This window comes from Methylobacter sp. Wu8, from assembly GCF_036440755.1.
GTDB classification, from domain to species: domain Bacteria; phylum Pseudomonadota; class Gammaproteobacteria; order Methylococcales; family Methylomonadaceae; genus Methylobacter_A; species Methylobacter_A tundripaludum_A.
Genome location: NZ_JAZGVT010000037.1, coordinates 1 through 44801 on the forward strand (window position 1 = coordinate 1; position 44801 = coordinate 44801).

The window sequence follows — 44801 nt, forward strand, 5'->3', positions numbered from 1 at the left end:
TTCACCAGCGTTTGCGCAAGGGTCCTGCTGATGCCCGCAGCTTTGGTGATGGTCACTGTCGCCGTGCCGCCGGTTACGCTGACGTTTACCGTCATGGCGTTGGTCGCCGTGGATGCCACTGTCGCTAAATCAGTCAGTGTTATGTCGCTGCCGTCGATGTTCAGCACGTCGGTGGACGCTACGTTGCTGACCGTCAGCGTCAGCGAGGTGATAGTCTGGCCGTTTTCCACCGTGCCTATCGCCGCCCCGCTGAACAGCGTCACTGCCGCTCCGCCTTCGGTAAAGGTTGGGTTGGAAGCCGTCGCCGTCAGTGTCGGTGTGTCGTTTACCCCCGTGACGTTGATGGTCACCGTGTCGGTATCGGTGGACGAGCCGTCCCCTGCGGCGATCGTCAACGTGGAATAGCCGGAACCGAAAGCGTTGGCGATAGGCGTGTATTGGAGCCCGTCAAGCGCGGTATTGATGTCCGTTATTGTGCCGCTGAAAGTCATCGTTTCGTCGGCGCTACCGTCGCCTGTGGTGAAAGAGAGCCCACCAGTGCCTGCCAATGTCAAACCACCGCTACCGGACGTCACCGACAGGGACGTGCTGTCCTGGTCGCTGACGGTGATGGCGTTGCCGTTGCCGGAGGAAAACGTAAGTGTCGTGTCTTCCAGCATCGTCTGGGCGCCGGGTACGGTGTTGACGGGCGGTACGGTAGTGATGAAATCGTCAAAGGCATCGGTACTCGAATCAAAATTCACTGCGGTGATGACCAGCGTATCGATGATCGTCGGAGAGCCGAACGAAACCGATTGAAACCCCGCCGCCGCGCTTGTCGTATCGGTTCCGGCCGTGGAACCGCTCAATTTGCCGGTAAACGTCCAGGCTGCGGACTGAGACTTCACCTGTATGCTGGTGAAGCTGAACGCGCCGCTCGCATAGGTGATGGTGATGGTTTCTGTCGTATTTGTATTGGTGGAATTGCTAAACGGCGTCACGGCGCCCGTGCCGCCCACGCCTAAGCTGCTGTCCCAAGCAAAACTACCGCCATCGCCGCCGCTGAAAGCATAGGTGAAGCCGTTCAGCGTGAAAGAAGACGGAAACGCGCCTAGACCGGGATCGGTATTGTAATTTTCAGTAAAAAGCAGATAGCCGTAATCCGCAGTTTCTGCGTCCGTCAAGGCGATGGAGGATTCAACAACGCCCGTCTGGGTTTCCAGCCGCCAGTCTCCTCCCAGCGCCGCCGACCCGGTGGGGCCGCTGGAAGCCGCCACATCCGCCCCGGTCGCGGACGCCAATTCGGAAACAAACGCCGCGCCGCTTGCGCCTGCCCCCACATCGCATCCGTACAGCAATATGTCGCCGTTTTGCGTCAGCGCGCCGCCGATGACGGCCAGTTCGCCGGAATATTGCTGGAGATTCTCGGAACTCAGAAACGTGGCGCCGAACAGCACCGCCCCGTCGGAACCGTGGGAGACGATGTGAATGGCGTCGATGCCGCTACGCCCAGCCAGTATTTGCGCCATCTGCGCCAAACCGTCCTGTCCTGCATCCAGTACATACACCTCCGTGCCGGGCTTAACGCCATTCTCCAGTTGCTGGTAATCGGCCACGTTGTTTTCGATAAAGACAATTTCATTGCGTTGCGGTTCGGCTGCGGGGGGTACAACATCAGCCGCGGCTTGAGCAAGCTTGGCGGCATCCTGATCAATGACGGCGGTATCTTGCATCAGGGGATCGGAGTCGGTCACGGCATCTGCGGTTGTCTCCGCCGCCGCACCGTCGAACATGATGCGCGGCTCCAACATCATCATGGTCCGGCAGGGTTTGATTACTGGAGCTGGCAGGCTTGAATTTATCTTGCCTGTTTTCCATTTGAACAGGTTTTTGATAAATTTCATGTCGGCGCTCTCAAAAATAACAGGCTATCGTAGAGAGCTTGAGTATTTTGCGCGTTGTCAGTGTAATTTAAGGCGGCGCAAGGTGATAGTTGTGGGGGCTTGATACGCATAGCAAGACCTTAAAGGGAAGAGATAATCTATTTACCCACCTCTAAAATTTCTTTTACTGACACCGGCAAACGCCTGTATTAAACCAAATTTATACGCCAAGTCATTTGCGTTATTAGAGGGCTTCTTTGCCCTGAAACGTGTTCCTTGTTTCAGAATACTTGTGAACAGTAGAGGACATAAGGCAATAAAACAATTCGTGCAAACACTTACTCTATCGGGAAAGACGACTGTTTTGTAGGACGGAAGCCTCTTTGGAAGAGGGATTCCGCCACATGATGAATGGATAAAAGGCTATAGTTCCCGCGTTGCGCTGAATTTAATGTCCGGCCAGCGCTCTTCGGTCAGTTGCAGGTTGACCCTGCTGTTGGCGACATAAACCAGGTAACCGCCGCCGTCTTCGGCCAGGTTGTCAAAGGCCTTTTTCTTGAACTCTTCCAGCTTGGCCGGTTTGTCGGAACTGACCCAGCGCACGGTTGAGATAGGTACGGCATCGTAAACGCATTCGACGTTGTATTCGCTCTTAAGCCTGAAGGCGGTGACGTCAAACTGCAACACACCGACCGCCCCCAGAACAAGGTCGTTATTCTTTAACGGCCTGAATAACTGGGTCGCGCCCTCTTCGGTCAACTGCACCAGTCCTTTTTGCAGGGCTTTGGCTCTTAACGGGTCTTTTAACACCACCCGGCGGAATAATTCCGGCGCAAAATAAGGAATGCCGCCGTATTTAAGCGTTTCGCCCTGGGTAAAGGTGTCCCCGACCTGAATGGTGCCGTGGTTATGCAGGCCGATGATGTCGCCGGGGTACGCTTCTTCGACGCTTTTACGGCTGTCGGCCTGGAAGGTGATCGCGTTCGCAACCTGGATATTTTTACCGATACGCACATGATGAATCTTCATGCCTTTGTCGAATTTGCCGGAACAGACTCTCAAAAAAGCGATCCGGTCCCGATGCGACGGGTCCATGTTGGCCTGCACTTTAAATACGAAGCCGGTAAAGTTGGGCTCTTCCGGCAACACCTCGCGCTGCTCGGCCTGCCGAGGTCTGGGCGACGGCGCATATTCGGCGAACGCATCCAGCAATTCGATAATCCCGAAGTTGTTGATCGCCGAACCGAAAAAAACCGGCGTCAGCTTGCCGGCCAGATAGTCTTCAAGATCGAATTCATGACTGGCGCCTTTGACCAAATCGATTTCATCCCTGAGTTCCTGGGCCTGGTCGTCCAGCAGCTCGTCCAGCTTCGGGTTATCCAGGCCTTTGATGATTTCGGCCTGGGCAATCTTGCCGCCATGCTGGGCGCTGAACAAGTGAATTTCATCCTTATATAAATGATAAACACCCTTAAAACGCTTGCCCATGCCGATAGGCCAGGTCATCGGCGCGCATTTGATCTTCAGGACATTCTCGACCTCGTCCATCAATTCAATGGGCTCCCGCCCTTCTCTGTCCAGCTTGTTGATGAAGGTCAGAATCGGCGTGGTACGCAGGCGGCACACCTCCATCAGGTTGATGGTTCTTTCTTCAACGCCTTTGGCGACGTCGATCACCATCAGCGCGGAATCGACCGCGGTCAACGTGCGGTAAGTATCCTCGGAGAAGTCTTCATGGCCTGGGGTATCGAGCAGGTTGATAATGCTGTCCTTATGCTCGAACTGCATCACCGAGGTGGTCACCGAAATACCCCGTTCCTTTTCCATTTCCATCCAGTCGGAAGTCGCATGACGTGCGGCTTTACGGCCTTTTACCGAACCTGCGAGCTGGATTGCGCCTCCGAACAGCAACAGTTTTTCGGTTAGTGTGGTTTTACCCGCGTCAGGGTGGGAAATAATTGCGAAGGTTCTACGACGCTTGGTTTCAGAGCTTATTTCAGTAATCGACATGTTTTATGCAAAAATAGGTACGCACGGTACACAACTAAATAGAGTACCCATTGATTTAACGGGGACGAATGGATGATTGAAGGCTTCCCTTACCATTGATGTAAAAAAATCCCGGTGGTGGTCGGCATTACCGGCCTTAAACAGTTAGCCGGACTTTTAAAAAGTCCAGTGCTGCTTCACAACTGCCTGATTTTACCTAATTTAAATAAAATAAGTAAGCCTCCGTCTCTTTGAACAAGGCAAAATGCCCCGTCAGATAGAGCAATACATCCCATCATCCCCGGAAATTAAGCGCATTTGACGATGTAAGACATTCGTCTTTAGGCGCTGAATTACATTTTAGTTTTTCAAGTTCACAAGCGCTCAAACGGCTCTTGTTTTCCCTGTTGCAGTGACAAAAGACAGTTTTAAGATCCTAAATAGCTCAATTGTCTTGCGCATAAAAAGAGTCTATTATCCCTAAAGTTTTGGGACAGGATGTCTTCCAGCCCAATTTTAGTGGCGGGTAGACCGACTTATCCTGATAATTCATCACCGTTTAATCATCAAATGGAGCCAGATATGGACGGCAGCGAAGAAAAGCGACGGGCGAAGCGTTACCTTACTTCTTGCATCGTCGAGCTTGACTCGGGTACGGGCGTAACACGCAATCTGAGCACTACGGGGGTTTACTTTACGACGGATAAGGCTGTTGAGCCGGGCTTGATGCTGCGATGCTTCATTCTAATGCAAAAAGCAGGCGGAAATATAACCCGTCTCCGCTGTGAAGGCAGGGTGGTACGCGCCGCCAAATCGGCGGACGGCTGGGAAGTCGGCCTGCACTTCACAACATTCGATTGGTGATTGCGTGCAATTACTCCGCCAAACAGGCTATCACTAAAATGTTAACGCGAGCATCTCGCAGGCATAAGACTTTTTGCTCGCTGCCGTCCAATTGACGGATATTTAAACGAGGTTTTGTGAAAACACTTTATTACAATCATCCTGATTTTCTTTTTCATGAAACAGGCGCCGGGCATCCTGAATGCGCTGACCGGCTCAGAAGCATAGAAAAAGCATTGGCGGCGCCGGAGTTCTCCAGTTTAATCCGGCAATCTCCGCCGCTCGGTACAAAGCAGCAAATCAGGCTGATTCATCCCCAGTTCCATATTGATGCGATTCATGAGGCTATCCCCGAACAGGGTGAACGCTGCTTGGATCATGACACGGTGCTGTCGCCCGGTTCATGGCAAGCCGCTCTTCGTGCGGTTGGCGCTGTTTGCGATGCCGTTGATAAAGTCCTGACCGGCAAAGCCGACAATGCCTTTTGCGCGGTACGCCCACCGGGTCACCATGCAGAGCCCGCGCTGGCAATGGGATTTTGTCTGTTCAATAATACCGCGATTGCGGCTAATTATGCGCGCCACCACTATCAACTTGAACGCATCGCGATTGTTGACTTTGATGTCCACCACGGCAACGGTACGCAGGCGGCTTTTTGCAATCAGCCCAATGTGCTCTACGCGTCCAGCCATGAGATGCCGCATTACCCCGGCACCGGCCATCCCTCAGAAACCGGCGTCGGCAACATTATCAATGTACCGCTGGCTGCGGGCGACTCGGGCGTTGAGTTCAGGCAAAAATACAGCAGTATTATTTTACCGGCGCTGAGGCGCTTCAAACCTGACTTATTGCTGATTTCAGCCGGCTTTGACGCCCATAAGGATGACCCGTTAGCCTCCATCATGCTGGTTGAAGAGGATTTCAAATGGGTTACTGATGAACTGATGTCCATCGCGGACAGCTGCTGCAAAGGCCGGATTATTTCCGCGTTAGAAGGCGGCTATAATCTCAAGGCATTAGCAGCCAGTGTTGCGGTTCATGTTAAAGCGCTAATGAACGGCTAGCACACTATTACTATGATGAGCCTTGTTAGCCGATTTTTATGATCCCTGATCAGCAAGCCGGATAAACGGCAATCTATTTTTGCGTCGTCAACTCACTTGGACTATAGTTCAAAAATACTTTCAAAATACCCCTGCACCACACATGACTACACAAAACATCATCGACCCGGTTGAAAACCCTACCGCTATGGATAACGGTGTCGGCAATGAATTTTCCTCCGCCATGCAAAAAATCATAGAACAGGTTGAAAAGTTAACCGACATCGGTATTGCGCTTTCCTCCGAAAAAGATACGATGCAGTTACTGGAAAAAATCCTGGTAGGGGCAAAATCCATTACCCATTCGGATGGCGGAACGATATACCGGGTTGACGGCGATACCATTAAAATAGAAATCATCCGTTCCGACAGTCTGGGTATTTGCTTGGGGGGCGAAGGCAATGCGATTAACATTCCCAATATCCCTCTGTACGGAGAAAATGGGGAGCCCAATCTTAAGAACGTCGTTTGTTATTCGTACCACAACAACAAAACCATCAATATCGAAGACGCCTACGACGCGGTAAATTTCGATTTTACCGGCACCAAAGCATTCGACAAGCAAAATAATTACCGTTCCAAATCTTTCCTTTCCATCCCGCTGACGAATCACCAAGGCGAGATCATCGGCATCCTGCAACTGATTAACGCCCTTGATCCTGTAACCAAAGAGATTATCAAGTTCGACTCAGTCTCACAACGCTTTGCCGAAGCATTGGCTTCGCAAGCCGCCACCGTTTTAACCAAGCAGCAGCTCATTACCGAGCTGGAAAACATGTTCGAATCACTGGTCAAATTAATAGCGACGGCCGTTGACGAGAAATCGCCCTACACGGGCGGGCATTGCCGCCGCGTTCCCGAGTTGACTTCAATGCTGACGGAGGCGGCGCATGATACTGACTATGGCTATTTACAGGATTTCAAGCTTAGCGAAGCCGACCGTTACGAACTCACCATCGCGAGTTGGCTGCACGACTGCGGCAAAATCATCACGCCCGAGCATGTCATTGACAAGGCGACAAAGCTGGAAACCATTTTTGACCGTATCCATTTGCTGGAAACGCGTTTTGAAGTGCTAAAACGCGATCAGGAAATTGCCTATCTCAAACAGCAGCTTGCTGATCAGCAGGTCAATAAAGCCCCGTCGCCGGAATTGGAACAAAACTTCCAGGCAGGTATCAGCCAACTAAACGACGATTTGGCGTTTATCCGCCGCTGCAATACCGGCGGAGAAGCGATGTCGGATGGCGACATTGCCCGTCTTCAGTCGTTACAAAAGCTTAGATGGTCGTTGAACAATGCCGATGCGCCGTTATTAAGCGATGAAGAGGTTTACAATTTGAGCATATTCAGAGGCACCTTGACCTCGGAAGAACGACATATCATCAACAATCATATCAACGTCACCATTTCGATGCTGGAAGCCATTAAATTCCCCAAGCATCTGCAAAACGTCGTTGAAATTGCGGGCGGTCATCATGAGCGCATGGACGGCAAAGGCTACCCCAAAGGACTGAACCGGGAAGAAATGTCGATTCAGGCGCGGGCAATGGCCATAGCGGATGTCTTCGAGGCGTTGACGGCAAAAGACCGGCCTTATAAAGCAGGAAAAAAGCTTTCCGAAGCCTTATCCATATTGAAGAAAATGAAAGAAGAGCAGCACATTGATCCCGATCTGTACGATGCCTTTATTGAACAGAAAATCTACAAAAAATATGCGGAAAAATTTCTGGATGACTTCCAAATTGACATCGATTAAATAAACAATCTTGCAAGGTGCGCATCACGCACCCTTTTCCAAATCTTCAAGATCAATAAAGGCCGCAGCGCCCCCGGCTTCTGATGAAATTCACTACTAAATGGCTTAAATCTTACCGCTTTTTGGCATGCACCCTGGTCACGCTGTTATTCATCGCACACACTGCGCATTGGCTGTATATTCCAACCCTGCAACGCATGGAAAACATTTTATATGACTTGCGCTTGCGAACCACCGTTGTCAACACCGTAGACCCCCGCATTGTCATTATCGACATTGACGAGGAAAGCCTCGCCAAAGAGGGACGTTGGCCTTGGCGTAGAGATAAGCTGGCCTATTTGGTCGATATGTTGTTCGATTATTACAACATTAAACTGCTAGGCTTTGACGTGGTTTTTTCCGAGCCGGATACCAGCGGCGGCGTGGAGCTACTGGAAAAACTGGCCTCCGGCCCGCTACAAAAAGATGCCGATTTTCTATTGGCATTGGAAACGGTGCGCCCGCAATTGTCTTACGATGACATGTTTGCCAAAAGCCTTGAAACCCGGCCTGTTGTTCTGGGGTATTTCACCAGTCATATCACCGAAAAGACCCCCGAGATAGGCATACTGCCAAGACCTTTGGCTGCGGCGGACGGATTGCCGTTCAGCTCTTTGCTGTTCAAAGGAAAAAGTTATGCCGCCAATCTGGCAAAACTGCAAACGGCGGCGATGTCCGGCGGTTTTTTTAACAATCCCAATGTTGACGAGGATGGTGTTTACCGAAGACTGCCGCTGCTAATGAATTATAACAACCGGCTGTATGAAGCATTGTCGCTGGCATTGTTCAGAACCTTGCTGGGCATGCCGGAAATTAAATTCGTTACCGGCGAACACTATGGCAAAAATAACTACGATAGCCGTCTGGAAGCCCTGGAGATTGAGAACTTCCACATCCCCGTTGACGAGAGCGGCGCCCTTTTAGTACCTTACCGGGGACGGCAAGGAAGCTTTACTTATATTTCGGCAACCGATGTACTTAATGGTGTAGCCGATGTGGAGAAATTAAAAGACAAAATTGTTATTGTCGGCACCTCGGCGGCGGGTTTACTCGATTTGCGGGTAACGCCGGTACAAAACATCTACGCGGGGGTCGAAGTGCATGCCAACATTCTCAGCGGCTTACTCGACCAAGCCATCAAATCCAGACCCAACTACATCCTTGCGGCTGAATTGGCCGAATTGCTGTTAATCTGCTTGGCCGCAATCTTTGTATTTCCGCGTTTACCCGCGTTGTTATCCGCTGTTGTCTTCGGCATATTGCTTGTCTCTGGAATAGCGTTCAATTTTTACTGTTGGGCAATCTGGAACATCGATACCTTGTTGGCGACCCCCATTACCTTATTGATCGCCCTGTACGGTATCCAGCTGTTTTTCGGTTTTTTCTTCGAAAGCCGTAAGAAAAAACAAATGGGCAATATGTTCGGCCAATATATTCCGCCCGAATTGGTCGAACAAATGAGCCAATCGGATGAAGAGTTTTCTTTGAAAGGCGAAAGCCGGGAAATGACCGTGTTATTTTCCGATGTCCGGGGCTTTACCACCATTTCCGAAGGCATGGAGCCGCAGGAACTATGCGAACTGATCAACGGCATTTTGACCCCGGTAACCAGCGTCATACACGAATCCAAAGGCACTATCGACAAATATATCGGCGACGCGATCATGGCTTTTTGGGGAGCGCCGATGCACAACCCTCAACATGCCGCCTACGCTGTAAAAGCGGGCCTGACAATCTTGCAAACCTTAACTTCAATTCAGCAGGAATTTAAAGCCAAAGGCTGGCCTGAAATTGACATCGGCATAGGCCTTAATACCGGAAAAATGAGCGTCGGCAATATGGGATCGCAATTCCGCATGGCTTACACGGTGATGGGCGATGCGGTCAATTTGGGTTCGCGCCTCGAAGGGCTTACCAAACAGTACGGCGTAAAAATGATTGTCAGCGAAAGCACTCTTCAGGCCGCCCCTGAATTCGTTTACCGGGAACTCGATAAAGTCCGCGTCAAAGGCAAAAACAAACCCATTACTATTTACGAACCCTTGGGGGCAATGGAAGACGTCAGTTCCGAACAGATGCGGATTCTCGACTTATTGAATCAAGGCCTGCATGGCTACCGGCAACAACAATGGGCCAGCGCGCAAATCATTTTCGAGCAATTGGCCAAGCAACACCCAGATGACAGATTATATTCCATTTATCTTAAACGGATAGCCTACTACCTTGAATCGCCGCCCGGAACCGACTGGGATGGTGCGTTTACCCATACCAGCAAATAATTTTGTAAGAATTAACTCACATTTTTTATCACGTTCATGGAAGGAATAGGTATAACTACTTATCTAAATGTTATACTAAACAAACTATTAACGTGGAAGCGGGCCGATGAAAAACAACCGTAAAAAACAGCCGACGGATCAGCAGTCATTGTTTGACGCAAACCTGTCTCTGCGCCGCGCGCTTAAGCTGGCTCTTTTAGCGGCACTCTACCCTGCTTTTTCTTATGCCAATCCTGAGGGGGCGCAAGTCGTCAGCGGACAAGTCAGCATTGACGCCGCTACGCCGGGTGTGACCACGATCACCAACAGCCCGAATGCGATTATCCAATGGCAAAATTTCAACATCGGCCAAAACGAACTCACTCAATTTATTCAACAAAACGGCCAAAGTGCAGTACTCAACCGCATCATCGGCCAGAACCCCAGTGAAATTCTGGGACAATTGACCTCCAACGGTAAAGTCTTCCTAATAAACCCCAACGGCATCGTGTTCGGCGCAGGCGCTGCGATCGATACCCAAGGCCTGATTGCATCCAGCCTCAACCTGAGCGATCAGGACTTTCTTAGCGGCAACTACCATTTTATGGCGGGTTCCGACGCTGGCAAGATAGTCAACGAAGGCATTATCCGGGCCGGAAAGGACGGCAATGTTATCCTTATAGCCCCGCAAATTGAGAACAACGGCATTATCAAGAGCGATGGCGGCTCCATTACCCTGGCAGCCGGACATGAACTGACCATTACCAACCTGGATGACCCTGATATTCGTTTTCAAATCCAGGCGCCCGCCGACAGCGCCGTTAACCTCGGCAAGCTGTTAACCGACGGCGGCGCAATCAACGTGTTTGCAGGCACGATCAAACACAGCGGCGAGATCAATGCCGACAGCGTCGAAGTTGACGCGCAAGGCAATATCCGGCTGGTTGCGGCGCAGGATATAACGTTAGCGGCCGGCAGCAAAATATCGGCTAATAACAGTCAGGGCAATGCAGGAAACATCCATATAGACAGCCAGGACGGCGCCACCCTGGCACAAGGCGTCATAGAAGCCAAGGCCGGCCAAACCGGCGATTCGACTTCGCTTACGACAGGCAAAGGCGGCAACATAGAACTGCTCGGCGAGCGGGTCGGCGTACTCGGCCAAGCGCGTATTGACGCAAGCGGCGAAAACGGCGGCGGACGGGTTTTAATAGGCGGTGATTATCAAGGCAAAAACCCCGCCATACACAATGCCAAAGCGACTTATGCCGGCAAAGATACCGTTATTAAAGCCGACGCCAAAACCAATGGCGATGGCGGCAAAGTCATCGTCTGGGCGGATGATATAACACGGGCCTTCGGTTCGATCAGCGCTCAAGGCGGCATGCAATCCGGCAACGGCGGTTTTATCGAAACATCCGGGCGCCAATACCTCGATGTCGAGGGCGTTCGGATCAACGCTTCGGCTGCGAATGGCCGCTCAGGTTCTTGGCTGCTTGATCCCAATAACATTAGAATTATTCATGCCACCGGCACTTCGTCAGACGTGAACATGAGTGCAGCCAATCCATTTGCTCCGCCCTCGGATTCGATAAACTCTATAATATCCGATTACACAATCAATCGGGCTCTTGGCGGCTATACCAGCGTTTCGCTGACTACATCAAGCGGAAGCTCGGCCGGAAGCGGCGATATTTTCTTTGACGGCTCTTATGGTTCGATCGTAATAAGCAAGAATTCATCCGATACGTTTTCGACCACATTGACTTTTAATGCTTTCAACAACATTAAGTTTCTCTCTTCCGGCAATACAACTTTCGAAACCACTTCAACAACCGGCACAGACGGTCTTACCGTCGTGTTCAATCCCGGCGCCGGCAAGGTCATGGTAGAGAATGGAGCAACCCTGAACCTGAATGGCCAGGGAGCTAATTTGGAAGCTCAATTAAGCGGCGGAAAGACCTGGGAAAACAGCGGAACCATCAATATGCTGGGCAAGTCAGTTATCCGTCCCTATCTGTCCTCGGCATCGACCTTCGAAAACCTTTCCGGAGGCGTGCTGAACATCGGTTCGACCGGGACTTGGTCATTTCTCAGTAATTCGAGTACCCAAGACGGTAATATCAACAATGCCGGTACCGTCAACGTTAATCAGAGCACCTCTTGGGAAGCCAGGTTCTCGCAAGCCGCAGGCGGGATACTCAATCTGCACAACGGCTTATCCATGCAGCATCTTGATGTCGCTGCGGGTACTATCAATATCGACAGCGGCAAAACGCTATGGATACCTGAAACCCACGCAGGCTATTACAAGTTTAACGGCGCATCCATCAATGGACCGGGACGCCTGCAGATTGGCTACGCAGTTTCAAGCTACTCACCGACAGTCACTTTCAATAATGTCAGTACCAGCAGTCTTACTCTATTACGGGAGGAAAAAGGCACATTGGTATTTTCCGGCAGCAATACCTTCGCCAATACTAAGTTTTTCGCGAATGGAACAACCAATACAAACTGGTTCATCATCCCAACGGCAACCTACACCGGCAATACCGAATGGTGGGCCAAGGGGAATATTACGCTGAGCAATAATCTGAGCACTTCCGGTAATATCACATTGGGCGCCGGATGGAACGCCAATATTGCCACTCCGACGACGACATCGTCCGGCATGATCACCAATAACGCCGCCTTAAGCGCCGCCAATGTGACTTTCAAGGCCGGAAAAATGGCTCTGGGCGGCACCATCAATGGCAGCACCGCTGTCAGTTTATTAAGCACTAACGCCATCGATCTTGGCGCTATTACCACCGGCGACGCATTGACTACGCTTGAACTGAGCAGTGCCGAGTTAAACACCATCACCACACCGATCCTGCGCATAGGCGATGCAAACAGCGGCGCCATTACCGTCAAGTCGGCATTGGGAAACACCTTATCAACGGACGCGCTGAAAAATATTTCCAACCGGCTGAACTTGACTTCCGGCGGCGCCATCACCCAGGCTTCCGGTGCAACAATAGCAGCCATCCCCGGACTCAGTTTATCAGGATCTTCAGTCACATTGACCGAAGCCAACCCGGTCGGCGTCATTTCCGGTTCGACTTCAGGCGGTTCTTTTTCATATAAATCGAGTAACCCGATTTCCGTCACCACTGTAGACGGCGTTAGCGGAATCACCACCAACAATGGCGCTGTTTCGCTGACTGCCGCCACAGGCGACGTGTCGATACCCGGACAGATCAATGCAGGCACCGGCAACGTTAATCTGACGGCCACTACCGGTTCGGTCTACGGCTCAGGCACAAGCCCGGATATTATTGCCGGCTCGCTCGATATCAGCGCATTCATCAATATCTACGGCGTAGGCGGGTTGCATACCCAGGTCTCCCAAATCGGCAACCTGAGCGCATCTACCGGTTATATTAATCTTCGGGATTTTGGCACGACAGGAATAAGTCTTGGGCCAATCAGCGCCAGCGGTAACATTGCAATCACCGCATCATCGCCGATCACAGTGTCTGGCGGCAGCGGGATTACTTCATCATCCGGCAATATCAACCTTGCAGCCGGCAGCGCTTCCGTCCTGACCGTTAACGCCCCGCTTACTGTCGGCTCTTCAGGTCAGATTACCCTGACAGGCGGTTCGCTTGCCGGAACTAATAGCGCTGCATATAGCGGATTTTTTACCGGTACTAATACCAGTAGTAACAGTAACAACAGTAACAGTAACAGTAACAGTAACAACAGTAATAACAACAACAGTAATAACAACAACAACAACAACAACAACAACAACAACAGCAACAGCAGCAGCAGCAACAGCAACAGCAACAACAGCAACAACAGCAACAGCAGCAACAGCAGCAACAGCAACAGCAGCAGCAGCAACAGCAGCAGCAGCAGCAACAGTAGTAGTAGTAGTAGTAGTAGTAGTAGCAGCAGTAGCAGTAGCAGTAGCAGTAGCAGCAACGCTGACAAAAACAATACGGACGCTGCTTCGACCCAAACAGATAATGATAACGATGAAGACGATCAGACTAACAATCCTGTCACCCTGGACTCCTTGCCGCAATCGGTGCAAGAAGTCACAACAAACTCCCTGGAACAAATCATATCGGTTGTGGTAGCGCCATCAACTCAATCGGGACAACAGTCAGGCGATCAACCGGGTAACAACCAACAAGGCGGCACTGGCGAATCCTCCGACTCAAGCAAAACAACCACCAATAAGCAGTGCACTAAATGACCGCCCATTTATCCTCTTTCAATAAAACGCCCATACCGGCTCAATCAACTGCAGGAAGCGCTGTAGCGAAACCCGTATGGCGCACCCTTGGTTTCGCCGGGGTTTTTCGGCGAGGCCAAGGACAGTCCTCCCGCGCTGCACTCCTTAATTGGAGTAAACCACGGCAACCGCTGTCTCTGGCGGGTTATGGTTTATGGTTATGCTTATTAATTCTCACCCTACCCGCTTATGCGGAGCCTCAAGTCGTCGGTCACATCAGTTTTGTCAAAGGTAGCAACGCAGCGCAACAACCTGGCGCCGCACCCCGTATCCTCGGTAAAGACACGGAGATTTTTCAGGACGACAACATCCAGACGACCGAGCGCAGTTTTGTGATTGTCGAGTTTATCGACGGAGCCAAAGTTACCGTGCGGCCAAACAGCAACTTCAGTATTGATCATTACGACAGCCAATCGGCCAACAAAGCCGCTCAATTGGTATTGCATCAAGGCGGAGTCAACACCAGCACCGGCGACATAGCCAAAGCTAATCCCGAAAGTTTCCAGATAAAAACCCCGACATCCACCGTTAAACCCACATCCGAAAAAGCTGAATATACGGTAAATATTTGCGACAAAGAGTGCGCGGAAAAAGCGAAGCAAGCAGCCGGGACCCGGACCGAACAAAGCGTAGCCGCTCGTGTAGTCGATATTAAAGGCGAAGTCAGCGCGATAAACCGCGCCGAAAAAGACGCAAAAGAGCGCCCCCTGTCATTAGGCGCCCCCCTGTATAACTCCGATTCCATTCACAGCGAAAAGGACAGTTACGCGCTGTTGGTATTTCCTGATGGAGAAAAAATCACGTTACAGGCCGACAGCGACATGGATATTAAACAATATGACTACAAAGTTAGCGGAAAAAAAGACCGGATTTTATTGCGTTTGACAACCGGCGGATTGCGTGCCTTGACCGGCAGCATCGGCAAGAACGATCATAGCGCCTTTGCGTTGGATACGCCGGTTGCAACAATCGGCATCAGAGGCACAGGTACGGACTCCTATACAGACGGATCATCCCTTAATCATTCCACTTGGCAAGGAACATCGTTTTTGCAGAACGAAGCAGGAGAATTCGATGTGCCGGAAGGAAGCAGCAGCACCACGACCGGTTCGGATCAAATTCCACGGATATATCCCACTCCGCAAAATGCCCCGCAACCGCCCGCACCCAGGCCGGATACCAATAAATCCGACCCCAAAAAAGTATTCGAGTCAAAACCTCCCAGCGAAGGCGATACATCGGTTAAGTCCACTCGGGGAAACACCGCCGTCGAGAATAACAACGGCGGAAAAACCACGGTAAAAGAAGGTGAAACCGGCTCTACAAATCAGGATGGACAAACAACGACATTTCAGTCCGATGAAGCGCCCTCCGGCAATACTTCATCCGGTAATTCGGGAGTATTTGACAACGATCCAGGTAATTCACTCGAAGGTTGTTAATGTAGCAGTGTAAAAGCGCGTTGCATTGATAACCTTCCACGGATAATGCTGAAAATGCTTCGGCACCCCAAAAAATCATGAAAAAACAATACATAACCACACACACTAAAAAACATAAAGAGCGTTAGAGATGAATAAGAAAATTCATTGGTTTACCGCCCGATCCATCGGATCGACTCTAATCGCTGCCGGTTTATACCTGATCCCGCAAGCGTTTTGTCTGGCCGCAGCACCGCAGGAATTCAGATTTAACATTGAGCATTTTTCGGTTGAGGGTTTATCGCCGCTGTCCCAAACGTTTATCGACGACTACTTTAAACCGCTGCAAAACAAGCCCTACACGCTTAAAGAACTTCAAGACGTCAGCAAGGCGCTTGAACAGGTTATCCGCGAACAGGGATACCCGTTTTACCGGGTGGTAGTGCCGCCGCAAACGCTGGCCAGCGGCGATGTCAAACTGCAAGTCATTTCCTTTACCTTGGGCGAAATTGAAGTGACCGGCAATGAATACTTTACCCGCAACAACGTCATTGCCAGTTTACCGGTTCTTAGCAACACCGAATCGCCCAATACCCAGGCCTTATCCGAAGCGCTTAAAGTGGCTAATAAGCATCCGTCGAAACAGGTGCAGGTCATCTTCAAACCCAGCCAAATGCCGGATAAACTGAATGCCAATATTGCAGTCTCGGAACGCCGTCCTTATCAGGCGTCCTTGATAGCCAATAATTACGGCACGCCCAGTTCGGGCGCTTACCGGTTGACTGGCGCATTGCAGTACAGCAACTTGTGGGGCCTGGATCATATCGTCAACGGCAGCTACTCGACTTCTCCCGATCATGCGGATTCCGTAAAGCAATACGGCTTCAGCTACAGCCTGCCGGTCTACCGGCTCAAAGGCTGGTTGAGCGCCTACTATGCCAGTTCATCGGTTAATGTCGGCACCGTGGCGACCGATTTAACGGTGACTGGGGCCGGTGAAATGTACGGCATCCATTATCAGCAGTTTTTACCCAAACTGGGCAAATACGAGCATAGCCTGGATTTGGGCATCGATAACCGCTATTTCATCAACGATGTTCAATTTCAAAGCAGCCAAATCGGCGCCAATGTCCGCAGTGTACCGTTCAGCGTGCTTTATAAAGGCGAATATCCCTGGCAAAACGCTCACACCGGCTATTATGTGCAGTGGGTGGGCAATACCGACTTCGGCGGCCACAATACTGACGTGCATTACCAAGCGTCCCGCCTTAACACCAAGCAAAACTGGGACTTGCTGCGTTACGGCGGCAGTTTTTCGGTCAATGTTGAAAATTGGCTGATACAAACCAGCCTTACCGGCCAGCAAAGCAACAATCCGCTGATCGCCGGGGAACAGCTCGGCATTGGCGGCAGTTTTGATGTCAGAGGCTATGAGCAGCGCGAAACCGGGGCAGACAGCGGTGAAATTGTAAAATTCGAAGTCACTACGCCCGCTTGGCCCGCCCTGAGCCTAGTCGAAGGGCAAAAAACCAATTTATTTGTCTTTTATGACTACGGTCATGGCCGTTTGCAAAGCGCTACACCGGGGCAAGTCAAAGACTGGAACCTGAGCGGCACAGGGATCGGCGCGCGCTTTCAATGGCAGGAGTATTTTCTAGGCAATATTGCCTTTGCCAATGCGCTGGACACTGCCGAAGCGGGGACTACCAAAGCGGGAGACAACCGCATCCATGCCAATATTGTGTTCAAATACTGAAGATTGAGTCATACTCTACGCGGAACTTTATCGCGCTGTTCGACCTTTAGCGCGTTGCACGTAAAAACACTTCCGACAAGTTGACAGACATGCATCAGGCCGCATCCCATATCATTGTCATAGAGCTGGCTCCTCCAGATGAGGCCGTACCGCGTATTAAACTGCTTACCTCCTCCGCTGCCGCATTTTTAGGTTATACCGAGCAAGAACTGATCGGCAGCCCTGTCGACCTGATCTACGCCGCCGAACACGACAAGGTGCTCTGGCGGGCGGCCCTTGCCGATGTAATCGCTGGTAAAGAGCGTGAGCCGGGAGCGGTAAGCTTTGCCTGCGACATACTCACCAAGACCAAGCAAAAAATCCGGGCATCCATATCCCTTAGTCTGTTATCCCCTCGGACAGCCGATAAAACCGGTATTGTTTTGCTGATTCAGGACAAGCCCACCGACTCCGCTGAAGACTTCAGCACTAAATCCGCGCTGGCCGAAAGCGAAGAACGTTTTCGGCAAATGGCCGAAATGACCGGCGAATGGTTATGGGAGCAGGATCCTGACGGCTACTATAGCTACAGCAGCACCGCGGTTACTCAAATACTCGGCTATCGTCAGGAGGAAGTACTCGGCAAACACTATACCGAGTTTTTAGCCCCGCAGGATAAAGTAGACCAACAGCGATATGTGACCAGCCGCCGGCCTTTTTATGCATTATTGTCCCACTACCGGCATAAAGACGGCCGCCAGATACTGACCGAATCGACCGGATTGCCGATTATCGGCAGCGAAGGGAAACTACTTAAATGGCGGGGCGTTGACCGTGACATTACCGCCAGAATGCATTTCCAGGATGCGCTTATCGAAAGCGAAAAACGCATCCGGCTCATTATCGACAGCTCCTTGAGCGCGATCGTGATTATGGATGCTTACGGCATTGTTATCGATTGGAATCGCCCGGCCGAGAAAATATTCGGTTGGTCCAAAGAAGAAGCTATCGGCCAACGCCTTGACCAGTTAATTATCCCCCCCGCACAACGTGATGCGCATCGTCGGGCGTTGGGGCATTTCCTGCGTACCGGTTTTGGCCCATTCATAAACCGGTTAATCGAGCAGACCGCCATTCGCCGCGACGGCACTGAATTTCCGGTTGAACTGAACTTTTCCCCGTTAAAACAGGGCAACACTTATATATTCAGCGGCTTTATCCACGACATAACCGAACGCAAACGCCTGGAGCATCGGTTTCAACAAGCGGTGGAATCGGCGCCCAATGCGATTGTTATGGTCAACAAGACCGGAACGATCGAGATGGTCAATTCGCAAACAGAGACGTCTTTCGGTTATTCACGCACTGAATTAGTGGGGCAACCGGTTGAAATATTAGTGCCGGAGCGCTTTCGCGAAGCTCATACCGGTTTTCGCCAAGCCTACCTCGCCGCCCCGGTATCCCGGCCTATGGGCGTGGGCCAGGAACTCTACGGGCTACGCAAAGACGGCACCGAATTTCCGGTTGAAATAGGCCTCAGCCTGATCGACAGCAAAGAAGAAACATTGGTGCTGAGCACCATCGTAGACATTACCACGCGAAAAGCGACGGAAGCGGCAATCCGCCAAGCGCAAATCAATCTGGCCATTGCCCAAAGCGAAATCAAGATTGCCCAACGCATCCAGGCATCCCTGTCGCCGTCGGCGCCGATCAAATCCAATCATTTTGAAGTCACCGGCTATTGCCTGCCCGCCGACCAAGTCGGCGGCGATTATTTCGATTATTTTTACCGCGATGAAAACCATCTGGACATGATTATTGCCGATGTTTCCGGCCATTCGATCGGTCCCGCGCTGTTTATGGTCGAAACCCGCAGCGCCATTCGAACCCAGGCCGGCGGCCTGGGAACGCCCGCAAAAACCCTAAACGTACTGAACAATTTTCTGTTTGAGGATTTGGACAAGTCCGACTACTTTATCACGCTGTTTTATTTGCAATACGACCTCTCCAACCATCAATTGAGTTTTGCCAATGCGGGCCACCCGCCCCCTTTACTGCTCAGTTCTTTTCAATCCGAATGCAGGCAACTCGATGCCGATGGGTTAATATTGGGCGTATACAAAAATGTGGTCTTTGAAGAAAAAACCACCACGCTGTCTGAAGGCGACTTAATTCTGCTGTATACCGACGGCTTAACCGAAGCGGAAAACGCTGCTGGCGAGTTTTTCGGCCTGAAACGCGTCAACGACATTCTCGTCGAACATGGGCAGGAAACGCCGCAGGCCATCATTGACGCGCTGATGGAACAGCTAAAGCAATTTTGCGGCAGCGAATCCTTTAACGATGATATTACGTTGATGGTTTTTAAGCGGAATTAATGACTGGGCCGCGTTAGTCCAGAAAAGTACAAATGCCGACTCAAAAATAGTCTGAAGCTGCCAGCAACAAAGCGCCCGCGAACACGCCCGCCAGCACATCGTCCAGCATAATGCCCAAACCGCCGTGAACCTTCCGGTCAATCCACTTAATCGGCCACGGTTTGAGTATGTCGAAGAACCTGAACAGAACAAAACCCAGCAGCATCGCTTGCCAACTGAAGGGAACCAGCCACATCGTTATCAGGTAACCGGCAATCTCGTCCCAAACGATGCCGCCAAAATCGTGTTCATCCAATTTTTTTGCGGCAATGTCGCAAATCCATATCCCGACAACCGTCACGATCAGCGTCAACAGACTGTAAACGAACAGATTGGTTTGCGCAAACAGCCAGTAAACCGGAACGGCGGCCAATGTGCCCAAGGTACCCGGCGCTTTTTTTGCCAGACCGGAACCGAAACCGAAGGCCAGAAACAGGATGGGGTCGGACAGTATCTGCTTGGGCGTCAGTTTATTTTTACCCAACTGGGTATTAAGAAAAATGCTCAAAGCCTTTTACCTCTAGTGGTTGGATATTGCCCGATTTGTGCAAGCGCAAACCCGGTTGGGATTCGATAATGCCGATTTTGGCGGCCGCTACGGCCAGCTTATCGGCCTGATCCGGGCTGAGGGTAAAGCACAGCTCGTAATCGTCCCCGGCGGTCAGCGGCATAGCCCAGTCGCCGGTATCGTTGATGTAGGTTTGCACCGCTTTTGACAGCGGCAGCGCGTCCCAATCGATGCACGCGCCTACCTGGCTTTGCTCCAGAATATGGCCCAGATCACCGGCTAAGCCGTCCGATAAATCGATACAGGCATTGGCAACGCCGATTAAGGCCAGCCCCGCTTCAATTTGCGGCTCCGGCCGGTTAAACCGGGTTAAAGCGGCGTCGGAATCGGCACAGCGGTACCCCTGTTTTATTTTCAAGCCTAGCCCTGCATCGCCTAAGAAGCCGGTCATATAAATAAAGTCACCGGGCCGGGCCGCTGAACGCCTCAGCGCCCGGCCTTTCGGAACTAGCCCCATAGCCTGAACGGTCAAAGTCAACGGGCCTGAGGTCGTATCGCCACCGATCAAATCCACCGAATGGCGCTCGGCCAGATTTAAAAAACCTTTGGCAAAAGCCGTCAGCCAGTTTTCATCAACCTTAGGCAGGGTTAATGCCAATGTCACCGAAACAGGCTTTGCGCCCATGCCGGCAAGATCGCTCAAATTCACGGCCAACAGTTTATGCCCCAGCAATTCGGGGTCGGCTCCGGCAAAAAAATGCACATTTTCGACCATCGTATCGGTGGTCACGGCCAGCTCATAGCCGTCTGGAATGGACAACAGCGCGCAATCGTCGCCTATGCCCAACAGCGTTGAGGGATTGGCGATATGTTGCTGGGTGAAAAAACGCCGGATTAGGGAAAACTCGGAAAGGGGCATGAGATTAGGCTAAAGGCTAAAGGCTAAAGGCTAAAGGCTAAAGGCTAAAGGCTAAAGGCTAAAGGCTAAAAGTATAGGCCTTTCCGCCCTCACCTTGCGCCTTTCGCCTTTATTTCCATCGCCCTTTTTTGCTGCGCGACTTTGTCCAGTATGCCGTTGACATACTTATGGCTGCCGTCGGCGCCAAAATATTTGGCCAGATTAATGCCTTCATTCAACACAACCCGGTACGGCATATCCAGTCGATGCAACAACTCGTACACGCCGATTCTTAAAATCGCCCTTTCGACCGGGTCAATTGTATCGACAGGACGGTCTACAAATTCCGACAGCACCTGATCAATAGCTTCCAGATTTTTAGGCACACCGTAAAACAACTCGACAAAATAACTTTTCTGAGCGTCTTTCAATCGCTCTTCTTCCAGGAACTGCCGTTCAATCTCGCTAAGACTCTGACCGGCCATCTGCCATTGATACAATGCCTGTACAGCCGCTTTTCGGGCATTGGTTCGAGCTTGACTCATTAGTTTTCCAGATTATTAAATAAATTGACCATTTCAATGGCCGACATGGCCGCTTCCGCGCCTTTATTACCGGCTTTGGTGCCTGCGCGCTCTATCGCCTGTTCAATGCTGTCGACGGTTAACACGCCAAAACTGACCGGTACGTCATATTGCAGGGAAACTTGGGCCAAGCCCTTAACGCATTCACCGGCGACATATTCGAAATGCGGCGTACCGCCACGGATTACTGCGCCTACGGCGATGATCGCATCGTATTTTTTAGTCGCCGCCACGCGTTGCACCACCATCGGCAATTCAAACGCACCGGGAGCCTTGACTAGATGAATATCCGCTTTGTTGGCGCCGTGGCGCACCAGCGCATCGATCGCACCGGCTTCCAATTGCTCAACGATGAAACTGTTAAAGCGGGAGGCTACGATGCAGAATTTTCCGCCTTGAACGAGCAAATTCCCTTCAAAGGTTTTTAGTGTTGACATGATGTTTCTCTACTGTGTGATTAACTGGTAATGTTATTGGAATCGCGTTGTAACAATTAATTGATTCACCACGAAGGCATGAAGGGCACGAAGAAAAACCAGGGTAAAAACGTCGTGCCCTTCGTGGTATTATTTTTTTAGCCTATAAAGTCAATATCTTCAACCCACATGCTCGGCGACTTCCAAATCAAAGCCTGACAACGCGACATACTTTTTCTGGGTGCCTAAAACTTTCAGTTTGCGCACACCCAGGTCGGCCAGGATTCTCGCGCCCGTGCCGGTGGTGCGCCAATCTTCGGCTCCGGCAGCCTGGACTGGATTAACGATGCCGTTATCTTCCAACTGATAATGATGTATCAGTTCCGCCAGCGACTTGTTATCTTCGCTTTGCCTGATAATCACCAGCACTCCGCGCCCTTCTTCGGCTATTTTCTGCATGGCCTCGCGCAATGAAATACTGCAATCGCTACGTTTGGATGCAAACACGTCATCGAGCAGATTCCGTGCATGAACCCTGACCAACACCGGTTCGTCGCCGTAAACCTGGCCCATGACCAGCGCCAAGTGCAGGTTATTGTCATTCCTGTCCTGATAAGCATAAAGCCTGAAATCGCCGAATTCGGTCGGATAAGCGCATTCGCTGATGCGTTCCAGGGTGTTTTCGTGCTGGATACGGTAATGGATCAAATCGGCGATCGTGCCGATTTTAAGGTCGTGCTGCTTGGCGAACACCTCCAGATCAGGGCGTCTTGCCATCGAACCGTCTTCATTGAGTATCTCAACGATAACCGCGGCCGGTTCGACGCCTGCCAACCTGGCTAAATCGCAGCCCGCTTCGGTATGCCCGGCCCGGTTCAATACGCCGCCGGATTGCGCCATTAACGGAAAGATGTGTCCCGGCTGCACCAGATCGTCGGCCTTGGCGTCCGCCGCGACTGCGCATTGAATGGTGCGCGCCCGGTCGGCGGCTGAAATGCCGGTGGTTACGCCGGTTGCCGCCTCGATAGACACGGTGAAATTGGTGGAATGCGCCGTTTTGTTTTCATTGACCATCAACGGCAAACGCAATTGCTGGCAACGCTCGCCGGTCAAGGTCAAACAAATCAGGCCACGGCCGTAACGCGCCATAAAGTTAACATCTTCAGGGCGCGTGAATGAAGCCGCCATAACCAGATCGCCTTCGTTTTCACGGTCTTCATCATCCATAATGATGACCATTTTGCCTAAGCGTAAATCTTCTATAATTTCTTCGATAGTATTCATTTTACCCTTGGGCTTAGCCTAAAAAACCGCTTTTTTGCAATAATTCTTCCGTGATGCCGCACTGGCTTTTAGCCGCCGCCTCACCCTTGATTAACCGCTCCAGATAACGAGCCAACAAATCCACTTCCAGGTTGACCTTGGTTCCGACCACCGCGTCACCCAACGTCGTCTCCTTGAGCGTATGCGGCACGATGTTAACGCTGAACACGGCGCCGTCGACTTCATTGACAGTCAGGCTGATGCCGTTGATGCAGATAGAGCCTTTTTCGGCAATATATTTGGCCAGGTTGTCGGGCGCTTTGAATTTAAAGCGGAAAGAACGTCCGTCCGCCTGCTTTTCCGTTACCGCGCCGATGCCGTCGACATGGCCGCTGACGATATGCCCGCCCAACCGGGTTGACGGGGTCAAGGCCAGTTCCAGATTAACCGGCGTGCCGACTGCCGCGGCATTCAATGTGGTTCTGGACAGGGTTTCATTGGATACATCGGCGCAAAAATAATCCGAGCCCAGTTCCACTGCGGTCAGACACACGCCGTTGACGGCAATGCTGTCGCCCAGCGCGACATCATGCAGCGGTAATTTTCCGGTCGCTATGGTCAACCTGCAATCGCCGGCTTTCTGCTCGATTGCCGATATTTTGCCCACTGCCAAGATAATGCCTGTAAACATTGACGCCCCTACAATGGTGTATAAGTTAATTTTAAATCCCGACCGATCTGCCTGACATCGCGCAATTTCAACTGCTTTTTGTCGGCCATCTGCTGCAAACCCGGCAGGTTAAACAATCCGCGCCCTTGGTCGCCTAAAATACAGGGGGCCATATAAATGACATATTCATCGACCAAGCCTTCAGCCAGCAACGCGCCGTTAAGCACGAAACCCGCCTCAACAAGCAACTCGTTGATTTGCTGCCGGCCTAAAAAATCCATCACCGCATGTAAATCCAGCCGCCCGTTTTTTCCCGGCAGTCGATAGACTTCAAAACCCGCCTGCTGCAATGTCTGTTGTTTTTGTTGGTCCTCTGCACAGGTCAAAATCAGGCTGCGTCCCGGAAGCTTAACCATCTGCGCGGTAACAGGCATGTTTAGCTCAGTGTCCAAAACGACTCGGATCGGTTGCAAGACGTCTACATCGACACGCGCATTCAACGCCGGATCGTCAGCCAGCACGGTGCCGATGCCGGTCAAGATCGCCGAACTTTCCGCTCTTAGCCGATGCACATCGGCTCTGGCCTCGGCCCCGGTAATCCATTTGCTTTCGCCCGACGCCATCGCGGTGCGTCCATCCAGACTCATTGCCAGCTTGCTGCGCACAAACGGGCGATTTTGGGTCATGCGCTTGATGAAACCGCGATTCAACGCCATCGCGTCTTCCTGCAACACGCCGCAGGATACTTCAATCCCCGCAGCTTTAAGCTTTTCCAGCCCGCTGCCCGATACCTGCGGATTCGGGTCCTGCATGGCCGCAACAACCCGAGCGATTCCGGCTTTTATCAACGCATCGCAACACGGCGGCGTCCTGCCCTGATGGCTGCAAGGTTCCAGCGTCACATAGGCGGTCGCGCCCTTGGCATCCGGCACATTTTTTAACGCTTCGATTTCCGCATGGCCTTGGCCCGCTTTAACATGCCAGCCCGCCCCGATCACCGTATCGTCCCTGACTAAAACACAACCTACGCGGGGATTAGGATCGGTCGTATAGCGGCCTTTTTTCGCCAAGGAAATGGCTTGCGCCATATAGAAAGCATCGTGCGGCGCCGTCATTATTTCTTCTGCAAATGTTCGATCATATCGGTGAATTCACTGACATCCTGAAAACTGCGATAAACCGAGGCAAAGCGCACAAAAGCGACATGATCGAGCAAACTGAGTTCCTTCATGACTTGCTCGCCCAACTCCTGCGCCGGTATTTCCCGCTCACCCTTTGCCATCAAATCCTTTTTTATCCGATTGATCGCGGCTTCGATGTCATCGCTGCCTACCGGCCGCTTTTCCAGCGCCCTGAGCATGCCCGCACGCAGTTTATTTTCCTCGAAAGGTTCGCTTATACCGTTACGCTTAACAATTCGGGGCAATGTTAGCTCGGCCACTTCATGCGTCGTAAAGCGCTCCTTACAGGCGTTACATTCGCGTCGGCGGCGAACCTGATCGCCTTCATGCGCCAATCTGGAATCGAGAACCCGCGTATCTTGCGCCCCACAAAACGGACATCGCATAGTTAAGCCACTGTTTTATATAGATCGATGACCGCCATGAATGGAGGAAATGCCGTCGACTGCAAGAAGCAGCCCAGGAAAATCGGTCGTCAAATTTGAAAACCGCTAATTTTATAACACTCTGCATTTTATCTGTATTTTATTTTCTAAACTATAATGTCCGCTCAACCACACCGCTCAAGGTAAAGCTAAATGAAAGAACAAGAAGGCGTCATCAAATATCAGTTAAATCATACGCAACAACCGATTGATCCTTTATTCCCATTAACCGAAATCAACGCGTGGCGGACTATCGCAGTCCGGCTTGAACTGATTGGACAAGTCCCGGATCGATACGACAACATCGGCTTCGGCAATATCAGCCAAAGAATCGATCCGCACAGCAACCAATTTATCGTCAGCGGAACTCAAACCGGACATATCGAGCAACTCAGCCGGGAACATTATTGTCTTATCGTCAAAGCGGAACCGCACCGGAACCGGATTGAATCCTGCGGCTTATGCAAGCCCTCTTCAGAGTCACTGACCCATGCCAGCGTTTACGCCCAGGACAATGCCATTCAAGCCATCATTCACGCACACAGTCCCGACATCTGGAAACATACCATAGCGCTTGGACTGCCCCACACGACTGCCGACGTTCCCTACGGTACGGTAGAAATGGCGGCGGCTGTTGAACACTTATTCCAATCCGGCAAGCTGTCGCACACTTCAATATTTACCATGCTGGGGCATGAAGACGGCGTTGTCGCTTTCGGCAGAAACATGCAGGAAGCGGCCTGGGAACTGATTAAACACTTATCGCTGGCTATCAGCATTGAACAACAATCGCTTAACCGATAAAATGCAAAGCTTTATCAGCAACTGTTAATGAAATATGCCGGAAATACTGATCTACACCACCAATATTTGCCCTTACTGCATGATGGCTAAACGCCTGCTCGACAAAAAGGGCGCTCACTACACGGAAATTAATGTGGATGCCGAACCCGGTTTAAGAGAAGAAATGATGCTTAAAACCAAGCGCCGGACGGTTCCCCAAATTTATATCGGCGATTACCATGTCGGCGGCTTTGACGAGCTGCATGCGCTGGATCAACAAAAGAAACTGGATGATTTGCTGAAAACGGCATAAATGAGCGGCAACGGTCGGGCATAAACCGCATGCCCGACAGGCTTACAACCCCCTTAAAATATCCTTTTTAATATCCTCAACATTTTCCAATCCTACGGAAATTCTTATCAAACCATCCTTAATACCGGCCGCCGCTCTGACTTCCGGCGCTAATCGGCCATGCGTGGTGGTTGCAGGATGGGTGATCGTGGTTTTAACATCGCCCAGATTTGCGGTAATCGACAGCATTTCAGTCGCATCGATCAGCTTCCAGGCGTGATCCTTACCGCCAGTCAATTCAAAACTGACTACGCCGCCGAAATAACTTTGCTGACGCTTGGCCAATTCGTGCTGGGCATGCGATGCCAAACCGGGATAATGAACCTTGGCGACTCCGGCCTGTTGTTCGAGCCAAAGAGCCAACTCAAAGGCGTTGTCGCAATGCGCTTTCATCCTGACCGCCAACGTTTCCAATCCGGACAAGAACACCCAGGCGTTAAAAGGACTCATCGTCGAACCGCCGGTGCGCAGATAGGGGTAAATATACTTTTCTATAATCTCTTCACTGGCGACAACGGCGCCGCCGACGCAACGCCCTTGCCCGTCTATATATTTGGTTGCCGAATGGACAACAATGTCCGCGCCTAATTCCAGAGGCTTTTGCAACACCGGCGTACAAAAACAATTGTCCACGATCAGCAGGCAGCCGTGTCTGTGGGCTATGTCGGCAAGCACCGAAATATCGGCAATTTCAGTCAACGGATTGGACGGCGTTTCCAAAAACAAGAACCGGGTATTGGGCTTAATCGCCGCCTCCCAGGCCGATGCATCGATCAAATCGACAAAATCGGTCTCAACGCCGAATTTGCCGAAATAATTCTGGAACATCAACACGGTATTGCCGAACACGCCGCGCGAACAAACCACATGATCGCCGGCTTTGAGCAGCCCCATGCCGACCGCCATGATGGCCGCCATACCCGAGGAGAATGCCAGGCAGCGTTCGCCTTTCTCCATTAACGCCAGTCTTTCCTGAAACGCGCTGACCGTCGGGTTGGTAAAACGGGAGTAAATATTGCCCGGCTTCTGGCCGGTAAAGCGCAAAGCGGCCTCTTCGGCGCTCTTAAACACATAACTTGATGTGGCGAAAATCGGGATGCTGTGCTCATCTTCATGAGTACGTTGATGCCCGGCCCTGATCGCCTGGGTTTCCAGAGAGTAGTCGTTCCAGTTAATGTCTTTCATTTGTCTTTAAACGTATTTATTTATTAAAAAGATCAGGCAAAAGGCTAAGGGCGAAAGGCAAAGATCGGCCGGATTGGCCCCTGTTTTTTGCCTTTCGTCCTTAGCCTTTAGTCTTGCTTGCTCCTCAATCGCCGTTTTGCATGCCGATGATGAAATTTTCCGAGTTTTTTTCCGCTTGCGCACTGTCATTGCGCAACGCCTCGGTGCGCTCCAGATACGCGTCGTCAATATCACCGGTGATATATTCCTTACTAAAGCAGGAGGTATCGAAGTGCTTGATGCTCTGATTGCCTTTGCGAACCGCATCGATCAAATCGCCCAACTCCTGATAAATAACCCGGTCTGCGCCTATTGCCTCGCAGACTTCATCTTCTGTACGGTCATGGGCGATCAATTCATGCGCGGCCGGCATATCAATGCCGTACACATTCGGATAACGCACCGGCGGCGCAGCGGAAGCAAAGTATACCTTTTTAGCGCCCGCATCCCTGGCCATCTGGATAATCTGCGCAGACGTAGTGCCTCTGACGATTGAATCATCAACCAGTAATACATTCTTGCCTTCAAACTCCAGGCTGATGGCGTTTAATTTTTGCCTGACCGATTTCTCCCTCATTTTCTGGCCCGGCATGATAAACGTCCGGCCGATATAACGGTTTTTTATGAAGCCCTCACGGTACTTTACGCCCAGCAGGTTTGCCATCTGCAAAGCCGCCGTTCTGCTCGTGTCTGGAATCGGGATAACGACGTCAATATCATGATCCGGCCAGTCTCTTTGCACTTTTTTGGCCAACTTCTCGCCCATACGCAACCGCGCCTTGTAAACCGAAATACGGTCAATGATTGAATCCGGTCTGGCAAAATAGACATACTCGAAAATACAGGGGCAATGATCTATCTTGTCGGCGCACTGCTTGGTGTGCAATACACCTGATTCTTCAATAAATACCGCTTCGCCAGGCTCAAGATCCCTGATCAGATCAAAGCCCAACACGTCCAGCGCAACACTCTCGGAGGCTATCATGAATTCCGAACCCTGCTCGGATTTTCTTTCCCCAAACACGATAGGCCGGATACCGTTAGGATCCCTAAAACCTAAAATCCCGAATCCTGCAATCATAATTACAACAGCATAAGCCCCGCGACAACGGCGATGCACGCCGGAAACCGCCTGGAAAACATCGTCCACGCTTAACTGCAATTTACCCAAACTCTGCAATTCGTGAGCAAACGCATTCAACAAAACTTCAGAGTCCGAATCGGTGTTGATATGTCGTTGATCTTCTACGAACAGCGCTTTTTTCAGCTCTTCGGTATTGGTCAAATTACCGTTATGGGCAAGGGTCAAACCAAAAGGAGAGTTGACATAGAACGGTTGTGCTTCGGCAGAGCTGGTGCAACCGGCCGTTGGATAACGGACATGAGCAATACCCATATTGCCTTTCAATCTCAACATCTGAGCATTGGTAAAAACATCACGGGTCAAGCCGTTTTCCTTGCGCAAATGCAGCCTGCCGGCCTCACAGGTCACAATACCGGCGGCATCCTGACCTCTATGTTGCAACACGGTCAGAGCATCATATAACTCCTGATTAACAGCTTGATGTGAAACTATAGCGGCAATACCACACATTATTTTTTAACCTGCATTGTTTTATAGAAATTAGCGATAACTGATGAATTCCGCCATACCTGACGGAATATGATCTCGCAACCAGACGGCGAGCAACTGAAAAGGCGGAATCAGTTTTGATTCTGTCCACCATGAGTCTTTGGGCAGGGACGTCAGTCCCGCCAGTAAAACAACGATTGTAACGACAATCATGCCGCGAACAACGCCAAAAATCATCCCACCGAAACGATCCATGAAGGTTAATCCGGTGTCTTTAGCCAATACACTCAATAGAAAACCGATTAAACCGCCAAGGCCAAGCGTGATTGCAAATAACGCCAAAAAAGATGCTGTCATCTTGGCAAGCGGGTGATTGATGGTCGAGTCAAGAAAACCGGAAAACTCACGACTAAACCTCAAGCTCACCCAAATGGCCAGTACCCAGAAGACCAATGAAAAAAACTCCCTGATAAATCCGCGCCGCAGCCCCATTACAAGGGAAATAAAAACAAGCCCGATAAGCGTAAAATCTATCCAGATCATGCTTTCATTGCCCGCATCACTCGGATATCAAAATTGCCTTTATGTTTTGCTTATCCAGTCTTAACTTCATTGCCGCGGCCTTTTTCCCGTCAAGCTCAGGACCTACCCGAAGACGATATGCGGTTCCCTTATCTGTTTCAATGGTATCCAGCGAGGCAGGCACGCCTTGTTCACGCAAGCTGTCCCAAAGAGACATTGCATTTTCTTTTTTACTAAAACTGCCGAGCTGAATATACCATCGCACCAATTTTGCATTCGTTTTAGGGGCCGCTTCCGGCTTTTTCGCTTCCGCGACAGCGGCGGCAATGCTCTTTGCATTACTAGGCGTCTTAACGGCCGGTGGTGGCGTGGCTTCAGCCGGAGTTCCGCTGGTTTTGACTGCTGGCGGTGCAATTTCAGGTTTTTTAACCGTTACCGGCTTTACCGGCTCTACGGCTTTTTTAACCTTTGCAGCCGCCTCTTTAACCGCCGTTTCTGCGCGAATATCTCTGACTTGCGCCTTGGGGGCTATGCTGTTGCCTTCTACAGGGCGTAAGCGAGAAGCTGCGGCTTCTGCCGATACCGGAGTCTGTTTTTGACGTTGCTTCGGCAGATTGCCTTCAGGTTCGACGGTTTCTTCCGCATTGGTATAACCTTCGGATTCGGCATATAAAGACTCACCGGAACGCCCCTGCTCCGCTTGACCGGCTTCGGGCTCTTCCGTCACCTCTTCCGCAGCTCCGGTGCTTTCAAGAGTATCGCCCGCAGTTTCGGTGGATAAAGGCTCCGGGTCCGGCAACTTTAAAACCTGATCGGCGCCGGCCGGTAATTTTGCAGCCGTATCGGCGCCTGAACCACCTGAAGCCGGAATACTCAATTCGCTTACTACCTGCCCACTGTTATCGACAGGATCATCGAACAGCATCGGGATAAAAATAGCGCATAAGGCCGTAACAACGACGGCGCCAATCAAACGTTGTTTTAATTCATGATCCATTTCGTCTACTCACTTATTCTCAAATTCAACCAAGCACTCAGATACCAAAAAGAAAGATCCAAAAACCAGTAACAGATCACCTTCATTCGACTGATTTTTTGCGGCCGCAAAGGCTTCAGTGAAATCGGCAAAACCAAAAGAAACTCTGGACACGGAACTTTGCGAAAAAATTTCACGCATAACCGATTCCGTAGCCGCTCTGGGATTCGCCAACGGCGCGAAAAACCAGTCGTAAACCACTGGATTCATAATTTCAAGCACACCGGCGATGTCCTTGTCTTTCATCATAGAAAAAACAGCATGGATGCGTCTGCCGGGAAATACAGCGGTCACATAGTCAGCCAATGTTCTGACTGCCTGGGGATTATGCCCCACATCCAGCAGCACGGGGATTTCGCCGTCAATCAGCTGAAATCGTCCGGCTAAATGGACATTTGCCAGTCCCTGCCTGATTGATGTTTCGGTGACCGGCAAAACCCCGGCCATCTTGGTCAACGCAAAAATAACCGCCGATGCATTACGATATTGATGCTCGCCTTTTAAACCCGGATCGGGTAATTGTAGCATTTGCCGGTCGGCAGAAAACCAATCCCATCCTGTCGTCTGCTTTTTATAAGTAAAATCCTTACCGATACAATACAGCAAGGCATGCTGCTCAATAGCGCTCTGTATCAATGATTCGGGAGGGGAGGGATCGCCTGTGACGGCCGGGGTTTCCGCCCGGAAAATACCTGCCTTTTCCCGGCCTATCGCTTCCCGTGTACCTCCCAGCCACTCAACATGGTCAATACAGATACTGGTCACCAATGCCACGTCGGGGTCGACGATATTGACTGCATCCAGTCGTCCGCCGAGGCCCACTTCCAATAATTGAACATCGACGCCGGCACGGTGGAATATGTCCAACGCAGCCAATGTACCAAATTCGAAATAGCTTAACGAGGTATCGCCCCTTACCGATTCTATTCGGGCAAATGCCTCGCAAATCCGGTCATCCGAAACAGGTTTGCCGCCTATTTTTATTCGTTCATTATATTTCAGAATATGCGGCGATGTGTAAGCGCCTACCCGATAGCCCTGCGCAGTATAAATGGCCTCAAGATAAGCGACAGATGAGCCCTTGCCGTTGGTTCCGGCTACGGTAAGGGTCGGTGGTTTGACATAATCAGGGTTTAGTGCATGAAAAACTTGCGCCGCCCGCTCCAAGCCCAAATCAATTACTAAAGGATGTAAGCTTTCCTGCCATTTCAGCCAACCCTGTAGCGAATCAAAATGTATCATTAACCGATATTTGTCAGTCTTCCTGATCCGGCTGATGGCCGGCATCATCCGCTTCAGCAATGACTTCCAGATCTGTATCCGCAGCGGCGCGTTGGGCAATAGCGTCTCTACCGGCCATCAGTATCGCCAAAATAGCGGCTATTTTGTCGCGCATTTCACGCCTGTCGATAATCATATCGATAGCGCCATGCTCCTGTAAAAACTCGCTGCGCTGGAAGCCTTCCGGCAGTTTTTCACGGACGGTTTGCTCTATGACTCTGGGGCCTGCAAAGCCGATCAAGGCATTGGGTTCGGCAACATTAATGTCGCCCAGCATGGCTAAACTGGCTGAAACGCCGCCCATGGTCGGGTCGGTCATAAACGAAATATACGGCAGTCCCGCCTCGGACAACTTGGTTAACGCCGCGCTGGTTTTCGCCATCTGGAACAATGAAAACAACGACTCCTGCATACGCGCGCCGCCACTGGCCGTAAACACAATAAACGGTACGCCCAATTCCAGGCTTTTGTTGATGCCGCGGACAAATTTTTCACCGACCACCGAACCCATCGACCCGCCCATAAAACCGAAATCGAACGCAGCTGCAACAATATCCCGGCCCTTTAACTGACCTTTCATGACCACCAGCGCATCGTTTTCTTTAGTCTGTTTTTGCGCCTGTGTAACACGGTCTTTATATTTCTTGCTATCTTTGAATCTCAACGGATCGACGGGCTTAACATTTTTTCCGATCTCTTCATGGCCGCCCTCGTCCAAAAACATATTCAATCGCGTTCTGGCCGAAATGCGCATGTGATGCTCGCATTTTGGACAAACACTGAAATTTCTTTCCAGTTCCGTATTGTAAAGAATCGCATTACAGCTAGGGCACTTATTCCACAATCCTTCAGGTACGGCGCCTTTTTTATTCGACCCTTCCGTTCTAATTGTTGAAGGGATTAACTTTTCAAACCAACTCATTCATATGCCCCATTGTGTTGCTGTTGCCTGATGGACTTTCTTGCGTCAACCCATCCTACTTATCTATTCTCTAGTTATCCATTGCCTGGCGCATGGCGACCAATAACTCGACTATTTCGTTTTTAGCACGTTCCGGCTCATCCAGATTGGCTTCAATTTTGCTGATCAGAGCGCTGCCAATGACTACACCGTCACCTAAGCCTGCAACCGTCTTTGCCGTTTGTGCGTCTTTGACGCCAAAACCGATAGCCACAGGCAAGCGGGTATTGGCCCTGATTCGATTGAGCTTGGCTTCGACATCCGCAGTATTCAGATGTCCGGCGCCGGTTACGCCTTTCAGCGAAACATAATAAATATAACCGCTGCCGGCAGTGTCCATTTTCTTAATACGCTCATCACTGCTGTTGGGCGCCAATAGAAAAATCGGATCAATGTCACGCGCTTTCAGCAAGGCAACGCATTCTTCCGCTTCTTCCGGCGGCAAATCGACAGTTAAAACACCATCAATCTCGGCGCGTTGGGCGGCATTGGCAAAATCTTCGTAACCCATAGCTTCGATAGGATTCACGTACCCCATCAGCACCACCGGCGTATGTTGATTGGTTTTCCGAAATTCCGCCGCGATCGCCAATGTGCGCCGTAAGCTCATTTTATGTTCTAAAGCGCGCTCACTGGCCCGTTGAATAACCGGGCCGTCCACCATAGGATCGGAAAACGGCACGCCCAATTCGATAATATCAACGCCGGCTTCGACCATTGCATGCATCATCGGCAAGGTAAAACCGGGTCTCGGATCGCCAGCGGTAATAAACGGGATTAACGCCTTGCGGCCTGTTTTGGATAATGCTTCAAATGTAGCGGCTAATCGGCTCACAGTTCTATCCCCTCGCGTTGCGCCATCGTTTGCATGTCTTTATCGCCGCGACCGGACAGGCAGACAATGATAATGTCGTCTTTGCTCATAGTCGGCGCAAGCTTCATCGTGTAAGCCATCGCATGGCTGGATTCCAACGCTGGAATAATGCCTTCCATCCGGGTCAATGAATGAAAACCTTCCAACGCCTCATTGTCGGTAATATTGACATACTCGGCCCTACCGGTATCTTTCAGCCAGGCGTGTTCAGGGCCTACGCCCGGATAATCGAGACCCGCTGAAATGGAGTGCGTTTCGATGATTTCACCATCGTCATCTTCCATCAGGTAAGTCCGGTTGCCATGCAGCACGCCGGGACGGCCAGCGCATAAAGGCGCGGAATGCCGGCCTGTTTCAATGCCGTCGCCGGCTGCTTCGACACCGATCATTTTTACCGAACGGTCGTCGATAAACGGGTAAAACAAACCGATGGCGTTCGATCCGCCGCCAACGCAGGCAACCAGCGCATCCGGCAAGCGCCCGACTTGGTCCAGGCATTGCTGCCTGGCTTCGCGGCCGATGATGGCCTGAAAATCCCTGACCATTGCTGGATAAGGATGCGGGCCCGCAACCGTACCGATGATATAAAAGGTGTTGTCGACATTGGTCACCCAATCCCTGAGCGCCTCGTTCAACGCATCTTTTAAGGTTTTTGAACCGGATTCAACGGCGACAACTTTCGCACCCAGCAACTTCATCCGGTACACATTTAAAGACTGCCGCGCAACATCGACGGCGCCCATGTAAACCACGCATTCCAGGCCCAGCCTTGCTGCAACCGTCGCCGTCGCCACGCCATGCTGACCGGCTCCGGTTTCGGCAATAATCCGTGTCTTTCCCATGCGTTTGGCCAACAAAGCTTGACCGATCGTATTGTTTATTTTATGTGCGCCGGTATGATTCAAATCTTCGCGCTTTAAATAAATCTGCGCACCGCCAAGCTCCCGGCTCCAGCGTTCGGCATGATATAAAGGCGAAGGCCTGCCCACATAGTATTTTAAATCGGCATCCAGTTCCGCAATAAACTCAGGATCGTTTAAATACTGCTGATAAGCGGCATTCAATTCTTGAATCGGCGGTATCAATGTTTCGCCGACGAACATTCCGCCATAAGGGCCGAAGTGCCCTCTCTCATCGGGCATATTATATTTTTCTGTCATATTATTATTCTGTCACCCTCGTTAACTTCACGTATGAATGCCGCCATTTTTAGCGCATCCTTAACACCTTTTTCCGCTTCCACACCGCTGCTGACATCCAGCGCATAAGGTCTTACTGTCTGCACCGCTTGCCTGGCGTTGTTCTCGTCCAAACCTCCCGCCAGCACGATAGGCAAGGCGCAATGCTCAGGAATTTTGTTCCAGTCAAACCGACTGCCGGTACCGCCTTTTGCTCCCGGATCATAAGCATCCAGCAGCAGCCCTGCCGCATCATGATATTGCCGGGCCAAACCTGGAATATCGATGCCGTCCTGCATTCTCACCGCCTTCATATAACGCTTGCCGTAAAGCCTGCAAGCTTCAGCGGGTTCATCGCCATGAAACTGCAAACAATCTATCGGCACTTGGTCCAAAACCTCATTTATCCGCGACTCTTGCTCATCGACAAACAAAGCGACGACCGAAACAAACGCGGGCAAGGCATTAACAATCTTAACAGCCTGACCAATATCGACATGTCTCGGGCTTAGCGGGTAAAACACCAGACCGATAGCATCCACGCCTAACCGAGCCGCACAAACAGCATCTTCAACGCGGGTAAAGCCGCAAATTTTAACGCGAGTTCGCATAAAGTGGTATGAGAATTTAACAAAAAAGAGTTAGCCGCCTAGAATACCATAAAATGGCATGATGATTTTGTCTGTAATCACAACAAGGGTTAAGTAATAAAAATCATGGGTTCTGTATGCCGGCTTAATGCTCGTGCTCATGATCGTGACTATGTTCATGATCGTGTTCATGGAAATCAGCCGCAGGAACTTGCAGCGACTTAACCGCCACACCGTATTTATAAACCATCAAGCCGCCCAAATCGGCGCCCAGCATCATTAATCCACAGAGCAACGCCGCCAATATCAGGAAAAAACTGTTAGCTCCGCCCTGAATGATTCCGCCGCTTTTCATGCGCCAAGCCGACAATAGAACCGCCAAAGAAAGTACGGATACGCCTAAATGTTCGTGCCGCTCCATAATGGCGTGAACATTCTCCCCATGCGGGACAGAACCTGCGGCAATGAAACCGGCGATAACTGTAAATACCGAGGCTACTGCCCCCAAATACAGCAGCCAGCCGGCGACATTGCGGCATTGCGGTTTTTTAGCCAGCGTACCGAACAGATCCAAAACGAAAAATGTCGATAAAAATGCAATCGGGAAATGTACCAGCAAGGGATGAATATTATCCATGCTGGAAATGCCGGGCATTAATGCCGGAAAAACACCTGGCGAATCGTGAGCTGTAAGCCCCTCAAAAAAAGCTAGCAGACCTGCAACGCTGTCAGCAATGCCGCCATGATCGCCTCCGCCGTGAACCTGAAAAGATAAAAAATTATTCATATCGACATCACTATATATTTGTAAAAAAGACAATCTACTCGATATTCAGGCAATTGCAAATAAGCAATGCCATGCCTTAATCATGCCGCCTGGCGTCGGCCGGCAGCTTATCAAACACCGGATGTTTGACGATGCCATAATGATCAGGATAATAAACCGCACCCAGGTACAATCCGTCAGGAGGCGCCGTAACGCCGCCCAGTTTGCGGCTTTTAATCTCGAGCAGCTCTTGGGTCCAGTTTAGCGGCTGCTTCCCGGCGCCTATATCGATCAATACCCCGGCAATATTTCTGACCATGTGATGTAAAAAAGCGTTGGCGGAAATATCGATAATGACCTTATCGTCCTCCCGGTACACATCGATAAAATACATCTCCCGGCAAGGGCTTTTGGACTGGCAACCTTGCGCCCTGAACGAGGAAAAATCATGCTTGCCGATCAGATGTTGCGCCGCCAGATGCATCTTATCGGCATCCAGCGGATTATGGTGCCAAGTCACCTGATTGCGTAGTAGCGCCGATTTGATCGGGCGGTTTAGAATGACATAGCGATAAAAACGCGCAATGGCGCTATACCTGGCGTGGAAATCGCCGATCGCCTGTTTTACCCAAGTGATCCTGACATCATCCGGCAGATTACTGTTGCCGCCCAGCATCCAGGCGTGGAGTTCGCGCTCTGTTTTCGCGTCAAAATGCACAACCTGCTCAAGCGCATGGACGCCGGTATCGGTTCTTCCCGCGCACTGCACGGTAACTGGATGATTGGCGACTCTCGACAGAGCCTGCTCGAGCACCTGCTGAACACTGCGTTGATGGGTTTGCCATTGCCAGCCTGAGAAACCGCTGCCGTCGTATTCGATGCCTAAGACAATACGCGTCATTCAAGCACCTTTACGCTTACAAAAAAATTACTCATGAATATAAACCTTAACCCCGGCTTCGACCCGGTTAAACAAATCCAGCACATCCGCATTGTTCATCCGAATGCAGCCATGCGATTCGGGACGGCCGTTCATGAACTGATCGGGACAACCGTGGATATAAATATACCGCCAAGCGGTATCGACGTTGCCGTAACGGTTCTTGCCCGGCTCCAGGCCGCCCAGCCATAAGATTCGGGTTAACATCCAGTCGCGTTGCGGATGCTGCTCGCCCAGATCGGCACTGTAAATTTCACCCGTGGGGCGTCTGCCGACAAAAACCGAATTTAACGGCTGCCCCGCACCAATCTTGGCCCTGATTTTATGCCAGCCGGTGGGCGTACATTCACTGCCCATCAATTCGCCCGCGCCTTTTTTTGCCGTGGAAACGGGATAATGCACCACCCTGTTTCCATCCGCATAGACAGTCAGTTGCTGGCCGGCAATGCAAATATCCAGATAATTCTCCGTATCGCCCACCCCATTCTTTTTCATTGGCGCCCCCCCCTGTTCTTTATTTTTCAAATAGAGCTATCGACTCCACATGCCCGGTCTGCGGAAACATATCCATCACCCCGGCCTTAATCAGTTTATAGCCCAATTCATTAACCAGAATCCCCGCATCACGGGCAAGCGTCGACGGATTACAGGACACATAAACAATCTGCTCGGGCTGCCATTTTTTAAAATGATGCAAGACCTCGGAAGCCCCGGCCCTGGAGGGATCGAGCATGATTTTGTTGTATTTACGGTTAGCCCAAGGCTGATCGCTAATATCCTTGCTCAAATCGGCCGCATAAAATTCAACATTCTCTATACCGTTATGGCGGGCGTTTTCTTTGGCGTGATTAACCAGAGGTTGATCGCCTTCGACGCCGACCACGCGACCTGCAAATTTCGCCATCGGCAGGGTAAAGTTGCCCAGGCCGCAAAACAAATCCAGCACCGAGTCGTTTTCATTCAACGCCAGCGTTTCCAGCACCCGGTTGATCATTTGCCTGTTAATCTCATAATTAACCTGGGTGAACATGGCCGGTTTGAATTTAAACTCCAAGCCCAGATCCGGCAGCGCATAAGTCGGTATGACTTCCGGCTCGCCATCCAGCGGCACGATCGTATCCGGGCCTTTGGATTGCAGACACACCGATATGCCGTGCCGATGACCAAACTCGCGCATCCGCTCCTTATCGGCAGAGGTCGGCGGCTCCAGCACCCGAAACGACAGCACGCATTGCTGATCGCCGATAGCCACTTCGATCTGGGGAATTTTATCTCTAATGGTCAAACCCCCGATCATTTCCGACAAGGCCATCAGCCGGGTGCCGACGATAGGATTCATCACCACACAACTTTCAATCTCAGCTAAGTAAGGGTGCCGCCTTTCCCTGAAACCGACCAGCACCCGGTTCTTTTTCTCGACATACTTAACGCCCATCCTCGCTTTGCTGCGGTACCCCCAATGCGGACCCTCCAGCGGCTGCCAAAGCTCGGGTATTTCGGTCTTACCGATGCGCTTGAACTGATCGACCAGCAAATCCTGCTTGATTCGAATTTGCGCGGCCGATTCCACATGCTGAAAACTGCAACCGCCGCACACGCCGTAATGCGCGCACAACGCATCGACCCGGTCGGCCGCGCGGCTTAACAGCTTGACGACCTTGCCTTCCGCATAATCCTTCCGGCTTTCGGTATAAACGAACTCCACTTCTTCGCCCGGCAAGGCCTCATCGATAAATATCACCTTGCCATCGACATGCGCCACGCCGCGCCCATCATGAGCCAACGATTCAATCGTGACTTTAACCGGCTCTGCCGGTAACGGTTTTTTAACTCTTCTTCTATTTGCCATGTTTACTTTTGTTTCCAGCTTCCCGAGGATTGATACCACCAGCCTGCCTGGGCATTAGTTACCCAACGGCCGGCAAAAGTTGATTTGATTTGCGCCGCCCAATCGGGATGACCGTTGGCATTGGCAATCGCCTGATAAAGGCTTTGCCGGTCGGCATTTTCCACAGCGACCAATTTATTGACCTGATTCCTGTCTTTAAGCGGCACGCTTTCAATATCCCTGACCGCGAGCAAACCGTCCGCCTGTATGCCGATAAAACCTGCCGCATATAAAGGTTGAAGACTGGCAAAGCGGCCTTCCATCGTGGCGCGCAACTGCCTGATCTCGGCGCTATCGATCGCCAGATCAGCCTCATCGGCTTGCGCGGACGAAACCACCGTATTGATCGCGGTATCAATGATCCGATACATACCTACCTGCCAATCCGGCAAACCGGCCTTAGGCTTGGGTTCCGTTTTTTGCGGGGTGATGCCTTGAATGTCTTTGATGATTTCATCTGCGGCTTTTTCGGCGGCAGCGGCAGGGAAATAAATGTTGATGGTGACACAGGCAGTCAACAATAACGCGCTTAATACTGATATTTTTCTCATAACGCTCTCCAAACTATTCAATAATTACTGGTCTGATGCCGACTAACCGCTCCATCAATAAATTCAAGTCAACAGGGGGATTATAGCCGATCGCATCGATTCGCGGCAGACTGACGCAGATGATAAAAAAATGAGGATAAAAAAAGGGAAACGGACTCTAATCAAGAGAACTGGCAGCAGGACTCATACTCACTTTTCGTTCCTTGCTATTAGCTTTGATAAAACCCGGTTCCCATAAAAAAGCACGATGCGTTCGCCTTTGTCCGAAGCGATATATAGCAATCCAAGAAAAAATATTACGATTAATCCGGGCCTACGCAGAACAAACCTGCCCCCCATAAAACAATGAGCTCAAGTTTTGCATTGTGCATTCTTGGCTCGTTTCGCTATTTAGGCGAAAAAACGGGGATAAACGTTGTAGCCGTTCACATCAATCTGATACAAACCGGCTCTGCTGGCGGCATAGCGGAATTCTGTAATCACGTCTAAAGCATCGGACCTAACCCAATACGCTATCTGAACACTTTATTCGAATGTTCCGATAACAATTCAGGCGGGTTGCCCATATCCGTAAGCACCTGATGATTTATCCCGAGCAACGCCGCCGCGAATTCACCGGGACGTAAAACGAGATAGGCATTCCACGCGGCGAGCTTTGCATCCGATAACAATTCATCAGTGGCCTCTTGCTCCTTGGACAGGCTGATTTGCGCCTTGGACACTGCATCAAGATCCGCATAGCCGTCTTTAAATAACTGGCTTGTTTGCTGAAACGTTAACCGTGTTTGGGCGGTTTGTAACTGGCTGGATTTTGCGGACAGCTCTGTCTGGGTTTTGGCATTCAACACCGTTCGAAGCCTGGTTTCGGCATCGATCAGCGCTTGTCGATAGAGCGCCTCGGTTTTCAGCACATCGGCATGCGCTGTTTCGACAGCCGCATATTCCGAAGTAAAAGGTCCCAAGGGTTGCTGAAGCACGACGCCGAAACGGTAACTATTTGCCGAAGTTGAACCGATAGCCGCATCGACACTATTGGGGTCCTGTCCCAGCCAATCATACCGTCCGGTCATTGCAACGGTGGGATAAAAACTTGCGCGGGTCTGCTCAAGTTTATGCCGCGCCATCGTCACCCGCTCTTTTGCGGCTTTTACGCCCGGATCGTCCTGGACAATCAGATCAAGCTCATCATCATTCAAGTTCATCTGTTCCACCTCAGGAATAGGGGTCTCAAGCCGAAAAACATGTCCGGCGGGAAGGCGCAATCCCAGCGATCTTGCCAATACAGCAGACTTATCAAACAAGGTCTGGCAAACCTGAAACAGGCCCTGCTCGCTTTTGGCAAAGGTTACTTTCTCCTGGCTTAATGCGATGTGATTATCAACACCTTCCCCATACCTCTTTTCGGTACGCTGCAACACACCGCGCAACAATTCGCTCATCTCGGCCTGGTGCAAAAGCGCCGTTTGCGCTTTGAATAAATCGTTATAGGCGATCAATACGGTACTTAAGGTTTCATTAGTCTGCCTGACAAGATCGTTCTCACTGGCCTGGACGCCCGCTTTCGCACTGCGGTATCCGGCCAAATCTTTACCGCCGTTAAAGAGGTTCCAGTTAGCATTCAACGAGGCATAACTGGAATACTGGCTTCGCTGTCCGCCCACAACAGACGAACCTACCGAGGTGGTTTGAGTCGATGGATTTTGGGTGACAAAACGCTCCCCTTGCATAGAAACACTGGCCGTGGGCAGAAACGGCGTCACTGCCGCCAAAACCTGCGTATTGGCTTTTTTTAGCTCCAGCTCAGCTATCAAAACCTGGGGATGCTCAGACATCGCAACGACAACTGCTTCCGCCAGGGAAAGCGGCTTAAATGTCGTCCCCGAACGACAAGATGGAGTTTCACGAGCCCCCGCCTTAGGCAGTTGAGCATCCGCTGAAACTACCGGAACGGAAACACCGATCCACACTACACAAACAAAACAGCGCAACGCTTTATTCATCATATTCGATTGTTGTATTTAATGACTGGATTAACAAGATACTTCAGTTGACCGGTTCCGCTCTGGTACTTTCAAAGCAAGCTTTGAACTCCGACGACCCAAATCAGGTTTAGTTACGCTTGAGTTAACCGCACCACCTCATCCACCTTCAGGCTCGCGGGTAGTTGATGCGTAATGAACAGCATGGTGACTTTGCCTTTCAGCTGATTGACGGTGGCTGCAAAATGCTCCGCAGTGGCGCTGTCCAGGCTGCTGGTCGCTTCGTCGAACAACAAAATCTTAGGCCGCTTGAGCAAAGCACGGGCAATCGCCAACCGTTGTTTCTGTCCGCCTGACAGACCGACCCCGCGTTCGCCGATAACGGTCTGGTAGCCTTCCGGCAGCTTCTCAACGGCCTCGTGAATTTCCGCCAATTTGCAAGCCTGCACCACTTGATCGAAGGTGGTGTGCGGATTGGAAAAAATAAGGTTTTCATAGAGGGTGCCGGAGAACAGGACGGTTTCCTGCGGCACCACGCCAAAGTGATGCCGCAGTTCATTGGCGGAAAAGTGACGGATGTCGTGGTCGTCGATATGAATACTGCCTTCGCTGGGCAGATAGAAACCCAACATGAGTTTGGCAAGCGTACTCTTACCGGAACCGGACGGCCCCATCAGGGCAATGCATTGGCCCGGCAAAATGCTCATATTAAAGTTCTGATATAGATAAGGGAGATTCTCGGCATAACGAAAACCCAGATTGCGAATCTCCACCTTACCTTGTCCGCCCCCTTCCCTTGCCGGCTTCAACGAATACGGTTCGGTAGGAGCATGCATCACATCGCCCAAGCGCTTAACCGCAATGTTGGCCTGCTGGAATTGCTGCCATAATCCGACCATCCGCAACACCGGCTGAGAAAGCCGCCCGGCAAACATCTGGAAGGCCACCAGCATGCCGATGGTGAAATCCTGAGTCGTCATCGCCAGCCAAGCGCCAAGGCACAGAATCGTCATCGTCATCATCTGCTCCAGGGTATTGGCGGCCACGTTGTAGCTGTTGGACAGTTGCCGTGCATTAAATCCGGCTTCCAGATAACCGGCTAAATATTCGCCGTAGCGCGACACCACCTGCGGTTCCATTTGCAGGGATTTGACCGTTTCCATGCCGGACACATATTCGGTAACGAACGATTGATTGCGCGCACCGAGCAAAAACTGTTGATTTAACCGCTCGCGCATCAAAGGGGTAATGGCCAGGCTCAACAGCACGATCAGCAGCAACATGGACAGTGCCGCCACCGACAGCAGCCAGCTGTAATAAAACATAATCGCCAGATAGAACACCAAAAACGGCACATCCAGAATCAGCGTGACGGCCGCTCCGCTCAAGAACTCGCGGATGCTTTCGATACCCTGTAGACGCGCCACCAGCGTACCGGTCGATCGATGTTCGAAATAGCGCAGCGGCAACCTGAACAGGTGCGCGAACACCTGCGCACCCAACACCGAATCGATGCGGTTGCCGGTATGGGTCACCAGATACTGCCGCACCCAACTCATCACCGCATTGAACACCATGAAGATACCCATGCCGACTGCGATCACCACCAGCGTACTCATCGTATGATGGACAATCACCTTATCGATGACGGTCTGGGTGAACAACGGCGTAGCCAAGCCGACCAATTGCAACGCCAGCGACGCCAGCAGCACATCGCGCCAAACCTTCTTGTGTTTGAGCAACTCCGGTATAAACCAGCGGAAGCCGAACTCCTTGTCTTCATCCTCATCTCCCCCCTTACTTTTAGGTGCGGCGAACTGCAACACATGCCCGGCGCAACGTGCCGTGAATTCAGTCAGAGGAAGATGTTGCGGCTCCTGGCTACCCGGCTCAAAAAACAGCACCGTATCTTTTTCCAGCCGCACCACCAGAGCGAGACCGTGCGTTTCCAATTGTTGTTCAGCTTGCACATCGGGTTCACTTTGCTCTTTAGCAGGCTCTGGATCGATGACCGGGTTGAGTGCTGCAAAACACGGAAAGTTCAAGTGTGCGAAATCCGCTTCCCGTACCTTGCGCCAGCGGCCTTTAAGTCCCAGTTCATGCAGGGCGTGTTGCAAGATTGCCGAGTTATAGGGCGAAGAGAACTGGCGCAACGCCATTGCCGTATCAAACGGCACACGATGCACTTGGCAGGCGCATTGTAATGCCCAGACGAAAGTTTCGGTACTGATCGGCAAGAGTTTTTTCTTGCCGTTCACCCTACGGTGCAGTGCGTCTCTCATCGTTCATGCCCTGCTTCACGTTTGTTGCTCCATTTCTCCGCCATCGTTTAGCTCAGCCTCGCTATGCCTTCGCTCAATCCGGCCAAGTCGTGCAAGAGTTGTGGATTTGCGCCGAAAGCGGGACTGCTCAGTACGTCTTGCGCCGCAGTCTGGCTAAAGCCGCTAAAGTTGCCGTTTTTGCCGTACTGATTAGCCAGATCGCCGCCCAATGCTTCGCTGTCGCTAGCGGACAGGTGTGCGGTGAGCAGGCTGTCGGTAGCGCTCCAGTGCATGAAGTTGGCACCGCCGCCGTTCGCTTGGTCGAAAGCATTGACGATGGCGGTAAAATCATAGTTCTGTATCGATTTGTTCAGCAGCGGATC

At 51.2% G+C, this 44801-nt stretch carries 37 protein-coding genes; 10 read left to right on the forward strand and 27 right to left on the reverse strand.

Going from position 1 to position 44801, the window contains the following annotated elements; genetic code table 11:
- Positions 1 to 1883 (reverse strand): DUF4347 domain-containing protein (locus tag V3O24_RS02670; RefSeq protein ID WP_331306079.1); only part of this gene is annotated, 1883 nt, incomplete at its 3' end.
- 402 nt (positions 1884 to 2285) lie between these two features.
- Entirely contained in the window at positions 2286 to 3872 is a 1587-nt protein-coding gene (locus V3O24_RS02675) for a peptide chain release factor 3 (RefSeq protein ID WP_258076596.1), read from the reverse strand.
- A 561-nt stretch (positions 3873 to 4433) separates the two neighbouring features.
- On the opposite strand from V3O24_RS02675, the gene V3O24_RS02680 reads away from it, so the two are divergent.
- The 8 genes from V3O24_RS02680 (at position 4434) to V3O24_RS02715 (ending at position 19675) form a co-directional block, all read left to right on the forward strand.
- Positions 4434 to 4715, forward strand: coding sequence for a PilZ domain-containing protein (locus V3O24_RS02680; RefSeq protein WP_181049858.1), 282 nt, complete (start codon positions 4434 to 4436; stop codon positions 4713 to 4715).
- A gap of 116 nt (positions 4716 to 4831) precedes the next feature.
- Entirely contained in the window at positions 4832 to 5758 is a 927-nt protein-coding gene (locus V3O24_RS02685; RefSeq protein WP_331306080.1) for a histone deacetylase family protein, read from the forward strand.
- Positions 5759 to 5900: 142 nt separating this feature from the next.
- Positions 5901 to 7556, forward strand: coding sequence for an HD family phosphohydrolase (locus V3O24_RS02690; protein WP_104423406.1), 1656 nt, complete (start codon positions 5901 to 5903; stop codon positions 7554 to 7556).
- An 83-nt stretch (positions 7557 to 7639) separates the two neighbouring features.
- Positions 7640 to 9874 carry an adenylate/guanylate cyclase domain-containing protein gene (locus V3O24_RS02695; RefSeq protein ID WP_331306081.1) on the forward strand — a complete coding sequence of 745 codons (2235 nt, stop codon included), beginning with the start codon at positions 7640 to 7642 and terminating at the stop codon, positions 9872 to 9874.
- 106 nt (positions 9875 to 9980) lie between these two features.
- On the forward strand, positions 9981 to 14102 hold the full coding sequence (locus V3O24_RS02700; protein ID WP_331306082.1) for a filamentous hemagglutinin N-terminal domain-containing protein: 4122 nt from the start codon (positions 9981 to 9983) through the stop codon (positions 14100 to 14102).
- Positions 14099 to 15583 carry a FecR domain-containing protein gene (locus tag V3O24_RS02705; protein WP_331306083.1) on the forward strand — a complete coding sequence of 495 codons (1485 nt, stop codon included), beginning with the start codon at positions 14099 to 14101 and terminating at the stop codon, positions 15581 to 15583. Before V3O24_RS02700 ends, V3O24_RS02705 begins: the two co-directional genes overlap by 4 nt.
- Positions 15584 to 15713: 130 nt before the next feature.
- Positions 15714 to 17318 carry a ShlB/FhaC/HecB family hemolysin secretion/activation protein gene (locus V3O24_RS02710; protein WP_331306084.1) on the forward strand — a complete coding sequence of 535 codons (1605 nt, stop codon included), beginning with the start codon at positions 15714 to 15716 and terminating at the stop codon, positions 17316 to 17318.
- A gap of 89 nt (positions 17319 to 17407) precedes the next feature.
- Entirely contained in the window at positions 17408 to 19675 is a 2268-nt protein-coding gene (locus V3O24_RS02715) for a PAS domain S-box protein (protein WP_331306086.1), read from the forward strand.
- Positions 19676 to 19715: 40 nt separating this feature from the next.
- Here the strand turns inward: V3O24_RS02715 and V3O24_RS02720 are convergent, their stop codons facing one another.
- The 8 genes from V3O24_RS02720 to nrdR all read right to left on the reverse strand — a co-directional run bounded on the left by V3O24_RS02720 (position 19716) and on the right by nrdR (position 25620).
- Positions 19716 to 20222, reverse strand: a complete 507-nt coding sequence (locus tag V3O24_RS02720; RefSeq protein WP_331306088.1) for a phosphatidylglycerophosphatase A — start codon at positions 20220 to 20222, stop codon at positions 19716 to 19718.
- Complete coding sequence (thiL, locus tag V3O24_RS02725; protein ID WP_331306089.1) at positions 20206 to 21141, reverse strand: thiamine-phosphate kinase; 936 nt, start codon at positions 21139 to 21141, stop codon at positions 20206 to 20208. Before thiL ends, V3O24_RS02720 begins: the two co-directional genes overlap by 17 nt.
- Before the next feature lie 89 nt (positions 21142 to 21230).
- Complete coding sequence (nusB, locus tag V3O24_RS02730; protein ID WP_331306090.1) at positions 21231 to 21665, reverse strand: transcription antitermination factor NusB; 435 nt, start codon at positions 21663 to 21665, stop codon at positions 21231 to 21233.
- On the reverse strand, positions 21665 to 22141 hold the full coding sequence (ribE, locus tag V3O24_RS02735) for a 6,7-dimethyl-8-ribityllumazine synthase (RefSeq protein WP_104423415.1): 477 nt from the start codon (positions 22139 to 22141) through the stop codon (positions 21665 to 21667). The genes nusB and ribE overlap by 1 nt, the downstream gene beginning before the upstream one ends.
- A gap of 159 nt (positions 22142 to 22300) precedes the next feature.
- The gene (gene ribBA / locus V3O24_RS02740; RefSeq protein ID WP_331306091.1) at positions 22301 to 23404 is read right to left on the reverse strand and encodes a bifunctional 3,4-dihydroxy-2-butanone-4-phosphate synthase/GTP cyclohydrolase II; all 1104 of its coding nucleotides are present in this window, start codon (positions 23402 to 23404) and stop codon (positions 22301 to 22303) included.
- A 13-nt stretch (positions 23405 to 23417) separates the two neighbouring features.
- The gene (locus V3O24_RS02745) at positions 23418 to 24074 is read right to left on the reverse strand and encodes a riboflavin synthase (RefSeq protein WP_331306092.1); all 657 of its coding nucleotides are present in this window, start codon (positions 24072 to 24074) and stop codon (positions 23418 to 23420) included.
- 8 nt (positions 24075 to 24082) lie between these two features.
- Entirely contained in the window at positions 24083 to 25168 is a 1086-nt protein-coding gene (gene ribD / locus V3O24_RS02750) for a bifunctional diaminohydroxyphosphoribosylaminopyrimidine deaminase/5-amino-6-(5-phosphoribosylamino)uracil reductase RibD (RefSeq protein ID WP_331306093.1), read from the reverse strand.
- Complete coding sequence (gene nrdR / locus V3O24_RS02755) at positions 25168 to 25620, reverse strand: transcriptional regulator NrdR (protein ID WP_104423419.1); 453 nt, start codon at positions 25618 to 25620, stop codon at positions 25168 to 25170. Before nrdR ends, ribD begins: the two co-directional genes overlap by 1 nt.
- Before the next feature lie 192 nt (positions 25621 to 25812).
- Here nrdR and V3O24_RS02760 point away from each other — a divergent pair, with 192 nt between their 5' ends.
- Positions 25813 to 26463, forward strand: a complete 651-nt coding sequence (locus V3O24_RS02760) for a class II aldolase/adducin family protein (protein WP_104423420.1) — start codon at positions 25813 to 25815, stop codon at positions 26461 to 26463.
- A gap of 34 nt (positions 26464 to 26497) precedes the next feature.
- Positions 26498 to 26755, forward strand: coding sequence for a glutaredoxin 3 (grxC, locus tag V3O24_RS02765; RefSeq protein ID WP_104423421.1), 258 nt, complete (start codon positions 26498 to 26500; stop codon positions 26753 to 26755).
- Positions 26756 to 26797: 42 nt separating this feature from the next.
- Here grxC and V3O24_RS02770 read toward each other — a convergent pair whose 3' ends face one another.
- The 17 genes from V3O24_RS02770 to V3O24_RS02850 form a co-directional block, all read right to left on the reverse strand.
- Positions 26798 to 27979 (reverse strand): O-succinylhomoserine sulfhydrylase, encoded by a 1182-nt coding sequence (locus V3O24_RS02770; RefSeq protein WP_331306094.1) that lies wholly within the window; start codon positions 27977 to 27979, stop codon positions 26798 to 26800.
- Positions 27980 to 28103: 124 nt separating this feature from the next.
- The gene (purF, locus tag V3O24_RS02775; protein WP_104423423.1) at positions 28104 to 29612 is read right to left on the reverse strand and encodes an amidophosphoribosyltransferase; all 1509 of its coding nucleotides are present in this window, start codon (positions 29610 to 29612) and stop codon (positions 28104 to 28106) included.
- Between the two features lie 30 nt (positions 29613 to 29642).
- A complete protein-coding gene (locus tag V3O24_RS02780; protein WP_104423424.1) occupies positions 29643 to 30134 on the reverse strand; it encodes a CvpA family protein in 492 nt (163 codons plus the stop codon).
- Between the two features lie 16 nt (positions 30135 to 30150).
- Complete coding sequence (locus tag V3O24_RS02785) at positions 30151 to 31110, reverse strand: SPOR domain-containing protein (RefSeq protein WP_331306095.1); 960 nt, start codon at positions 31108 to 31110, stop codon at positions 30151 to 30153.
- Positions 31111 to 31119: 9 nt separating this feature from the next.
- Positions 31120 to 32391 carry a bifunctional tetrahydrofolate synthase/dihydrofolate synthase gene (gene folC, locus V3O24_RS02790; RefSeq protein ID WP_331306096.1) on the reverse strand — a complete coding sequence of 424 codons (1272 nt, stop codon included), beginning with the start codon at positions 32389 to 32391 and terminating at the stop codon, positions 31120 to 31122.
- A gap of 13 nt (positions 32392 to 32404) precedes the next feature.
- Positions 32405 to 33352, reverse strand: a complete 948-nt coding sequence (accD, locus tag V3O24_RS02795; protein WP_104423426.1) for an acetyl-CoA carboxylase, carboxyltransferase subunit beta — start codon at positions 33350 to 33352, stop codon at positions 32405 to 32407.
- A gap of 70 nt (positions 33353 to 33422) precedes the next feature.
- Positions 33423 to 34226 (reverse strand): tryptophan synthase subunit alpha, encoded by an 804-nt coding sequence (trpA, locus tag V3O24_RS02800; protein WP_104423427.1) that lies wholly within the window; start codon positions 34224 to 34226, stop codon positions 33423 to 33425.
- On the reverse strand, positions 34223 to 35425 hold the full coding sequence (gene trpB, locus V3O24_RS02805; protein WP_331306097.1) for a tryptophan synthase subunit beta: 1203 nt from the start codon (positions 35423 to 35425) through the stop codon (positions 34223 to 34225). The genes trpA and trpB overlap by 4 nt, the downstream gene beginning before the upstream one ends.
- Complete coding sequence (locus V3O24_RS02810; protein WP_331306098.1) at positions 35422 to 36054, reverse strand: phosphoribosylanthranilate isomerase; 633 nt, start codon at positions 36052 to 36054, stop codon at positions 35422 to 35424. Before V3O24_RS02810 ends, trpB begins: the two co-directional genes overlap by 4 nt.
- Positions 36055 to 36178: 124 nt before the next feature.
- Positions 36179 to 36820, reverse strand: coding sequence for a DUF2231 domain-containing protein (locus V3O24_RS02815; protein ID WP_104423430.1), 642 nt, complete (start codon positions 36818 to 36820; stop codon positions 36179 to 36181).
- Between the two features lie 76 nt (positions 36821 to 36896).
- Complete coding sequence (truA, locus tag V3O24_RS02820) at positions 36897 to 37700, reverse strand: tRNA pseudouridine(38-40) synthase TruA (RefSeq protein WP_104423431.1); 804 nt, start codon at positions 37698 to 37700, stop codon at positions 36897 to 36899.
- Between the two features lie 27 nt (positions 37701 to 37727).
- Positions 37728 to 38234: a L,D-transpeptidase gene (locus tag V3O24_RS02825; protein ID WP_331306099.1), complete on the reverse strand. Its 507-nt coding sequence runs from the start codon at positions 38232 to 38234 to the stop codon at positions 37728 to 37730.
- 19 nt (positions 38235 to 38253) lie between these two features.
- The gene (gene rlmD / locus V3O24_RS02830) at positions 38254 to 39588 is read right to left on the reverse strand and encodes a 23S rRNA (uracil(1939)-C(5))-methyltransferase RlmD (RefSeq protein WP_331306100.1); all 1335 of its coding nucleotides are present in this window, start codon (positions 39586 to 39588) and stop codon (positions 38254 to 38256) included.
- 2 nt (positions 39589 to 39590) lie between these two features.
- Positions 39591 to 40178 (reverse strand): YdbL family protein, encoded by a 588-nt coding sequence (locus V3O24_RS02835; protein WP_331306101.1) that lies wholly within the window; start codon positions 40176 to 40178, stop codon positions 39591 to 39593.
- 512 nt (positions 40179 to 40690) lie between these two features.
- Positions 40691 to 42181: a TolC family protein gene (locus V3O24_RS02840; RefSeq protein ID WP_331306102.1), complete on the reverse strand. Its 1491-nt coding sequence runs from the start codon at positions 42179 to 42181 to the stop codon at positions 40691 to 40693.
- 110 nt (positions 42182 to 42291) lie between these two features.
- Entirely contained in the window at positions 42292 to 44439 is a 2148-nt protein-coding gene (locus V3O24_RS02845) for a peptidase domain-containing ABC transporter (protein ID WP_331306103.1), read from the reverse strand.
- A gap of 47 nt (positions 44440 to 44486) precedes the next feature.
- The coding region (locus V3O24_RS02850; protein ID WP_331306105.1) for a hypothetical protein at positions 44487 to 44801 on the reverse strand (315 nt) is incomplete at its 5' end.

What these genes read in the sequence shown, in the direction of transcription:
- V3O24_RS02675 (WP_258076596.1), bottom strand. Translation starts at nt 3,872, where the DNA reads ATGTCGATTACTGAAATAAGCTCTGAAACCAAGCGTCGTAGAACCTTC.
- V3O24_RS02680 (WP_181049858.1), top strand. Translation starts at nt 4,434, where the DNA reads ATGGACGGCAGCGAAGAAAAGCGACGGGCGAAGCGTTACCTTACTTCT.
- V3O24_RS02690 (WP_104423406.1), top strand. Translation starts at nt 5,901, where the DNA reads ATGACTACACAAAACATCATCGACCCGGTTGAAAACCCTACCGCTATG.
- V3O24_RS02695 (WP_331306081.1), top strand. Translation starts at nt 7,640, where the DNA reads ATGAAATTCACTACTAAATGGCTTAAATCTTACCGCTTTTTGGCATGC.
- V3O24_RS02700 (WP_331306082.1), top strand. Translation starts at nt 9,981, where the DNA reads ATGAAAAACAACCGTAAAAAACAGCCGACGGATCAGCAGTCATTGTTT.
- V3O24_RS02705 (WP_331306083.1), top strand. Translation starts at nt 14,099, where the DNA reads ATGACCGCCCATTTATCCTCTTTCAATAAAACGCCCATACCGGCTCAA.
- V3O24_RS02710 (WP_331306084.1), top strand. Translation starts at nt 15,714, where the DNA reads ATGAATAAGAAAATTCATTGGTTTACCGCCCGATCCATCGGATCGACT.
- V3O24_RS02715 (WP_331306086.1), top strand. Translation starts at nt 17,408, where the DNA reads ATGCATCAGGCCGCATCCCATATCATTGTCATAGAGCTGGCTCCTCCA.
- thiL (WP_331306089.1), bottom strand. Translation starts at nt 21,141, where the DNA reads ATGCCCCTTTCCGAGTTTTCCCTAATCCGGCGTTTTTTCACCCAGCAA.
- nusB (WP_331306090.1), bottom strand. Translation starts at nt 21,665, where the DNA reads ATGAGTCAAGCTCGAACCAATGCCCGAAAAGCGGCTGTACAGGCATTG.
- ribE (WP_104423415.1), bottom strand. Translation starts at nt 22,141, where the DNA reads ATGTCAACACTAAAAACCTTTGAAGGGAATTTGCTCGTTCAAGGCGGA.
- ribBA (WP_331306091.1), bottom strand. Translation starts at nt 23,404, where the DNA reads ATGAATACTATCGAAGAAATTATAGAAGATTTACGCTTAGGCAAAATG.
- V3O24_RS02745 (WP_331306092.1), bottom strand. Translation starts at nt 24,074, where the DNA reads ATGTTTACAGGCATTATCTTGGCAGTGGGCAAAATATCGGCAATCGAG.
- ribD (WP_331306093.1), bottom strand. Translation starts at nt 25,168, where the DNA reads ATGACGGCGCCGCACGATGCTTTCTATATGGCGCAAGCCATTTCCTTG.
- nrdR (WP_104423419.1), bottom strand. Translation starts at nt 25,620, where the DNA reads ATGCGATGTCCGTTTTGTGGGGCGCAAGATACGCGGGTTCTCGATTCC.
- V3O24_RS02760 (WP_104423420.1), top strand. Translation starts at nt 25,813, where the DNA reads ATGAAAGAACAAGAAGGCGTCATCAAATATCAGTTAAATCATACGCAA.
- grxC (WP_104423421.1), top strand. Translation starts at nt 26,498, where the DNA reads ATGCCGGAAATACTGATCTACACCACCAATATTTGCCCTTACTGCATG.
- V3O24_RS02770 (WP_331306094.1), bottom strand. Translation starts at nt 27,979, where the DNA reads ATGAAAGACATTAACTGGAACGACTACTCTCTGGAAACCCAGGCGATC.
- purF (WP_104423423.1), bottom strand. Translation starts at nt 29,612, where the DNA reads ATGTGTGGTATTGCCGCTATAGTTTCACATCAAGCTGTTAATCAGGAG.
- V3O24_RS02780 (WP_104423424.1), bottom strand. Translation starts at nt 30,134, where the DNA reads ATGATCTGGATAGATTTTACGCTTATCGGGCTTGTTTTTATTTCCCTT.
- V3O24_RS02785 (WP_331306095.1), bottom strand. Translation starts at nt 31,110, where the DNA reads ATGGATCATGAATTAAAACAACGTTTGATTGGCGCCGTCGTTGTTACG.
- folC (WP_331306096.1), bottom strand. Translation starts at nt 32,391, where the DNA reads ATGATACATTTTGATTCGCTACAGGGTTGGCTGAAATGGCAGGAAAGC.
- accD (WP_104423426.1), bottom strand. Translation starts at nt 33,352, where the DNA reads ATGAGTTGGTTTGAAAAGTTAATCCCTTCAACAATTAGAACGGAAGGG.
- trpB (WP_331306097.1), bottom strand. Translation starts at nt 35,425, where the DNA reads ATGACAGAAAAATATAATATGCCCGATGAGAGAGGGCACTTCGGCCCT.
- V3O24_RS02810 (WP_331306098.1), bottom strand. Translation starts at nt 36,054, where the DNA reads ATGCGAACTCGCGTTAAAATTTGCGGCTTTACCCGCGTTGAAGATGCT.
- V3O24_RS02815 (WP_104423430.1), bottom strand. Translation starts at nt 36,820, where the DNA reads ATGAATAATTTTTTATCTTTTCAGGTTCACGGCGGAGGCGATCATGGC.
- truA (WP_104423431.1), bottom strand. Translation starts at nt 37,700, where the DNA reads ATGACGCGTATTGTCTTAGGCATCGAATACGACGGCAGCGGTTTCTCA.
- V3O24_RS02825 (WP_331306099.1), bottom strand. Translation starts at nt 38,234, where the DNA reads ATGAAAAAGAATGGGGTGGGCGATACGGAGAATTATCTGGATATTTGC.
- rlmD (WP_331306100.1), bottom strand. Translation starts at nt 39,588, where the DNA reads ATGGCAAATAGAAGAAGAGTTAAAAAACCGTTACCGGCAGAGCCGGTT.
- V3O24_RS02835 (WP_331306101.1), bottom strand. Translation starts at nt 40,178, where the DNA reads ATGAGAAAAATATCAGTATTAAGCGCGTTATTGTTGACTGCCTGTGTC.
- V3O24_RS02840 (WP_331306102.1), bottom strand. Translation starts at nt 42,181, where the DNA reads ATGATGAATAAAGCGTTGCGCTGTTTTGTTTGTGTAGTGTGGATCGGT.
- V3O24_RS02845 (WP_331306103.1), bottom strand. Translation starts at nt 44,439, where the DNA reads ATGAGAGACGCACTGCACCGTAGGGTGAACGGCAAGAAAAAACTCTTG.